The 55,288-nt window shown below is 68.9% G+C and carries 61 protein-coding genes, 1 pseudogene and 2 riboswitches (2 of these 64 cut by a window edge); of the genes and pseudogenes, 39 read left to right on the top strand and 23 right to left on the bottom strand.

Annotated features, from left to right (window positions below):
• On the top strand, positions 1-696 hold the 3' portion of the coding sequence (locus tag PGB26_RS13540; RefSeq protein WP_271638201.1) for a hypothetical protein. The gene continues 570 nt to the left of window position 1, outside the view; the window shows 696 of its 1,266 coding nt (coding positions 571-1,266); its start codon lies beyond the left edge, outside the window; its stop codon occupies positions 694-696.
• Positions 697-796: 100 nt separating this feature from the next.
• Here PGB26_RS13540 and fbaA read toward each other — a convergent pair whose 3' ends face one another.
• Entirely contained in the window at positions 797-1,825 is a 1,029-nt protein-coding gene (gene fbaA / locus PGB26_RS13535) for a class II fructose-bisphosphate aldolase (protein ID WP_271638199.1), read from the bottom strand.
• Positions 1,826-2,007: 182 nt separating this feature from the next.
• Here fbaA and glpX point away from each other — a divergent pair, with 182 nt between their 5' ends.
• Together glpX and PGB26_RS13525 are read left to right on the top strand one after the other, a co-directional pair.
• The gene (gene glpX, locus PGB26_RS13530) at positions 2,008-2,994 is read left to right on the top strand and encodes a class II fructose-bisphosphatase (protein WP_271638198.1); all 987 of its coding nucleotides are present in this window, start codon (positions 2,008-2,010) and stop codon (positions 2,992-2,994) included.
• A 106-nt stretch (positions 2,995-3,100) separates the two neighbouring features.
• Positions 3,101-3,379 (top strand): hypothetical protein, encoded by a 279-nt coding sequence (locus tag PGB26_RS13525; protein ID WP_271638196.1) that lies wholly within the window; start codon positions 3,101-3,103, stop codon positions 3,377-3,379.
• 25 nt (positions 3,380-3,404) lie between these two features.
• Here PGB26_RS13525 and PGB26_RS13520 read toward each other — a convergent pair whose 3' ends face one another.
• Together PGB26_RS13520 and PGB26_RS13515 are read right to left on the bottom strand one after the other, a co-directional pair.
• Positions 3,405-3,788 carry an ankyrin repeat domain-containing protein gene (locus PGB26_RS13520; protein WP_271638194.1) on the bottom strand — a complete coding sequence of 128 codons (384 nt, stop codon included), beginning with the start codon at positions 3,786-3,788 and terminating at the stop codon, positions 3,405-3,407.
• Positions 3,789-3,815: 27 nt separating this feature from the next.
• The gene (locus tag PGB26_RS13515) at positions 3,816-4,409 is read right to left on the bottom strand and encodes a 3'-5' exonuclease (RefSeq protein ID WP_271638192.1); all 594 of its coding nucleotides are present in this window, start codon (positions 4,407-4,409) and stop codon (positions 3,816-3,818) included.
• Positions 4,410-4,469: 60 nt separating this feature from the next.
• Here PGB26_RS13515 and PGB26_RS13510 point away from each other — a divergent pair, with 60 nt between their 5' ends.
• The 10 genes and pseudogenes from PGB26_RS13510 (at position 4,470) to PGB26_RS13470 (ending at position 12,914) form a co-directional block, all read left to right on the top strand.
• On the top strand, positions 4,470-5,210 hold the full coding sequence (locus PGB26_RS13510; RefSeq protein ID WP_271638191.1) for a class I SAM-dependent methyltransferase: 741 nt from the start codon (positions 4,470-4,472) through the stop codon (positions 5,208-5,210).
• A 46-nt stretch (positions 5,211-5,256) separates the two neighbouring features.
• A complete protein-coding gene (ychF, locus tag PGB26_RS13505) occupies positions 5,257-6,330 on the top strand; it encodes a redox-regulated ATPase YchF (RefSeq protein WP_191711923.1) in 1,074 nt (357 codons plus the stop codon).
• A gap of 772 nt (positions 6,331-7,102) precedes the next feature.
• Positions 7,103-7,963 (top strand): 3-hydroxyacyl-CoA dehydrogenase, encoded by an 861-nt coding sequence (locus tag PGB26_RS13500; protein ID WP_271638189.1) that lies wholly within the window; start codon positions 7,103-7,105, stop codon positions 7,961-7,963.
• Positions 7,964-8,155: 192 nt separating this feature from the next.
• Positions 8,156-8,506 (top strand): annotated as a pseudogene (locus PGB26_RS13915) (DUF2254 family protein); the annotation flags it as partial.
• A 193-nt stretch (positions 8,507-8,699) separates the two neighbouring features.
• Positions 8,700-9,401 carry a DUF2254 family protein gene (locus tag PGB26_RS13495; protein WP_271638188.1) on the top strand — a complete coding sequence of 234 codons (702 nt, stop codon included), beginning with the start codon at positions 8,700-8,702 and terminating at the stop codon, positions 9,399-9,401.
• The gene (locus PGB26_RS13490) at positions 9,284-9,982 is read left to right on the top strand and encodes a TetR/AcrR family transcriptional regulator (RefSeq protein ID WP_271639688.1); all 699 of its coding nucleotides are present in this window, start codon (positions 9,284-9,286) and stop codon (positions 9,980-9,982) included. Before PGB26_RS13495 ends, PGB26_RS13490 begins: the two co-directional genes overlap by 118 nt.
• Before the next feature lie 769 nt (positions 9,983-10,751).
• On the top strand, positions 10,752-11,231 hold the full coding sequence (locus tag PGB26_RS13485) for a DUF6301 family protein (RefSeq protein WP_271638187.1): 480 nt from the start codon (positions 10,752-10,754) through the stop codon (positions 11,229-11,231).
• On the top strand, positions 11,228-11,737 hold the full coding sequence (locus PGB26_RS13480) for a TY-Chap domain-containing protein (RefSeq protein WP_271638186.1): 510 nt from the start codon (positions 11,228-11,230) through the stop codon (positions 11,735-11,737). The genes PGB26_RS13485 and PGB26_RS13480 overlap by 4 nt, the downstream gene beginning before the upstream one ends.
• A gap of 53 nt (positions 11,738-11,790) precedes the next feature.
• Positions 11,791-12,483: a hypothetical protein gene (locus tag PGB26_RS13475; protein ID WP_271638185.1), complete on the top strand. Its 693-nt coding sequence runs from the start codon at positions 11,791-11,793 to the stop codon at positions 12,481-12,483.
• 47 nt (positions 12,484-12,530) lie between these two features.
• A complete protein-coding gene (locus PGB26_RS13470) occupies positions 12,531-12,914 on the top strand; it encodes a DUF6301 family protein (RefSeq protein ID WP_271638183.1) in 384 nt (127 codons plus the stop codon).
• Between the two features lie 186 nt (positions 12,915-13,100).
• Here the strand turns inward: PGB26_RS13470 and PGB26_RS13465 are convergent, their stop codons facing one another.
• On the bottom strand, positions 13,101-13,643 hold the full coding sequence (locus tag PGB26_RS13465; protein ID WP_271638182.1) for a hypothetical protein: 543 nt from the start codon (positions 13,641-13,643) through the stop codon (positions 13,101-13,103).
• Positions 13,644-13,726: 83 nt separating this feature from the next.
• On the opposite strand from PGB26_RS13465, the gene PGB26_RS13460 reads away from it, so the two are divergent.
• Complete coding sequence (locus tag PGB26_RS13460; RefSeq protein ID WP_271638181.1) at positions 13,727-14,296, top strand: AAA family ATPase; 570 nt, start codon at positions 13,727-13,729, stop codon at positions 14,294-14,296.
• Positions 14,297-14,382: 86 nt separating this feature from the next.
• Here the strand turns inward: PGB26_RS13460 and PGB26_RS13455 are convergent, their stop codons facing one another.
• A complete protein-coding gene (locus PGB26_RS13455; RefSeq protein ID WP_271638179.1) occupies positions 14,383-14,754 on the bottom strand; it encodes a hypothetical protein in 372 nt (123 codons plus the stop codon).
• Between the two features lie 87 nt (positions 14,755-14,841).
• Here PGB26_RS13455 and PGB26_RS13450 point away from each other — a divergent pair, with 87 nt between their 5' ends.
• The 4 genes from PGB26_RS13450 to PGB26_RS13435 all read left to right on the top strand — a co-directional run bounded on the left by PGB26_RS13450 (position 14,842) and on the right by PGB26_RS13435 (position 18,059).
• Complete coding sequence (locus PGB26_RS13450; RefSeq protein WP_271638178.1) at positions 14,842-15,543, top strand: hypothetical protein; 702 nt, start codon at positions 14,842-14,844, stop codon at positions 15,541-15,543.
• Positions 15,544-15,652: 109 nt separating this feature from the next.
• A complete protein-coding gene (locus tag PGB26_RS13445; RefSeq protein WP_271638176.1) occupies positions 15,653-16,240 on the top strand; it encodes a dihydrofolate reductase family protein in 588 nt (195 codons plus the stop codon).
• A 10-nt stretch (positions 16,241-16,250) separates the two neighbouring features.
• Positions 16,251-16,421: a hypothetical protein gene (locus PGB26_RS13440; RefSeq protein ID WP_271638175.1), complete on the top strand. Its 171-nt coding sequence runs from the start codon at positions 16,251-16,253 to the stop codon at positions 16,419-16,421.
• A gap of 33 nt (positions 16,422-16,454) precedes the next feature.
• Positions 16,455-18,059, top strand: coding sequence for a cryptochrome/photolyase family protein (locus tag PGB26_RS13435; protein ID WP_271638173.1), 1,605 nt, complete (start codon positions 16,455-16,457; stop codon positions 18,057-18,059).
• Here PGB26_RS13435 and PGB26_RS13430 read toward each other — a convergent pair.
• Both PGB26_RS13430 and pdxH read right to left on the bottom strand, forming a co-directional pair.
• Complete coding sequence (locus tag PGB26_RS13430; protein WP_333909427.1) at positions 18,045-18,740, bottom strand: mismatch-specific DNA-glycosylase; 696 nt, start codon at positions 18,738-18,740, stop codon at positions 18,045-18,047. The genes PGB26_RS13435 and PGB26_RS13430 overlap by 15 nt on opposite strands.
• The gene (gene pdxH, locus PGB26_RS13425) at positions 18,737-19,351 is read right to left on the bottom strand and encodes a pyridoxamine 5'-phosphate oxidase (RefSeq protein WP_271638172.1); all 615 of its coding nucleotides are present in this window, start codon (positions 19,349-19,351) and stop codon (positions 18,737-18,739) included. Before pdxH ends, PGB26_RS13430 begins: the two co-directional genes overlap by 4 nt.
• A 129-nt stretch (positions 19,352-19,480) precedes the next feature.
• On the opposite strand from pdxH, the gene PGB26_RS13420 reads away from it, so the two are divergent.
• Both PGB26_RS13420 and PGB26_RS13415 read left to right on the top strand, forming a co-directional pair.
• Positions 19,481-19,738, top strand: a complete 258-nt coding sequence (locus PGB26_RS13420) for a hypothetical protein (RefSeq protein ID WP_271638170.1) — start codon at positions 19,481-19,483, stop codon at positions 19,736-19,738.
• 80 nt (positions 19,739-19,818) lie between these two features.
• A complete protein-coding gene (locus PGB26_RS13415) occupies positions 19,819-20,388 on the top strand; it encodes an alpha/beta fold hydrolase (RefSeq protein WP_271638169.1) in 570 nt (189 codons plus the stop codon).
• A gap of 16 nt (positions 20,389-20,404) precedes the next feature.
• Here the strand turns inward: PGB26_RS13415 and PGB26_RS13410 are convergent, their stop codons facing one another.
• Together PGB26_RS13410 and PGB26_RS13405 are read right to left on the bottom strand one after the other, a co-directional pair.
• Entirely contained in the window at positions 20,405-20,875 is a 471-nt protein-coding gene (locus tag PGB26_RS13410) for a GNAT family N-acetyltransferase (protein WP_271638167.1), read from the bottom strand.
• Positions 20,876-20,882: 7 nt separating this feature from the next.
• Entirely contained in the window at positions 20,883-21,449 is a 567-nt protein-coding gene (locus PGB26_RS13405) for a 1-acyl-sn-glycerol-3-phosphate acyltransferase (RefSeq protein WP_271638165.1), read from the bottom strand.
• Positions 21,450-21,620: 171 nt separating this feature from the next.
• Between PGB26_RS13405 and PGB26_RS13400 the strand changes: the two genes are divergently transcribed.
• The gene (locus tag PGB26_RS13400; RefSeq protein WP_271638164.1) at positions 21,621-22,193 is read left to right on the top strand and encodes a Dps family protein; all 573 of its coding nucleotides are present in this window, start codon (positions 21,621-21,623) and stop codon (positions 22,191-22,193) included.
• A 60-nt stretch (positions 22,194-22,253) separates the two neighbouring features.
• Here the strand turns inward: PGB26_RS13400 and PGB26_RS13395 are convergent, their stop codons facing one another.
• Both PGB26_RS13395 and PGB26_RS13390 read right to left on the bottom strand, forming a co-directional pair.
• Positions 22,254-22,544 (bottom strand): Fe-S cluster assembly protein HesB, encoded by a 291-nt coding sequence (locus PGB26_RS13395; protein ID WP_204975995.1) that lies wholly within the window; start codon positions 22,542-22,544, stop codon positions 22,254-22,256.
• A gap of 144 nt (positions 22,545-22,688) precedes the next feature.
• Positions 22,689-23,174, bottom strand: coding sequence for a DUF6328 family protein (locus PGB26_RS13390; RefSeq protein WP_271638163.1), 486 nt, complete (start codon positions 23,172-23,174; stop codon positions 22,689-22,691).
• 102 nt (positions 23,175-23,276) lie between these two features.
• Here PGB26_RS13390 and PGB26_RS13385 point away from each other — a divergent pair, with 102 nt between their 5' ends.
• Entirely contained in the window at positions 23,277-23,489 is a 213-nt protein-coding gene (locus PGB26_RS13385) for a hypothetical protein (RefSeq protein WP_271638162.1), read from the top strand.
• 5 nt (positions 23,490-23,494) lie between these two features.
• On the opposite strand, the gene PGB26_RS13380 is transcribed toward PGB26_RS13385, so the two are convergent.
• Both PGB26_RS13380 and PGB26_RS13375 read right to left on the bottom strand, forming a co-directional pair.
• A complete protein-coding gene (locus tag PGB26_RS13380) occupies positions 23,495-24,079 on the bottom strand; it encodes a carboxymuconolactone decarboxylase family protein (RefSeq protein WP_271638160.1) in 585 nt (194 codons plus the stop codon).
• Between the two features lie 41 nt (positions 24,080-24,120).
• On the bottom strand, positions 24,121-25,596 hold the full coding sequence (locus PGB26_RS13375) for an MDR family MFS transporter (RefSeq protein ID WP_271638158.1): 1,476 nt from the start codon (positions 25,594-25,596) through the stop codon (positions 24,121-24,123).
• Between the two features lie 150 nt (positions 25,597-25,746).
• Here PGB26_RS13375 and PGB26_RS13370 point away from each other — a divergent pair, with 150 nt between their 5' ends.
• Positions 25,747-27,636, top strand: coding sequence for an ABC transporter ATP-binding protein (locus tag PGB26_RS13370; protein WP_271638156.1), 1,890 nt, complete (start codon positions 25,747-25,749; stop codon positions 27,634-27,636).
• Between the two features lie 19 nt (positions 27,637-27,655).
• On the opposite strand, the gene PGB26_RS13365 is transcribed toward PGB26_RS13370, so the two are convergent.
• The 7 genes from PGB26_RS13365 to PGB26_RS13335 form a co-directional block, all read right to left on the bottom strand.
• On the bottom strand, positions 27,656-28,426 hold the full coding sequence (locus PGB26_RS13365) for an SDR family NAD(P)-dependent oxidoreductase (RefSeq protein WP_271638154.1): 771 nt from the start codon (positions 28,424-28,426) through the stop codon (positions 27,656-27,658).
• Complete coding sequence (locus tag PGB26_RS13360; protein WP_271638153.1) at positions 28,420-29,358, bottom strand: glycosyltransferase family 2 protein; 939 nt, start codon at positions 29,356-29,358, stop codon at positions 28,420-28,422. The genes PGB26_RS13365 and PGB26_RS13360 overlap by 7 nt, the downstream gene beginning before the upstream one ends.
• A gap of 81 nt (positions 29,359-29,439) precedes the next feature.
• Positions 29,440-30,585, bottom strand: a complete 1,146-nt coding sequence (locus PGB26_RS13355) for a cysteine desulfurase family protein (RefSeq protein ID WP_271639686.1) — start codon at positions 30,583-30,585, stop codon at positions 29,440-29,442.
• Between the two features lies 1 nt (position 30,586).
• Complete coding sequence (nadC, locus tag PGB26_RS13350; RefSeq protein WP_271638151.1) at positions 30,587-31,438, bottom strand: carboxylating nicotinate-nucleotide diphosphorylase; 852 nt, start codon at positions 31,436-31,438, stop codon at positions 30,587-30,589.
• Positions 31,435-32,937, bottom strand: a complete 1,503-nt coding sequence (nadB, locus tag PGB26_RS13345) for an L-aspartate oxidase (RefSeq protein WP_271638149.1) — start codon at positions 32,935-32,937, stop codon at positions 31,435-31,437. Before nadB ends, nadC begins: the two co-directional genes overlap by 4 nt.
• Complete coding sequence (gene nadA / locus PGB26_RS13340; protein ID WP_271638147.1) at positions 32,934-34,232, bottom strand: quinolinate synthase NadA; 1,299 nt, start codon at positions 34,230-34,232, stop codon at positions 32,934-32,936. Before nadA ends, nadB begins: the two co-directional genes overlap by 4 nt.
• A 106-nt stretch (positions 34,233-34,338) precedes the next feature.
• Positions 34,339-34,962, bottom strand: a complete 624-nt coding sequence (locus PGB26_RS13335; protein WP_442923021.1) for an NUDIX hydrolase — start codon at positions 34,960-34,962, stop codon at positions 34,339-34,341.
• A 92-nt stretch (positions 34,963-35,054) separates the two neighbouring features.
• Positions 35,055-35,148, top strand: a riboswitch (glycine riboswitch).
• Position 35,149: 1 nt separating this feature from the next.
• Positions 35,150-35,259: riboswitch (glycine riboswitch) on the top strand.
• A 53-nt stretch (positions 35,260-35,312) separates the two neighbouring features.
• Between PGB26_RS13335 and PGB26_RS13330 the strand changes: the two genes are divergently transcribed.
• The 8 genes from PGB26_RS13330 to PGB26_RS13295 all read left to right on the top strand — a co-directional run bounded on the left by PGB26_RS13330 (position 35,313) and on the right by PGB26_RS13295 (position 45,722).
• Positions 35,313-36,485 (top strand): aminomethyltransferase family protein, encoded by a 1,173-nt coding sequence (locus PGB26_RS13330; protein ID WP_271638144.1) that lies wholly within the window; start codon positions 35,313-35,315, stop codon positions 36,483-36,485.
• Positions 36,482-36,859, top strand: a complete 378-nt coding sequence (gene gcvH, locus PGB26_RS13325) for a glycine cleavage system protein GcvH (RefSeq protein ID WP_271638142.1) — start codon at positions 36,482-36,484, stop codon at positions 36,857-36,859. Before PGB26_RS13330 ends, gcvH begins: the two co-directional genes overlap by 4 nt.
• Before the next feature lie 56 nt (positions 36,860-36,915).
• Positions 36,916-39,750 (top strand): aminomethyl-transferring glycine dehydrogenase, encoded by a 2,835-nt coding sequence (gene gcvP, locus PGB26_RS13320; RefSeq protein ID WP_271639684.1) that lies wholly within the window; start codon positions 36,916-36,918, stop codon positions 39,748-39,750.
• A 162-nt stretch (positions 39,751-39,912) separates the two neighbouring features.
• Positions 39,913-41,550, top strand: coding sequence for a peptide ABC transporter substrate-binding protein (locus PGB26_RS13315; protein WP_271638140.1), 1,638 nt, complete (start codon positions 39,913-39,915; stop codon positions 41,548-41,550).
• A 96-nt stretch (positions 41,551-41,646) separates the two neighbouring features.
• The gene (locus PGB26_RS13310) at positions 41,647-42,579 is read left to right on the top strand and encodes an ABC transporter permease (RefSeq protein WP_271638139.1); all 933 of its coding nucleotides are present in this window, start codon (positions 41,647-41,649) and stop codon (positions 42,577-42,579) included.
• Complete coding sequence (locus PGB26_RS13305; protein WP_271638138.1) at positions 42,566-43,507, top strand: ABC transporter permease; 942 nt, start codon at positions 42,566-42,568, stop codon at positions 43,505-43,507. The genes PGB26_RS13310 and PGB26_RS13305 overlap by 14 nt, the downstream gene beginning before the upstream one ends.
• A complete protein-coding gene (locus PGB26_RS13300; protein ID WP_271638137.1) occupies positions 43,504-45,153 on the top strand; it encodes a dipeptide ABC transporter ATP-binding protein in 1,650 nt (549 codons plus the stop codon). The genes PGB26_RS13305 and PGB26_RS13300 overlap by 4 nt, the downstream gene beginning before the upstream one ends.
• A 14-nt stretch (positions 45,154-45,167) precedes the next feature.
• Complete coding sequence (locus PGB26_RS13295) at positions 45,168-45,722, top strand: PH domain-containing protein (protein WP_271638136.1); 555 nt, start codon at positions 45,168-45,170, stop codon at positions 45,720-45,722.
• Between the two features lie 12 nt (positions 45,723-45,734).
• On the opposite strand, the gene PGB26_RS13290 is transcribed toward PGB26_RS13295, so the two are convergent.
• Positions 45,735-46,499: a CPBP family intramembrane glutamic endopeptidase gene (locus tag PGB26_RS13290; RefSeq protein WP_271638135.1), complete on the bottom strand. Its 765-nt coding sequence runs from the start codon at positions 46,497-46,499 to the stop codon at positions 45,735-45,737.
• A 188-nt stretch (positions 46,500-46,687) separates the two neighbouring features.
• Between PGB26_RS13290 and typA the strand changes: the two genes are divergently transcribed.
• Together typA and PGB26_RS13280 are read left to right on the top strand one after the other, a co-directional pair.
• Positions 46,688-48,598: a translational GTPase TypA gene (gene typA, locus PGB26_RS13285; protein WP_271638134.1), complete on the top strand. Its 1,911-nt coding sequence runs from the start codon at positions 46,688-46,690 to the stop codon at positions 48,596-48,598.
• A gap of 327 nt (positions 48,599-48,925) precedes the next feature.
• A complete protein-coding gene (locus PGB26_RS13280; RefSeq protein ID WP_271638133.1) occupies positions 48,926-49,807 on the top strand; it encodes a phospholipase in 882 nt (293 codons plus the stop codon).
• Positions 49,808-49,819: 12 nt separating this feature from the next.
• Here the strand turns inward: PGB26_RS13280 and PGB26_RS13275 are convergent, their stop codons facing one another.
• Positions 49,820-50,365 (bottom strand): helix-turn-helix domain-containing protein, encoded by a 546-nt coding sequence (locus PGB26_RS13275; protein ID WP_271638132.1) that lies wholly within the window; start codon positions 50,363-50,365, stop codon positions 49,820-49,822.
• A 65-nt stretch (positions 50,366-50,430) separates the two neighbouring features.
• Between PGB26_RS13275 and PGB26_RS13270 the strand changes: the two genes are divergently transcribed.
• The 6 genes from PGB26_RS13270 (at position 50,431) to PGB26_RS13245 (ending at position 54,822) form a co-directional block, all read left to right on the top strand.
• Entirely contained in the window at positions 50,431-51,159 is a 729-nt protein-coding gene (locus tag PGB26_RS13270; protein WP_271638131.1) for an AzlC family ABC transporter permease, read from the top strand.
• Complete coding sequence (locus PGB26_RS13265) at positions 51,156-51,470, top strand: AzlD domain-containing protein (protein WP_271638130.1); 315 nt, start codon at positions 51,156-51,158, stop codon at positions 51,468-51,470. Before PGB26_RS13270 ends, PGB26_RS13265 begins: the two co-directional genes overlap by 4 nt.
• 57 nt (positions 51,471-51,527) lie before the next feature.
• Positions 51,528-51,920, top strand: coding sequence for a histidinol dehydrogenase (locus PGB26_RS13260; protein WP_271639683.1), 393 nt, complete (start codon positions 51,528-51,530; stop codon positions 51,918-51,920).
• A gap of 19 nt (positions 51,921-51,939) precedes the next feature.
• Positions 51,940-52,260 carry a ferredoxin gene (gene fdxA / locus PGB26_RS13255; RefSeq protein WP_271638129.1) on the top strand — a complete coding sequence of 107 codons (321 nt, stop codon included), beginning with the start codon at positions 51,940-51,942 and terminating at the stop codon, positions 52,258-52,260.
• Complete coding sequence (dapC, locus tag PGB26_RS13250) at positions 52,261-53,373, top strand: succinyldiaminopimelate transaminase (protein ID WP_271638127.1); 1,113 nt, start codon at positions 52,261-52,263, stop codon at positions 53,371-53,373.
• A gap of 159 nt (positions 53,374-53,532) precedes the next feature.
• Positions 53,533-54,822 carry a citrate synthase gene (locus PGB26_RS13245; protein ID WP_271638125.1) on the top strand — a complete coding sequence of 430 codons (1,290 nt, stop codon included), beginning with the start codon at positions 53,533-53,535 and terminating at the stop codon, positions 54,820-54,822.
• Between the two features lie 219 nt (positions 54,823-55,041).
• On the opposite strand, the gene PGB26_RS13240 is transcribed toward PGB26_RS13245, so the two are convergent.
• Positions 55,042-55,288 carry the end of a DEAD/DEAH box helicase gene (locus PGB26_RS13240; protein WP_271638123.1) on the bottom strand. The gene runs 1,256 nt beyond the window's last position, so only the last 247 of its 1,503 coding nucleotides appear in the window; the start codon falls outside the window, past its right edge; the stop codon is at positions 55,042-55,044.

The following is a 55,288-nucleotide window of genomic DNA, read 5'->3' as shown; positions in this document are numbered from 1 at the left end:
GTCACGAGCGGCCGCGCCGACCATCCGATCATCGAGGTGAACCTCCCCGAGCATGGGGAGGCGTGGATCGAGGTCACCGCCGATGGAGGCACGGGGATGTTCTGGCCGAACATCGAGCGGTTCATGCAGCCGCTGCTCGATGTCGACACCATCGCGGTGCCGCAGAGCGCCGAGGTCTACCGCCGCATGCTTCTCGAGGCCGACGGCACCAGCGACGAGCTGCGCGGACTGCGCCTGGGCGTCGCGCTCGACATCAATGCGGCGGTGCGGGCATGCGCACCGGAGGCGCTCGGCGGGACGGTCGGCGAGCTCGAGCGCATCGAAGCCTTCGTCGCCGCGTTCGGCGTGCCGGCATCACTCGTCGCCGCCGGTATCGACGGGAACGGAGCCGGGCAGCGGTACGCGCCCCGTGGCTGGCCCCGAACGGTGATCGACCTCGCCGTCGGCGGCGTCGCCGAACTCACGGCACTGACCCGTCGTGAGCGTCCGCTCGCGCGGGCCGCACGATTCCTGCGGGAGAGGCCGGCGCTCGGCGTGGCGATCAGTGTCGCGGAGTTCACCGCCGGAGTCGCTGCCGCGCGGTCGCGTTCGGCGGCCACGCGGGGAATCGGCGTGCTGATGGTCTGCGACGCGATCATCGATCTGGCGATCTGGGTGCGTCGCAGCCGCAGTCGCAGCCGCACTCGCGGGCACTGAGCCGCGACCGCTGCGTCGACGACAAGAGGGATGCCCGGACCGCCAAGCGGTCAGGGCATCCCTCTTCCATGTCAGAGAGCGCTCAGCTCTCGGGCTGTGGTCAGCTCTTCGACTGACCGTACGAGCCGAGCTGGCGGGTCGACTCGACCACGCGAGCGGCCATCGCCGACTCGGCGATCTTGCCCCAGGCGCGTGGGTCGTACTGCTTCTTGTTGCCGACCTCGCCGTCTACCTTGAGCACGCCGTCGTAGTTCTTGAACATGTAGTCGGCGATCGCCCGCGTGTACGCGTACTGGGTGTCGGTGTCGATGTTCATCTTGATCACGCCGTTGGCGACCGCGAGGGCGATCTCCTCGTCGCTGGAGCCGGAGCCGCCGTGGAAGACGAGGTCGAGCGGCTTCGGACCGGTGTTGTACTTCGCGGCGACCTCGGCCTGGATCTCGCCCAGCAGCTCGGGGCGCAGCTTCACGCCACCCGGCTTGTAGACGCCGTGCACGTTGCCGAAGGTGAGGGCGGCGATGTAGCGGCCCTGCTCGCCGAGGCCGAGGGCCTGGATCGCCTGGTCGACGTCGGCGAAGGTGGTGTAGAGGGCGTCGTTCGAACCCTCGTGGGCGACACCGTCCTCTTCGCCGCCGACGACGCCGATCTCGACCTCGAGGATGGCGTTGATCGCCTTCATGCGGGGCAGAAGCTCCTTCGCGATCTCGATGTTCTCGTCGAGCGGCACAGCCGAGCCGTCCCACATGTGCGACTGGAAGATCGGGTTGCGGCCCGCCTTCACCTCTTCCTCGGATGCCGCGATCAGCGGCTCGACGAACCCGCCGAGCGCATCCTTCGGGCAGTGGTCGGTGTGCAGGGCGACGGTCACGGGGTAGTTCTTGGCGACCTCGGTCGCGTAGCGCGCGAAAGCGAGGGCGCCGGTGGCGCGAGCCTTCACGGTGTGGCCTGCGAAATAGTCGGCCCCGCCCGTGGTCACCTGGATGATGCCGTCGGAGCCTGCCTCGGTGAGACCCTGCAGAACGGAGTTGATCGTCTGCGAGCTCGAGACGTTGAAAGCGGGATACGCGAAGCCACCGGCCTTCGCGCGGTCGAGCATCTCTGCGTACTGTTCCGGAGTGGCGACGGGCATGAGTTCTCCTGCTTCTGTCGGTCGGGGTGCATGCTCACTTTAGCCCGCAGGGGTGCGGATATCCGCGTGGTTACGCCCGCCCGGGCGCGAATCTTTATCAGGTGGCAAGAAGTGCGTTTTCTTCGCCTTCATATCGTGAAAAGTCCCGATTTCCATCCTGCTTCGTCACTAGGCTGACCGGCATGGTGAGCCTCACAGCAGATCTCAGCCCCCTCCGTCCCGACCGCAACCTCGCGATGGAGCTCGTACGCGCCACCGAGGCGGCGGCCATCCGTGCCGTGCCGTTCATCGGCCGCGGCGCGAAGGAGGCTGCGGACGGCGCTGCCGTCGACGCGATGCGCGCCTTCCTCGGAACCGTCGACTTCCAGGGCCGGGTCGTCATCGGCGAGGGCGAGAAGGACAACGCTCCCATGCTGTTCAACGGCGAGGTGGTCGGCACCGGTCGAGGCCCCGAGTGCGACATCGCCGTCGATCCGATCGACGGCACGACGCTGACTGCGGAAGGACGCCAGAACGCTCTCTCCGTGCTGGCGGTCTCCGATCGCGGCTCGATGCTCGACGCGTCGAGCGTCTTCTACATGGACAAGCTCGTCACCGGGCCGGCCGGAGTCGGCGTGGTCGACATCCGCAAGCCCATCGGCGAGAACGTCCGTCGCCTCGCGAAGGCCCTCGGCAAGCCGGTCGACGAGCTCGTCGTCTCGGTGCTGAACCGCCCGCGTCACGAGAAGCTCATCGCCGAGATCCGCGAGGCCGGGGCCGGCACCCGCCTGATGAGCGACGGCGACGTCGCCGGCGGCATCAACGCCGCGCGCCACGACGCCCGCACCGACATGTGCGTCGGCATCGGCGGCAGCCCCGAGGGGATCGTCACCGCCTGCGCGATCAAGGCGCTCGGCGGTCACATCCAGGGCGTGCTCTGGCCGCGCGACGACGACGAGCGCCAGCGCGGGATCGACGCGGGGCTCGATTTCGACAAGGTGTACGAGGCCGACGACCTCGTGCAGGGGAACAACACGATCTTCGTCGCGACCGGCGTCACCGATGGACAGCTCGTGCGGGGCGTGCGGCGTGAGGGCAACTACCTCTACACCGAGAGCGTCGTGCTGCGTGGCGCGTCGGGCACACTGCGTCGCATCGTGTCGGATCACCTCGTCTCGAAGTGGCTCTGACCCTGGCATCCGACCTCGCATCCCGGCATTCCCAGCAGAGGCTGGCAGAATAGACGTGTACGGCGTGACCAGCGCGCCGCCATGGTCATGAAGAGGAGTGCTCGGGATGCCGTTGAACGAGACGTCTGCGAGTCCGAGCCGCGCCGCGCACATCACCACCCCGACCGGCCGCATCCTCCGTGTCACCGAGGAGCAGATCATGGCCGCTCAGCAGGCCAAGGCCGCCGTGCAGCCCGGATTCGATCCGGCACGCCGTGCGGACGTGCTCTTCCGGGTTCGGCGCGAAGAGGGACACGAGCTGAGCTCGTGGTGGTTCATCGGCGCGTTCCTCGCGACCTCCAGCGTCGTCATCGCGCTGCTGTCGTGGGTGCCGGGCGGCGCGTGAGTCGCCGAGCGCTCACTCGGGCCTCTCAGTAGGAGTCGAGGACGGCGCGCATGTCGCCGAGGCCGAACTGGTCGGCGATCTGCTTCGCGCTGTGCCCACCGGCATCCTGATCGGCACCGGCATCGAGCAGCAGCCGCAGCAGCGGCTCGTTGCGGCGGAACACGGCGCACGAGACCGCGGTCTGCCCGTTCGCGTTGACGGCATCCAGGTCGGCGCCCCGTGCGATCAGCTCACCGACCGTCTCGACGTGCTCGGCGTAGGCGGCGACGATGAGCAGGGTGTCCTGACGTGGATTGCGCACGTCGACGGGCACCCCGGCGTCGATCATCTCGCCCAGGGGTTCGGTGCGACCCTGACGGGCGAGGTCGAAAGTGCCCTCGATGACTTCGAGGCTCAGTCCGTTCGTCACCTGACCATTGTGTCGGATGTCGCCAGGTCAGGCCACAGCGGGCTCGAGCTCACAGACGAGCGGGGCCGAGAGAGCCACGCCCAGGGCGGCGCCGAGTGCCGCGACATCGCGCACCGCGGCACGACGGGCGGCGTCGATGACGATCTGCGCGCACGCACGGGCGTCGGCGAGAGCGTCGTGGTGCGCGAACTCCCCGAAACCGGCCGCAGCGGCCGCGAGCGGCAGTCGGTACGAGTCCAGCGTGTACGTCTTGCGGGCCACGGCGAGCGAGCACAGTGAGCGGTACGGCGGCGCGGCGAGGCCGGTGGCCTCGCAGGCGCGACGCAGCACGTTCAGGTCGAATCCGGCGTTGTGCGCGACGAGCACGTCGTCTCCCGCGAAATCGCAGAGGCGGTCGAGCTGCTCCGCCCACGTCGCGGCACCGATGACGTGGTGCGGATGGATGCCGTGGATCCGGACGTTCCACTCGTTGAAGTCGTCGTGACCCATCGGCGGACGGATAAGCCATCCGGTCTGCGCGACCACCGCGCCGTCGCGGACGCGGACGAGCCCGACGGAGCAGGCGGAGGCGGGACTGGAGTTCGCCGTCTCGAAATCGATCGCAGTGAAGTCCAGTGGCACGGATCCACCATCCCGCGGCATCCGGACGCCGCCCGGCAGACTCGCCGTAGGCTGACGAACATGGGCGATTCGCGAGCGACATCCTTCGGCGCCGAGGCCGACAGTTACGAGGCGGCACGACCCGACTATCCGTTCGAGGCGGTCGCGTGGATGCTCGAGTGCATGCCCGAGGGGTCGCGTCGTCTCGCGGATGTCGGCGCGGGAACCGGCAAACTCACCCGGGTGGTCGTCGAGGCGCGCGACGCCGAGGTCGTCGCCATCGATCCGGATGCCACTATGCTTGCGAAGCTGCGTGAGCAGGTGCCGGGCGTGCCGACGTTCCTCGGCACAGCGGAGGCGCTGCCGCTTCCGGATGCCAGTGTCGACGCGGTCGTGCTGGGGCAGGCGTGGCACTGGGTTGACCCCGTCACCGCGTCCGCGGAGATCGGGCGGGTGGTGCGCCCGGGTGGGACGCTGGGGCTGATCTGGAACGCACGCGACGGCCGCGTCGACTGGGTGCGCCGGCTCACGGCGATCATGCGCGCGAGCGCCGCGGAGGAGATGCTCGACGCCGGCGGTCCCACCGTCGCACCGCCGTTCGGCTCGCTGGAGGGCGAGCGGTGGGAGTGGCGGCGGCCGATGACGCGTGCCCAGCTGCACCGGATGGCTGCGTCGCGCAGCCACCTCATCACCGCATCGGAGAGTGAGCTGGCGAGCATCCGGCGGGGGATGGACGACCTGTTCGACGAACTGGGGCTGGATGAGGAGTCGAGCATCGACGTGCCGTACGTGACCTGGGCATTCCGGGCGCTGCGCGGCTGATCCCACCGACTCTGCGGCGGCGTCCCCGCCGGTAGACTCGTATCCCGTGGCTCTTACTATCGGAATCGTCGGCCTGCCCAACGTCGGCAAGTCCACCCTCTTCAACGCGCTGACCAAGAACGACGTGCTCGCGGCGAACTACCCGTTCGCGACGATCGAGCCGAACATCGGCGTGGTGAACCTGCCCGATCCGCGCCTGCAGGTGCTGGCCGGGATCTTCGGCAGCGAGCGCATCCTGCCCGCCACCGTGTCGTTCGTCGACATCGCCGGCATCGTGCGCGGCGCGAGCGAGGGGGAGGGGCTCGGCAACCAGTTCCTCGCCAACATCCGCGAGGCCGACGCGATCGCGCAGGTCGTGCGCGGCTTCGTCGACGATGACGTCGTGCATGTCGAGGGAACCGTCGACCCCAAGGGCGACATGGAGACCATCAACGCCGAGCTCATGCTCGCCGATCTGCAGACGATCGAGAAGGCGCTGCCGCGCTTCGAGAAGGAAGTGAAGCAGAAGAAGACCGACCCGTCGGTTCTGGATGCCGCGAACGCAGCGAAGGATGCCCTCGAGCGCGGTCAGCTGCTCTCGACGGCGGGCATCGACCTGTCGCCGATCAAGGAGCTCGGTCTGCTGACGGCGAAGCCGTACATCTACGTGTTCAACGTCGATGAATCGGTGCTCACCGACGAGGAGCGGAAGGCAGAGCTGCAGGCTCTTGTCGCGCCCGCGCAGGCCGTGTTCCTCGACGCGAAGATCGAGTCGGAGCTGATCGGGCTGGACCCGGAGGACGCGCAGGAGCTGCTGGAGGCCACCGGTCAGACCGAATCGGGTCTCGACCAGCTCGCCCGCATCGGCTTCGCGACGCTCGGTCTGCAGACCTATCTCACCGCCGGCCCCAAGGAGTCGCGCGCCTGGACCATCCCGCAGGGCGCGAAGGCGCCGCAGGCGGCAGGCGTGATCCACACCGACTTCGAGAAGGGCTTCATCAAGGCCGAGGTCATCTCGTTCGACGACCTCGTCGCGACCGGGTCGGTCGCCGAGGCCCGCGCGAAGGGCAAGGCGCGGCTCGAGGGCAAGGATTACGTCATGCAGGACGGCGACGTGGTGGAGTTCCGCTTCAACGTCTAGGGAGCCGGCCTGGCCAGGGGTTGTGTTGCTTGGGCCCTGCGGGCAAGGGGTCTGAGTGCTCCGATCCAACGTCTGGCGATAGGTCCATAGATGCCTTCTGCGGCCCGAACACGTCTCTCGTTGTCGGTGGCCATAGCTAAGGTTCCGATGGACCTGCTCCACTTCGAAGGGACCACGATGGGGCGGACATCGCGGTGGCCGCCGCGCGTGAGCTGTGGGACGCCGGCCTCACCACCCCCGGCGCACATGCGCGCCTCGACGCGTCGCCGCGCCGGCTACGGCCGCTACGACGAGAGCACTGCGACCCGCCTGGGCCGCATGCCAGAGCAGCTACTCGCGGACTACGGCGGTGACCTGCGCCGGCTGCGTGCAGCGGGGCACACGGAGCCCGCGGCCCTGAGCCGTCTGCTGCGCGCCTTTCCCGGCATCGGGCCCGCCGGGGCGCAGATCTTCCTGCGCGAGCTCCAGGGGATCTGGTCCCTCCCGCCGGTCTTCGATGCCAGGCGCTCGAGGGCACGCGCCGGGCGGGGCTGCCAGCCGAGCCCGAGGCGCTGGCCGCGCTGGTCGCCCCTGCCGACCGGGCGCGGTTCGTCGCCGCGCTCGTGCGCCGCGCGCCGCGCGCTGCGCGCTGCGCGTTGCGGAAGTAGCCCCGGACGCGAGGGGAGCGGGCGCCAGGCCGCGCCCTTGCCGTGCGCGGAAAAATGAGTAAGCTCAAAAATAGGCGCGCAGGTTGCGCGGCTGCCGCCCCGGCGGCCCATCGAGGAGGAACACCATGAGCGACATCGCCCGCGTCACCGTGCTGGGCGCCGGAGTGCTCGGCGCCCAGATCGCCTACCAGACCGCCTACTCCGGCTTCGACGTCACCGTCTACGACATCGGCGACGAGGCCCTGAGCGCCGGCCGCAAGCGCCTGGACGCGCTCGTCACCGCCTACCGGGCCGAGGTCGAGGGCGCCACCGAGGCCAGCACGCAGGCAGCGCTCGAGCGCCTGGCGATGACGACGGACCTCGCGCAGGCCGCGGGGAATGCCGATCTCATCATCGAGGCCGTCCCGGAGCGCCTCGACATAAAGCGCGAGACATACGAGAAGCTCGCGGCGCTCGCCCCCGAGCACACGATCTTCGCGACGAACTCCTCGACCCTGTTGCCCAGCGACATGAAGGACTTCACGGGGCGGCCCGACCGCTTCCTCGCCCTGCACTTCGCCAACCAGATCTGGAAGTTCAACACCGCCGAGGTCATGGGCACAGCGGAGACGAACCCCGCGGTTTTCGACACGGTCGTGGAGTTCGCCCGCGCCATCGGTATGGTGCCCATTCCCGTGCTCAAGGAGCGCCCCGGCTACGTGCTCAACTCGCTGCTCGTGCCTTTCCTCAATGCGGCCCTCGACCTGGCGGCGGGCGGCTACGCACAGCCAGAGGACGTCGACAACGTCTGGCGGATCGCCACGGGCGCGCCCATGGGACCGTTCCAGATCTACGACATCGTGGGCCTCGGCACCGCCTACAACATCCTGTCGAGCGGCGATGAGCACAGCCAGCGCCTCGCCGCCTGGCTCAAGGAGCACTACATCGACCGCGGCCGCATGGGCGCCGGCGCGGGCGGCGGCTTCTACGACGACCCGCAGGGCTGAGCCCCGCCCGCTCTGTGGTGGAGGTGGGCCGCGCTCGGTAGGCTCGACCTGCCGCGCCATGGGTGCGGCGGGCGCGCCGCCGGGCGGCCCGGTCGCTAGGAGTTCCGTGTCTGTGCAGCGCTGAGGGACGGCGATTCCGAGGCGGGCCCGGCCCGCCGGGAGACAGCCGCCGACCGCCGCGAATGGGCGGCCATGTGCGCCACGTCCGCGTGCCCACGATGCGGGGCATCCCCCTGCGTCTCTTCCTGCTCGCCCTCGCCCTCGGCGCCGTGCTGCCTGCCCTCGACCGCGCTCGCGCCGCCGCTGCATTACCCGCAGGTCGACGCGGGGTCGCTGCTGGGCATCATCTCCGGGGCCATGGTCACCTTGGCCGGCCTCGTCTTCAGCGCGCTGACAGCCGACATGAGCCTGCGCGTCACCGCCCTGTCCGTGCGCATCTCGCCGGTCTTCCAGGCCGATCGCGTCATCCAGTGGGGGCTGGGTTGCTTCGTGGGCACGTTCGCCTATGCGCTCCTCATCGCGCTCTCGATCGCGGTGGGCGGGGACGCCTACCGCCCCTGGGACTCGACCGTCATGGCGGTGGACATCACCGTGGGCTGCGGCGCCAAGTTCATCGCGGTCGCCGCGACTCCACCCGCTACGACCCGGCCCGCTTCCACACCCGCGTTGCGGAGCTCGCCACCGGCACCGTCGCCGGCGGCCGCTCGGTGCGCCGGCGCCGCCGCGCCCCGGGGGGGTGCTCGCCGTCAACATCCCGCGCCTGCTCGACTGCGAGGACCCGTGGGGCATGCGCATCGAGCTCGTGCCCAGCCTGGGCACTCCCGCGCCGAGCGGCGGGATCCTCTTGCGGACCTCGGCGCCGGTGGGCCGGGCCCAGTGCCGCGCGCTCGAATCGGCGCTGGCGTTCGGCGACGCGCTCTCGCCCGTCAGCGGGCACTTCGGCGCGATCCGCGCCATGGTCGACATCGCGCTCAAGGCGCTCTCGCCCGCGGTCAACGATCCCAGCCGCGCCGTCCAGGCGCTCGACGAGATCGAGGACCTCCTCGCCGAACTCGCCCCGGACATCGCGAAGCGCGAGGCGCTCCTGGCCGCCCACCCCGACGCGTCGGTGCTGCGCGACTGGACGCGCAGCTGGGCCGGCTACGTGGCCGCGGCCACCGACGAGATCCGCCAGTACGGGACCGGGAGCGTCCAGATCCAGCGGCGGCTGCGGGTGCTCTTCCCGTCGCGCGCCGGATGCCGATCACCCGGCGCGATATTGAGTGTACTCAGAATTGAGTCGACTACAATTGCCGCATGGAAACTCGGGATGACACGGAGCTGGCGCCCTCGGCGACGCTGGGCAGGCGCGAGCGGGCGAAGGCGGAGAAGAGCGCCCGCATCCTCGCCGCGGCGCGCGCGCTCTTCGAGGAGCGCGGTTTCGAGCGGACCTCGATGAGCGAGGTCGCGCGCGCGGCGGATGTGGCCGAGGGCACTGTCTTCCAGTACGCGGCGACGAAGGTCGAGCTGCTCATGATGGTCGTCGATGCGCTCTGGGGAGCCCACGAGCGCGGGACGACCACCCCTTCGCTCTCTGCGTTCGTCGCGCCCGGCGTCGCGACGGCGGGCGGGGAGACCGCGGACCGGATCGCGGAGCTGATCTCGCCGCTCGTCACCGCGATGCGGCGGTGGTCCGAGCTTGCGACGTGGGTCGCCCGCGAGATCCTCTTCGGTGCGGACATGCCGCATCGCCGGCGGGTCCTCGACCACGTCGATCGCCTAGAAGAGCAGATCGCCGCGCGCCTGCAGGACGGCCGGGCCGACGCTTCCGGTGCGATCGGAGCGGCGCGGGACGGTGTGACAGGCACTGCCGGCGAGGAGCCCGGTGCGGCTGCGACAACCGGCGCCCGGCTCATCGTCGCCGGGGTGCTGGCCGAGCTCAACCGCTCCCGGCAGGGGCGCATCGACGGCCAGGACGTCGATGTTGTGCTCCGCCGGCTCATCGACCTCGTGGTGGCGGGGGTGGGCGCCGCCCGGTGACCCGGAAGCCGTCCGGGCCGTTCTGGCCGCCGCTGGTAACGGCGGGCGCCGCCGCGATTGCCCACCGCGCGGCCGGCATGCGCGTGCCCGCCGCGGTCGTGTAGGGCCCCACGGACAGGTCCTCGCCCAGCAGGGCGGGGGCGATGGCGCCATCGGAGAACTCCACTGCCGGAGATGTCGTTGTCCTCGTAGACCCCTGCTGGAGTCCATCCTATAGCGCTTGATGAGCGCCTCGGCGTCCTACCCGTGGCGGTCCACACCCAGGCGACGGTTCTCGCGATCCTGAGAGATCCGCAGGTAGACGGCGGCCCGGCGAGGCTCAGCACTCATGGAGTCAATCTACGTCAAAGGTTATTCGGCTATCGAACGTGGTGGAGTTCCGCTTCAACGTCTAGTCGCGTTCCGCCTCAACGTCTGGTTCGAGTGCCTGCATTTCCCACAGGGAGCTCCGGGCGCCAGATTCATGTGCGACCCGCAGGCAATTCGCCGCGGCTGCGCGCTAGCGGAAGGTTCGGCTGACCGCGCTGCCGATCTGGAACAGGGTGATCCACACGAGGAACTTCTGGGTCGGACGCAGCGGCCATGCGACAAGTACTCGCCACGCCGGGCAAGGATGCCACGAGGGACCGAACGTTCGCTCGATCGTGACGTGTGATGATGAAGTGCGAGACGATGTCGTCCCGGCAAAACCGGACGGCTCCATCGGGGTCACCAAGCTCCGACTCGATCCGGACAGGTTGGACCTGCCGACTGCGACGGAAGGAAAATGATGAGCATCTGGCAGTCGATTCCGGTCGATGAAGCGCTAGACATGCTGCAGTTCTGGGTGGACGCGAACTGGCCGATGACCGAGCGGGAGGCCGCGGAGTTGTCCAGCGGGATCGCCTGGACCCAGGACCAGGACGGCTGGGTGTCCAACGATCGCTTTGGACTGAGCTTTCCCGACGTCGAGGGCATCGGACCGGCAGATGACCCCGTGAAGAGGATCATGCTGACCCTCACCGATCACGAGAAGCACATCACCGACGACTTTGCTCGATTCATCGCCGACCGCTTCGCCGAGTACGTCGACGGGGCCGAAAAGCGTTGGGGCAAAGGCGCATTGCGTCGCGGCGAGGTTGATCGCGCCTACTTCGATCTGGAGTCGCGGGGTGGTGTCATGATCGTCCGATCGAAAGTTGTGGAGGCGCTGTACCTCACTCAACCCGAGGTCGACCTGCGGAAGGCGAACAAGGAGTGGGCCGCGTGAGCGTGCAGCAGGTGGGACTGGGCTGGGAGGAGTTCACGACACAACTGGCGCGTGCCATTCGTGAACTTCCGGATCGAGGATTCCTCGTCGTCCAAGACGGAGCGACTCATGCCTATGTGCAGTTCGCTGCCGACGACGACGCAGTCGCAGCGGAGTGCACCAGTAACAGCAATCAACAACTCGCTCACCATGCCGACGACAACGGTGAGCAGCTGCTCGCAGAATCAGGTTGGACGCTTTGCTTCGATGCCCAGCCGAACTGGACGTTTCGCCTCGACCTTCCGGCGATCACAGCACGGTTCGACCAGCTCGCGCACAGCTGTGTCGTCGCGTTGCGCGATGTGTACGGAACCTCGGCCCCCGAGCAACTCAGCTACACCGCATGGTGTGAGCCGGAAGTGATGCACTCAGGCCGGACCTACACCGACGAGGAGATCTCTTCCCTCGATGCGGGGCAGAACCCCCTGCCGGTCGAGAGCCTCACCATCCCGATGACGCGTAGGTGACGAAGTCGTCCGAAGTCGGTGTCGTTCAACACTGAAGGTCTGAGCAGATGAACATGACCACCACCGCGCCGGTCGGAGAGGTCAGCGCCCGCGTCGTCTGGGCGCGGCCGCAGGAAACCCCCGAGGAGATCGCCCGCCAGGTCGATCTGTTCATGCACGGAATGCGAGAACGTACCGATATCTCGTTGTGGACCCTGGGGACCGAACGCGCGCCGTGGCCCAAGGACCAGGCGGAACAAGCGGAACTGGTCTCCCAGATGAAGTCGACCGAAGGGCTGGCGCGGCGGGGTGATTGGGACGGTTACGCGTTCTGGGTGCGAGGCTTCACCAGTGAGGCGATGGCAGTCGCGCACGTCAGCGCGGGTCAGGATCACACGGGGGGACGCATCCCGGCTCAACGCGCTGACATCGAGGTCACCGCGGTCGACGGTGAACATATCCCGCGGGCCTTCACCGATGCCGTCGTCAGTTCAGCGGTCGAGGGGTGGGATCCCCTGATGGTTCGGCTCGGAACGATTGAAATGCAGCGTCTGGCGCGCCGCGGAAACTGGAAGATCACTCCCGGGTATCGGCTCTGGCTCGCTGACGCCGTCGGCAGAATCGATCACGTCGCCGACGGGGTTCAGGCAGAGCGAGTAGAGACCGGCACCCTGCTGACCCTGCCCGACGACTGGTCCGCCCAACAGGTTGTCGATGCCACTCAGAAAACGCTTGAGCTGAACGGCCTCGACGAGCTACCTCATTGACTGTGCGGTCCATCTGGCAGTCGATTCCGGTCGATGAAGCGCTCGACATGCTGCAGTTCTGGGTGGACGCGAACTGGCCGATGACCGAGCGGGAGGCCGCGGAGTTGTCCAGCGGGATCGCCTGGACCCAGGACCAGGACGGCTGGGTGTCCAACGATCGCTTTGGACTGAGCTTTCCCGACGTCGAGGGCATCGGACCGGCAGATGACCCGGTGAAGAGGATCATGCTGACTCTCACCGATCACGAGAAGCACATCACCGACGACTTTGCTCGATTCATCGCCGACCGCTTCGCCGAGTACGTCGACGGGACCTCACTCAACCCGAGGTCGACCTGCGGAAGGCGAACAAGGAGTGGGCCGCGTGAGCGTGCAGCAGGCGGGACTGGGCTGGGAGGAGTTCACGACACAACTGCCGCGTGCCATTCGTGACCATCCGGGCGGGAAGGATAGTCACGCCCAGCGAAACCAGTTTGGCTGGCATCGTCATCAAGACACCCACGATCCTTCACGCGCGGTCAAGTCTGCACAAGACTGATGGTCTCAGACGTGCGTTCTGTCCAAGACGTGGTGGAGTCCCCCTTCAAAAGCTGAACGGCGCTTGGAAGTGGCCTGGGCTCAGGCCATCCGCGGGTAGTCGATAGTCAGCAGACTGTCGTCGCGGATGTCGCGGAGCACGTCCTCGGTGAGGTCTCCCACTCGGACACCTCGAGCGTGGGAGGGCACGACATCGTCGTCCTCAGGGCTCCACGCGCGGAGTACTGCGATGCGCGAGACGTTCGTGACGTGGTCCGGCATCTCGCGCAACCACCCGAGCCACGCGTCGGCGTCGATCTCCTCTTGCACCGGTGGGTCGTTGCGACGCCCGATGAGACTGTCGCAGTCGCACATCCGGCGGGTCAGTGTGAATACCGCCGACGAGCCCCGCACTCGACCAGAGGCTATGCGCATGGTGGTCCGCACGGGAGGCACGCCCAGCTTGTCCTCGGTGAATCGCTGGAATTCCGAAGTGAAGGCTGCGGCGTTGATCGCCCACAGATTGGTGGCGCACATGCTCTCCATCTTTCCGCGTTCGACCGCCACCGTGCACACCGCTGACGGTGACGTAACCCGGTGGAGTTCGGCTTCAACGTCTGAGCCAACCCGGTCGTCGAGCGACACTTCGTCTCGCTTCGCTCGCTCAGTGCGGGTCTCCGCGAGACGAAACGCATCACCGTAGGCTGGACTGCAGCCACGGCCCGGAGGTGAAGATTGCCGACGATCACAGACAATGCCGGATTGCGGATCGCGTGAGTGGTCATCTTGTCGTGATCTCTGGTCTTCCGGGGGTCGGGAAGACCAGTGTCGCTGAGATCGCTGCTGCACTCGGGGGCTCCATTCACCTGTCCATCGACGCGGTGGAGGAGTCGATGCTCTCTTGCGGACTGCCCGTGAGCTGGCAGGTCGGCGTAGCCGCGTACGAGGCGACTCGCGCGATGGCGGAATTGAATCTGCAACTCGGTCGCAGCGTCGTGGTCGATGCGGTGAACGATAGTGAAGAGGCTCGGCAGACCTGGCGGACTGCGGCATCGCGGACGGGCGCGCGGCTCGACTTCGTGCACCTCGTGATCACGGACGCAAGAACGCACGTGCAGCGGCTTCGCAACAGGGATCGTGGTCTCGCCCATGTCGGCGAGCCGACGTGGGCGGACGTTCAGCGGCGTCGTGCCGATTACGCGGTGTGGTCAGATGAGGTCTTGGAGTTAGATTCGACAGCACGAACGGCGGATGAGGTCGCACGCGCGATCGTGTCCCGCCTCAGCGCGAAGCAGTGAGCGGCACGAGTCAGCCGGTGAAATGCCTACCCCTAACGTGATGTGGTGAACTTCCGCTTGTACATCTGACAGCCGCTCCATTCCGCTCAGAACGTGATGTCGGTCGATGTCTCCGTCTTCGGGCGGCGACCGAACCGTGCCTCATATGCCAGGGTGAGGTCGTCTTCGGTGAGGTTCTCACCCGCGGCAAGTCGGGCCAGGTGCGGCACGAGCCATCGTGCCTCGCAGGCGTCGAATTCCTCGGCGAAGTTCTCGTTCAGCTCGCCGTCGTGGATCACGCGCGTGATCGGCACCTGTCCGCCGACATTCGCGATGTGCGGACCCATCGAGAAGTTGATCAGGGTCGTCTCGCCGCGAGGGTGCACGGTGATCGTCGCTGGATGCGGCCAACAGGTCGCACCATCGGGCGAGTGGCCGAGCATGAGGAAGTTCAGCCGCCTGCGTGTGTGCTCTGTCATGAAGCCATTGTCGCCGGGCTCGAGGCAGACGCTCGATCGCTGCGTGACCTGATGGAGGGCGCACCGACGTTCTGCGAACATGGCGTCATGATCACAGCCAGGCTCGCCGTCGCCGTCGCCGCACTCGGGCTGACCGTGACCGTGCTCGCCGCGTGCACCACCACCGCACCGACTCGAGCGGCAGAACCGTCTCCGACCCCGACAGCGGTTCCTAAGCCCGCCGCAGAACCGGCGCTGACGCCGACGCCGACGCCGAGCTCGACGGAATCGCCGGAGGCGGACTCCTGTTCCCGCCTCTCTGAGGTGATCAGCCACACCGACGGGCTATACCTGCAGCGTCAGGGGACTCTCCGCGATCGAGGTGCGCGAGAGTTCGCGCAGGGGGAGGTGGGCGTCGACGAGAACGGCACTCCCGTGACCTACACCGTCGCCCCCGGCGACGTCGAGGCCGTGGTCGCGGAACGGCTCTGTGCCTACCCGAACCTCGGCTCGATGAATCACAGGCGGGACATCCATCCGGGCCAGGTGCTCTGGCTCACACCGAACCCAGACACCCCCTGGGTGGACTACTACAGCCCGCACGACGCGCCCGCCGGATTCTTGCAGATTCCGTACCAGCAGGCGATCGAGGTGGCAGGCAGAGCAGCGGACGCCGGCGACCTCGGCACCGTGCGTCGCATCTGGAACGGCACGTTGAGACCCATGTACTCGAACCAGACGACCATCGACGCCGTGCAGAAGGTCGTCGACGCCGGAGACCTGGACGCGCTGCGTCAGCTCTTCTCGTGAGCCGGCTCTCGCGCGCGAGCAGTCGTGACCCGGTCGTGGGGCAGTGCAGAGCTTCGACGGATGCACCGACGGTGATTGCGTATCCGACCGCACGGCGCGAGCATGGGCTATGGGAACTCTGAGCTACACCGCGACCATCTCGATCGACGGGTACGCGGCCGGCCCCGACGGCGACTTCCAATTCGGTGCGCCGAGCGAACAGGTGTTCCGTTTCCACGTCGAGCGGATGGCCGCGATCTCCACCGAGATCCTCGGGCGGCGCACGTACGACCTGATGCACTACTGGGAGGCGGAGCCCGAGGAGGAGAACTGGGGCGACGACGAACGTGCGTTCGCGAGGCTGTGGCAGGGACTCGACGTCGTCGCGGCGTCATCGTCGCTGAACTCAGACGACATCACGCGCGAGAACCACAGGCTCGTCACGCAGCTCACGCTCGACGAGATCCGCCGTATCACGCAGCATGCGTTGGGGGAGGTGGAGATCTTCGGGCCGACGACGGCCGCGCCGGCCATCCGCGCGGGCCTCGTTCAGGACTTCCGCTTCTTCGTCGTCCCGGTGATTCTCGGTGGCGGACTGCGGGCGTTGCCCGAGGATGCGCGTCTGGATCTGCGTCTGATCGAGAGTCGCGTCTTCGAGAACGGTTTCACGATGCTGCACTACCGTGCCGCGCAGGCGCACCCCGCCGGTGCCGACTGAAGGAGAGACGATGTCCGAACCGATCTACGATTCTCCCCTCGGAGACGACCGACACGAGCCGACCGTTCCCGAGATCGAGGCCGATGAGAGCATCGCGCCGCGGCCGGAGGAGGAGATCGCCGACGCCCTGCGAGCCGAACCCGATGTCGCGGATCACTCCGCGCACCACTCCCGCGACTGACTGCGTCTACGCTGGCCGCATGATGAGCGGGCTGTGGGAGTGCGACGAGGCGTCGCTGTGACGGGCGCTGCGCTGCGGCTCGTCTTCCCGCACCAGCTCTTCACCGAGCATCTCGACGCCGGTGACAGCACCGTGATGGTGCTCATCGAGCACGACCTGCTGCTGCGCCAGTACGCCTTCCATTCCCACAAGCTCGTGCTGCATCGCGCGTCGATGGATGCCTTCGCACGGCGGCTGCGCGACAACGGCTTCGAAACCGAGGTGCTGCGCAGCTCAGCCGAGCAGAGCAGCCGGGCGCAGCTGGCCGCACTCGTCGCCCGGCGCGCCCCGTCGAGCGTGACCTGGTTCGATCCGGTCGATGAGTGGCTCGAGCGCGACATCCATTCGGCGCTCCGCGACGGCGGGTACGAGACCCACCAGGATGACGAGCTCGAGACGCCCAACTTCCTCACCACTCGTGCTGACATCGATGACTGGTTCGGTCGGCACGGCGCGCGCATGCAGGAGTTCTACATCTGGCAGCGGCGGCGACTCGGCATCCTCGTCGACGACGAGGGGCGACCCGCCGGGGGAGCGTGGTCGTACGACGCCGAGAACCGCAAGAAGCTGCCGCGCGGATACACACCGCCCATCCCCGGACGCTTCGGCGCCGTGACGGCTCTGCACGAAGGGGACGGGATGCTCGATCTCGACGAGCTCGGCGATGAGAGCCGCGACACCGACCGCGATCCGGACGTCGTCGCCGCGATCGCCTGGGTGCGTGCGGAGTTCCCGGATGCTCCCGGCGACCCCGAGCTGTTCACCTGGCCGACGACACCGGAGGAGGCGCGGGCGCACCTCGCCGAGTTCGTCGCCGACCGTCTGGCTGACTTCGGTCCGTACGAAGACGCCATCTCGGCCACTCACCCCTTCATCGACCACAGCCTGATCTCGGCCGCACTGAACATCGGGCTGCTCGATCCTCGCCAGGTGGTGCGGGCGGTGCTCGACGGAATGGGCTCGCACACGCCCCTCGCCTCGATCGAGGGTTTCGTGCGACAGGTGATCGGCTGGCGCGAGTACATGCGCGCCACGTATCGGGTTCGGGGCACCGAGCTGCGCACCTCGAACGTGCTCGCGCATTCGAATCGGCTCGGCGAAGGGTGGTGGGATGCCCGCACCGGCCTGGCTCCCGTCGATCTCGTCATCTCACGTGTGCTGCGCACGGGCTATGCGCACCACATCGAGCGATTGATGGTGCTGGGCAACGCGATGAGTCTGCTGCGTGTGCACCCCGACGACGTCTACCGCTGGTTCATGGAGATGTTCATCGACGCGTACGACTGGGTGATGGTGCCCAACGTCTACGCGATGAGTCAGTTCGCCGCCGGCGAGGCCATCACCACGAAGCCGTACGTGTCGGGCAGCAACTACCTGCGCAAGATGTCGGACCTGCCGCACGGCGAATGGGAGGGTGACTGGGATGACCTGTACTGGACCTTCGTCGACGATCACCGAGATGTCTTCGCGCAGAATCCCCGGTCGCGGATGATCGCCCGGCTGCTCGACCAGATGGATCCCGACAAGATCGCGTCGCATCGCGAACGGGCAGCCGCGGTGATGTCGCGCAGAGCGGCCGTCTCGCTACGGCGCGGATGACGGCCCGCCCGCCGCCCACACCCTCCGCCACCATTCCGCGAGGCTCTCGACCGTCTCGTGCGCGTTCAGCCCGCTCGGGTTGGGCACCACCCACAGCGGGATCTCCTCCGGCCATCCGCTGAGCGCATCCGACTCCTGCGCGCCCATGCGCGCTCGCGGCACCGCGAACGCGGTGCGGAACGCGGTGACGCCGACGACGGCGACCAGGCGAGGCCGCAGCAGGCGCACCCGCTCGAGCAGACGGCGGCCGCCGGCGCGCAGCTCGTGCGACGCGAGTTCGTCGGCGCGCGCCGTGGGGCGTGCGACGAGGTTCGTCATGCCGATGCCGCGCGCGGCCAGGATCCGCTCGTCTTCCGGCGACAGGCCGCGCGAGGCGTCGACCACCTCGTCGGTGAGGCCGGCCGTGGCCAGCGACGGCCAGAACCGATTCCCCGGACGCGCGAAGGGCGCGTTCACGGCGACCGTCCACGGACTGGGGTTGATGCCGACCATCAGCAGGCGCACGCGGCCCGCGGACTCCTCGTCGGTCGGGTAGGGCAGCACGTCGTCGCGGCCGAGACCAGCGGCCGACGCGCGCGCGAGATCGGCGGGGCCGGGACGTCTGCCGTCGAGTGGCGACGGCGCACGCCAGGGCGACCAGTCGGCCGGGAGCCCGACCGCGTCAGCTCGGGAAGCGCTCACGGGGCCAGCAGCTCCGTCGTCCAGCCGGACTCGCCGCGACGGTAGACGAGACGGTCGTGCAGGCGCGACCGTCGACCCTGCCAGAACTCGATCCGCTCGGGCGCTATCCGAAAGCCTCCCCAGTGCGGGGGCGCCGGCACCTCGGCATCCGCGAAGCGCGCTTCGGCCTGGGCGACCGCGGCCTCCAGTTCCGCTCGGTCGGCGATCGGCCTGCTCTGACGCGACGCCCACGCGCCCAGCTGCGACCCGCGCGGACGGGTGGCGTGATACGCCTCGACCTCGGAGCGGGTGACCGGGGCCGCCACCCCCTCGACCCGGATCTGCCGCTCGAGTTCGGGCCAGTGGAACACCAGCGATGCCTGGGGATGCGCGGCGAGCTCGCGACCCTTATCGGAGTCGATGTGGGTGAAGAACACGAAGCCCCGCTCGTCCCAGTCCTTCAGCAGCACGATGCGAGAACGCGGCCGCCAATGATCCCCGACCTTGGCGACGGTGGAGAGCGTCATCGCCGTGGCTGAGAACGGACGGTCGGATGCTTCGGCGCTGCGCGCCTCGGCGAACCACTCCTCAAAGAGCGGGAAGGGAGTCGCAGGCGGCGTGGCAAGGGGCATGCACCCATGGTGCCCGATGCCCGGCAGGCTTGGGCGCGCGATCGTGACGGTATGGTCTTCTGCGGAGACGACGTCGACGGATCGGGGGAGCGGATGCCGGAGCCGAGGTGGGCTACGCGGTTGCGAGACGTGCATGAAGCCATCAGGACGCTGCGGGCGGCGAGTCTCGCGGACGAGGATCCGCAGCGTTTCGACGTCGCGGACGTGATGGAGCGACGCTTCGCGAACATCGCCGATGCGCGGGCGCTGCGCCAGAACGCGCGAGAGGCGCTGATGCTGTGGTGGCGCGGCGGGATGGGCTCGTTCCAGGACACCGGCTCGGCGATCATGAGCCGTGCGGTGGACGGCCTGCGCGACGCGCTCAGAATGGCGAAGCGGCGCTGGTGACTGCTCGCCGGTGATCACCTCCCGGTACGCTGGGGGAGGCCAACGACGCGCCATCGACCGACCGGAAGCGAGCACACATCGTGACCCAGCCCAGCACCTTCGAGCCCGAAGGCCGCGCCGTCCCCTTCGTTGACGAGGGCGAAGGCCCTGTCACGCTCGTGCTGGTCACCGACCGCAGCCTCGAGGCTGACGGCCTCGGGGTCATCTCGCACTACCTCGCCGAAGAGGCCGGATTCCGTGTCGTCCGCATCGGCTCGCGCGCGACCGCCGAGGGCATCACCGCCGCCGACCGAGCGGCGGACGCGGCTGCCGTGATCGAAGACCTCGGCATCGAAGACACCTGGATCGGCGGTCACGGACGCGGCAGCACCATCGCGCGCACCTTCGCCGTCGAGCACCCCGAGCGGGTCAACGGTCTGCTGATGCTCGGCGTCGAAGACGAGCAGATCCCCCTCGCGCCCGGCATCCCGGTGCTCATCATCCAGGCCGAGAACGACGACGTCACCCCGCCCGCGAACGCCGAAGCGCTGCAGGCGACCGCACCTGAGCGCGCAACCATCACCCGCATCCCCGGGGCCGACCACTACTTCGTCGCGACGCACCCGATCGAGACCGCCGTCGTGATCGAGGAGTACCTCGACTGGGACTGATGCCGACCGACCGTGGTCAGCCGTGCAGATCCTTCCGCATGAAGATCTGCTCGGTGCCGTCATCCTGCGGCACCCGCTCGCTGATGCGGTAGCCGCAGGATTCGTAGAGGCGGATGTTCGCTTCGCTCAGGCTGCCGGTGAACAGCTCCGCCTGCGCGGCGCGACTCTCGCGCTCGGCCACATCCAGCAGCCCCCGGCCGATGCCCTCGCCCTGCATGTCGGGAGCGATGGCGATCCTGCCGATCAGCAGCAGGTCTCCGTCGATGCGTCCGCGCAGCGCGCCGACGAGCCTGCCGTCGACGCGAGCCGTCCAGCCGTAGCAATCGGCGAGCTCGGCCCTCACCGCGTCGAGAGTCTGCGTCAGAGGCGGCATGTCGGCGCTGCCGTAGATCTGGGCTTCCGACACGAATGCAGCCCGCTGCAGGGTCAGCACCTCTCCGGCGTCGTCGGTCGAGATGGGGGCGTACGTCACATCGAGATCGGCCATCCGTCCATCATCCCTCTTCGCGCAGGCGCGGCTCGACACGGTGCTCGGGGCGCAGCCCCGCCTTGTCTGCGTAGAACGCCCGGATGCGGTCCATATCCGCCGGGATGTCGCCGGTGAGATCCATGGTCGGTCCGAGGCCCGATGTCATGGTGGTGCGGTCGACGTACCCGAGGGTCACGGGCATCCCCGTCTCGCGGGCGATCCGGTAGAAGCCCGATTTCCAATGCGTGTGGCCACGGCGAGTGCCGTCGGGAGTGACGACGAGGCCGAACACCTCGCCACGTCGCGCCATCTCGACCACGTCGGCGACGACCCGTCCCGGATCGTCGCGATCGACCGGGATGCCGCCGAGCGCGCGCATGAGCGGACCGCGCCAGCCGCGGAAGAGACTCTTCTTGCCCAGCCAGCGCACATCGATCCCCAACCGCCAGGCGATCGCGAGCATGAGCACGAAATCCCAGTTTGAGGTGTGCGGAGCGCCGATCAGCACGGTCGGCGTGGCTGGCGCAGGGCTTGAGCGAAGAGTCCAGCGGCTGCAGAGCCAGAAGACCCGCGCGATCAGGCGTCGAAGCATCCGACCACGCTACGGCAGTCAGCATGCGGACGGAGGCATGACGACCGGGGGATGAGTCGCGCGACGAAATCAACCCCCTCAGCGCGTCCGACGTCGGGTGTTAGCGTCGGGCCGAACACACAACCGACCGCGCGACGCCCCGGCGCCGCGCAGAAGACAGAGGTGGTATTCATGGCAGCCAAGAGCACCGCGACCCAGAAGTCGAAGAACGCCGGCACCAAGACGAAGGACTCGGCGAAGACGAAGGATGCCGCCGAGACCACGCCGCTCGAGAACGCCGAGAAGGGGTTCCAGGCTTCACCCGAGCTGGTGCGCGATCTGCAGGCCGTGCTGGTCGACCTCATCGAGCTGTCCGTGCAGGGCAAGCAGGCGCACTGGAACGTGGTCGGCCGTAATTTCCGCGACACCCACCTGCAGCTCGACGAGATCATCGAGGCGGCCCGTGGGTTCGGCGACACGGTGGCCGAGCGGATGCGCGCGCTGCACGCCGCCCCGGACGGGCGCAGCGCGACCGTCGCCAAGGCGACCACTCTGCCGGAGTTCCCGATGGGAGAGGTGTCGACGACAGAGACGATCGACCTGATCACGGTTCGGCTCGAGGCGACGGTGGCAACCATGCGCCGCGTGCACGACCAGGTCGACGACGAGGACCCCACCTCGGCCGACATCCTGCACGCGATCATCGAGAAGCTCGAGCAGTTCGCGTGGATGGTCAGCGCGGAGAACCGCACTCCCGCGTCGTGACCCCGACACACAGCGAGGGCCGTCACCCGATCGGGTGACGGCCCTCGCTTGATGCGGCACTCAGGCCGGCTGCGGGAGCAGGCTGAACGACACCGCACCCTGCTCGTCGACCGAGGCGTCGAGCACCTTGTCGTCGAGGGCGTCGGCGGCGGCCTTCTCGAGGAACACACGGATGTCCTCGTCGCCGATGATCGAATCGCCCGGCTCGGGCGTGGGGGCGACCGTCACCGCGAAGCGCGGTTCGGTCTCGGTGCCCGACGAGTGGATGCGGAGTCCGGCATCCGGCGTCGTGCTCTGCTGGGCGACGATGGTCGCCGCGATCGTGTTTGCGTTCTCGGTCAGGGTGAGCATCGGCTCTCCTTCCGGTTGCGGACACCACACCGTGCGGCGCGATGTGCGTGCCACGATTCCGCAGCCGTGGCGGAGGTTCAAGCTCAGGCGACGACTCTGAGGGGTTTCACACGTAGGACTTGCGTGCCTCTCAGCGGCGGCAGGTCACCGCCTGCGATGCAGCACCAGGGGCAGGCCGATCCACAGGAGCACGATGACCACCACTCCGATCCCGCCGGCGATCAGCGCCAGCACATGATCGAAGGTGAAGTCGATGATCAGCACCGTCACGCCGACGGTCAGCGCGCCGCCGACGAACACGTTCGCTTTGACGATGCGATGCGCCATCCGTACAAGCTCGGGTTTGCGACCCTTCGCGAAGAGCACCCGGTGCATGCCCACGGGCGCGAGGGAGAGGAGGCTCGAGGCCGCGGCGAGCAGAACCAACACGATATAGAGCATCCGCTGCAGGTCGGTCAGATCTCGGAACAGTGGCTGGAACGCCACCGCCAGCAGGAAGCCGGTGAGGATCTGCGTGCCCGTCTGCATGACGCGCAGCTCCTGCATCAGCTCCTCCCAGTTTCGGTCGGCGCGCTCAGACGCTGTCTCGTCGCGCCCGTCGTGCTGGGCATCGGCCTGCGGGTCGTTCATGACATCGGACGCTACACGCCCGCTCCCTCCGCAGGCGAGAGGCTTGCGGGGTGCCGCCCGCTCGCTCGTGCCCGCCGCGCTGCGCGGGCGTACCATCGAGGGATGCCCGATAACCAGGCACCCCAGAACCAGGCACCCGAGATCCGGTCGCACACCCTCTCAGCACCTCCCGGACTGCGGCTGATCGCCCCCGATGCCGCCGCCGGCGTGTGCGCCGACGGGCACTGCGCGCTGCCCGCCACCGTGTCGCGGGGCGCCGACGAAGACGAGAGCCGCCGGGCGGGTGCCCGGGCAGAGGCGTCCGACGCCGACTGAACCGTCTACGCCGAGCGGCGCTCGGCCCGATCACGGAGTGCGGCGGCGAGCTCGGGCGCGATCAGCGGGTCGTCATCGAGTGGCACGGCGAGGGCCATCAGCGAACGGCTGAAGTGATTGCGAAGCCCGGCGGCGAGCGTGATGTCGACGATCTGCCTGTCGGTGAAGCCGTGCGCGCGCAGCGACTCGGCGTCGGCGTCCGTCATGTCCCGGGGTGACGTCGACAGACGCTCGGCGTACCGGATCACAGCCCGCTCAGCCTCGGTGAACGCCGAGTCGTCGTCGGCGGCGAAGGCGCGCAGGCCCGCCTCGTCGACGACGCCCGCCGTCATGCTCTTGCGTCCGTGCGCGATCAGGCAGTGCGCTGACCCGATCGCTCTGGCGGCGCCGAGCGTGGCGGCCTCGTAGATCCGCACGCCGATGGAGGGCACCACCGTGCGAACGAGCGCCACGAACGCATCGTGCGCCTCGGGGTTCACCGCCATCGCTGCGGTGTAGGAATGCACGAAGCCGTCGTCAGCGAGGTCGTCCTCGTACATCTGTGCGACGGCGTCGCTGGCGCTCTCCGGCGCCGGGGTGGTGATGACCATGGAGCGGACGGTACTCCGGTGCCGGCGTCGGCGGAAGAGCGTCAGTGAGCACTGTGCGCGGGCGCGCCCTCGCCGTCGTCTTCGGGCTTGCGGATCAGGAATGCGCCGATGATCGTGATGGTCGCGATGACGGCGCCGATCGTCACCGACATCCGGGTTCCCGCCGCCACGGCAGCCGGCACCTCGGTGCCGCCTCCGGTGTTCACGACGGCCGTGAAGACCGCCACCATCACGGCGATCCCGGCTGCGCCGGCGACCTGCTGCACGGTGCCGATCACGGCGCTGCCGTACGAGTAGAACGTCGGCTTGAGGGATGCGAGAGACGCCGTGAAGAGCGGGGTGAACGACAGCGCGAGGCCGACGGAGAGCAGCGTCTGAGCGACGAGGACCAGCCAGATCGAGCTGTCGACCGTCACCGTCGTGAACAGCCACAGCATCGAGGCCGCGAGGATCGACCCGGGGATGAGCAGGATGCGAGTGCCGTGGCTGTCGTAGATGCGCCCGATCACCGGCCCCAGCAGGCCCATGATGAGCGCGCCGGGCAGCACGACGAGCCCGGCCTCGAGTGCTGTGAGCTGCAGGGCATCCTGCAGGAACAGCGGGATGACGGTGATGCTGCCGAAGAAGGCGAGCGAGAGCAGGAACATCTGGATCATCGACAGCGAGAAGTCCCGCGAGGCGAACACGCGCAGGTCGAGCAGCGCGTCATCCTCTCGCTGCAGCAGCACCTGACGCCAGAGGAACAGCGCAAGCCCGAGCACGCCGACGGAGAGCGAGATCGCCATCGGCGCCCAGCTTGCACCGTTGCCGAGCCCGCCGATCTGGCTCAGCCCGAACACGAGCCCGCCGAAGCCGAACGCCGACAGCACGACCGAGAGCAGGTCGATCGGGGCGCGCATCGTCTCACCGACGTTCGTCAGCCAGCGCCACCCGATGAACATCGCGACCAGGGCGATCGGCAGCACGACCACGAAGATAGCCCGCCATCCGAAGTGGTCGAGCAGGAACCCCGACATCGTGGGTCCGATCGCCGGCGCGAGCGACATGACGATGCTCACCCGGCCCATCATCCGGCCGCGCGACGACGCGGGCACGAGGTTCATGATCGTCGTCATCAGCAGCGGCATCATCACGGCCGTACCGGATGCCTGCACGACGCGCGCGATCAGCAGCACCGCGAATCCGGGCGCCAGCGCGGCGATCAGGGTCCCTGTCGAGAACAGGGCGATCGCACCGAGGAACATCTGCCGCGTCGTGAAGCGACGCAGCAGGAAGCCGGTGATCGGGATCACGACAGCCATGGTCAGCATGAACGCGCTGGTGACCCATTGCGCCGCCAGGGGAGTGATGCCGAGATCGGCGATCAGATGGGGGATCGCGATGCCCATGGTCGTCTCGTTGAGGATGGCGACGAAGGCGGCAGCGAGCAGCACCCAGATCACCGCCATGTCCTTGGCGGGGATGAGGCCGGCGGATCGACGCGCGACGGGAGTCGACCCGGTGTGAACAGCAGACATCGGTCTCCTCGAGGGTGAGTGCGAACGGCGAAAAGCCCCACGAGGGGGCAGGACACGGCCGGCCGACGCCGGTCGAGAAGATCAGCCGTCCATCCTAACCCCTGCGCGCGCACAGGCATTCCCTCGTCTTCTGCGGACTAGCCTGAAGGGATGAGCATGGGTGTCGGGGGAGGACGCGGCGCCGTCTTCCGCGGGGTCGACGAGGCCGCGCAGCGGCGCATGAACGCCGCCGCCCCCACGGTGCCCGGTCTCGGTCGTCGGGTCGTCGCCCTCTTCACCCCCTACCGCGGGCGTCTCGCGGTCACCGCGCTGCTGGTGATCGTGGGGGCCGGGATCGCCGTGATCCCCCCGCTGCTGGTGCAGCGCATCTTCGATCACGCCCTGTTCCCCCTCGATGGCGGCGGCCCGCGCATCCCGCTGCTCACCATGCTGGTGAGCATCACGATCGGGCTGTTCCTGCTGTCGGCCGTGCTGGGGGTGACCCAGACCTGGCTCACCTCAACGGTCGGCAACGAGGTGACCGGCGACCTGCGCGTGCGGCTGTTCGAGCACCTGCAGGCCATGGAGCTCGGCTTCTTCACCCGCACCAAGACCGGAGTGATCCAGTCGCGGCTTCAGAACGACGTCGGCGGTGTGTCAGGCGTGCTCACCAACACCGTGACCAGCGTGCTCGGCAACACCGTGACGGTGATCGCCTCGCTGGTCGCGATGCTTCTCATCGACTGGCGCCTGACACTCATCGCCGTGGTCCTCATGCCGATCCTGGTGCTCGTGCAGCGGCGAGTGGGACAGGTGCGGGCGCGCATCGCGGGCGAGACGCAGGAATCGCTGTCGGAGCTGAGCAGCATCACGCAGGAGACGCTGAGCGTCTCGGGCATCCTGCTGTCGAAGTCGTTCAACCGCCAGCGCACCGAGTCGGTGCGCTACCAGGCCGAGAACCGCAACCAGGTGCGGCTGCAGGTGCGCCGCGCGATGAGCGGTCAGGGCTTCTTCGCCGTCGTGCAGGTCATCATGGCCAGCGTGCCGGCGATCGTGTACCTGGTTGCCGGGCTCTTCCTCACCGGCGGCGCGCCCGAGATCACCGCCGGCGCGATCGTCGCGTTCACGACGGTGCAGGCGCGGCTGCTCATGCCGCTGATGGGCCTGATGCGCGTGGCGCTGGATCTGCAGACCTCGGCCGCTCTGTTCGCGCGCATCTTCGAGTACCTCGACATGGTGCCGCAGATCCAGGACGCCCCCGACGCGATCGACGTCGCCGATGCTCCGGGGCCCCGCGGTCGCATCGAGTTCAGAGACGTCGTGTTCCGGTATCCGGATGCCCCGCCCGAGGCGCGCCCGACTCTCGACGGCGTCTCTTTCGTCGCCGAGCCCGGGACGCACGTCGCATTCGTCGGGCCGTCGGGAGCGGGCAAGACCACCATCCTCTACCTCGCGCCGCGCCTGTACGAGGCGTCCGGGGGCGCGGTCGAGTTCTCAGGCGCCGATGTGAAGTCGCTCACGCAGGAGTCGATCATCGACCGGATCGGCATCGTCTCGCAGGAGACCTATCTGTTCCACGCGACGATCCGCGAGAACCTGCGGTATGCGAAGCCGGATGCCACCGATGAAGAGCTCGAGCGCGCGTGCCGTGCCGCGAACATCCACCACGTCATCACATCGTTCGACCAGGGCTACGACACGGTCGTCGGCGAGCGCGGGTACCGGCTGTCAGGTGGCGAGAAGCAGCGCATCGCCATCGCGCGGGTGCTGCTGAAGGACCCGCCTGTGCTGCTGCTCGACGAGGCGACCTCGGCCCTCGACACCGTGTCGGAGCGGGTCGTGCAGGAAGCGCTGGACACCGCGGCGCGGGGCCGCACCACGCTGTCGATCGCGCACCGGCTCTCGACCGTCATCGACGCGGACATGATCCACGTGGTCGAGGCCGGTCGCATCGTCGAGTCGGGCACGCACGCCCAGCTGCTCGCAACGGGCGGGCTCTACTCCACTCTCGCGGCGCAGCAGATGGCATCGGCGCGGGCCGTCGAGGAACGGCAGCGCTGAGAGCCGTCGCTGATGCGGGTCAGTGCACCGAGAGGCCGCCGTCGACGAACAGCGACTGCCCGGTGATGTATCCCGACGAGCGTCCGGCGAGGAACACTGCGATGCCCGCGAAGTCGTCCGGCACACCGTTGCGGCCGACCATGGTGCGCGCGGCCAGCTGCTGCACCTTCTCCTGGTCTTCCTGCAAGCGTGCGTTCAGCGGAGTGAGCACGAAGCCGGGCACCAGGGTGTTCGCCGTGACCCCCTGAGACGACCACGCCTCGGCCTGAGACCGGGTGAGCGACTCGAGCCCGCCCTTCGAGACGCCATAGACCCCGCTGGTCACGAAGGCGCGGTGGGCCTGCTGGGAGCTGATGTGGATCAGCCGGCCGAAGCCGCGCTCGAGCATGCCCGGGGTGTAGCGACGACTCAGCAGGAAGGGCGCCTCGAGATTGACGGTCATCGTGGCATCCCAGACGTCCATCTCGATGTCGTTCATCGGGGCACGCAGGTTGATGCCCGCCGAGTTCACGAGGATGTCCGGCTCGCCGAAGGGCTCCGCGGCAGCATCCGCGGCGGCGAGGATGCCCTCACGGGTGCTGAGGTCGCCGACGACTCCGGCAGCGCGCCCTCCGGATTCGGATATCTCGCGCACGGCCGCATCGATGCGCTCGCCGCCTCGTGCCACGACCGCGACCGACGCGCCCGCGCCGGCGAGAGCCGTCGCGATCGCCCGGCCGATGCCGGACGATCCGCCGGTGACGACCGCGGTGAGGCCGTTCAGAGAGAAGAGGTCGTCGAGGTTCACCATGCCAGCGCCTCCATCATCGTCGGGTCGGGTATCGCGTCGCCGTACTCGGGCAGGGCTCGGAGCGTCGTCTCGAAGGCGTCGAGAGCGGCGGCATAGGCCGGGTCTGGATGCTCGGCGGCTATCGCGTGCAGCGAGGGGAGGTCCATTGCGCGGATGAGTGCGATGCGAGCGCGGACAGCGTCGGGCTGATGCGCCGCGACGAGCACGTCGATGCCGCCGAGAAGAGCCGCGAGGTAGTCGTGGAGCACGGGCAGCTGCGCCTTGCCCTGTGTGATCGAGGTGCCGTCGGCACGCACGCGCCAGAGCACGGCGACGTCGGGGATGACGTCGAAGGCGCGCGCCTCGGTGTACATGCGCTGCGCGATGACCTGATCCTCGTACGCGACGTTCTCGGGGAAGCGCAGTCGCTCCCAGAGGGAGGAGCGGCTGAGCTTCGACCACGCGACGATGTTGGCCGAGGCATCGGGGTGCTCGGCGAGCGTCACTCCCAGCCTTCGCGGGGCGGTGGCTGCCGCGACCCACGGCTGCACGCGGCCCGCGCGATAGGCGCCGTCGACGAGCCGGGAGCGCACGTAGGCGGCCGCCACGAAATCGCTGCCTGACTCGTCGAGCGTCGCCAGCCAGGTCGCGACTGCGTGCGGAGTCAGCTCATCGTCGGCGTCGAGGAAGCCGACGAAGGGCGTATCGACGCGATCGAGGCCGATGTTGCGCGCCGCCCCCAGACCACGCGCCTCGTCGTGGCGGAGCCCCTCGAAGCGCCGATCGCGAGCCGCCGCGTCGGCGAACACGGCCGGGGTGTCGTCGTGCGAGCCGTCGTCGATCAGCAGCGCGCGCCAGCGGCTCTCGGTCTGCCGCTGCAGAGACGCGATGGCGGCCGGGGCGAAGGTGGCGATATCGCGGCCGGGCACGATGATCGTCGCGAGCGGATTCACAGGCTGAGTCTACGGTTCGGCAGATGCCCCGATGACTGCCGGCTCGTTCGTCACCTGTCGTCCGCGGATTCGCCTAACTGATCAGGATGAGACCGCGGCGACAGCGGCGGCGACCAGCTGTGCGAGACGCCGGGCGGAACCTGCCGGCAGGGGCGCGCGGGGGAAGGTGAAGCGCACAGAGGTCTGGGCGACGGTCGCCGGGATGCCGATCGCCAGAAGAACGGGGGAGGGTTCGTCACTGCCTGCGGCGCAGGCCGACCCGCTGGATGAGACCACACCGCGACGCTCGAGCTCGAGAAGCACGGCTTCGCCGCTCGTGCCGGCGAACGTGAAGCTCGCGAGATTCGGCAGGCGGTGTCGTGCGCAGCCGGTCAGCGCGGCCTGCGGCACGGCAGAGCGAACCGCGGCGATGAACTCCGTGGTCTGCGCGGCCACGGCCGCGGTGCTGCGCGCCCGCTCGGCCTCGGCGAGGTCGAGGGCAACCGCCAGCGCGACCGCGCCGGCGACGTTCTCTGTTCCGCTGCGCCGCCCTCGCTCCTGACCTCCGCCGTGCAGCAGCGGCTCGAGGGGCACACGCGCGCGCACGGCGACGGCGCCGACGCCCTTCGGGGCGCCGAGCTTGTGGCCTGCGATCGAGATGCAGTCAGCGCCGAGGTCGCGCAGGTCCACCCACCCGGCTGTCTGCACCGCGTCGAGGTGCACGGGCACGTCGTGCTCGCCCGCTGCAGAGATCAGCGCGGCGGCGTCCTGCATGGTGCCGATCTCGTTGTTCGCATGGCCGACGCTCACCAGGGCTGTGTCGCCCCTGTCCAGCGCCGCCCGCAGATCGTCGACCGCCACGACTCCGTGCGCGTCGACGGGCAGCAGCGTCACCTCGACGTCGTGCAGCCGCCGCAGATACTCGGCCGACTGCAGGATCGACGCGTGCTCGATCGGGGTGGTGATCAGTCGTCGTCGCGCGGGCGGCTCGTGAGCCGAGCCGAGCACGACGCCTTTCACAGCGAGATTGTTCGCCTCGGTGCCTCCGGAGGTGAAGATGACCTCGCTCGCTCGTCTGCCCAGCGCCGCGGCGACCCGCCCGCGCGCCCACTCAAGCGCCCGCGCGGCCGCCTCACCCACCGAGTGGTGGCTCGACGGGTTGCCGTACGCGCCGGTGAGATAGGGCTGCATCGCCTCGAGCACCTCGGGTCGCACCGGGGATGTGGCGGCGTGGTCGAGGTAGAGCATGTCAGCCGACCCGCAGATCGAGCCCGAGATCCAGCGCCCGCGCGGAATGGGTGAGTGCACCGACCGAGATCACCTGCACGCCGGTCTCGGCGATGCGCCGCACGGTGTCGAGGTTCACACCGCCGGACGCCTCCGCTGTCGCCCGGCCGCCGATCAGGGCGACGGCCGCCCGAAGATCGGCGAGGCTGAAATTGTCGAGCAGCACGGTGTGCGCGCCGCCCTTGAGCACAGCCGGGATCTGATCGAGCCGGTCGACCTCCACCACGACGTGCGTGGTGTGCGGCAGGCGGCCGAGCGCCTCACGCAGCGCCGTGGCGAGATCCCGCCCGCTCTGACGCAGCACGGCGAGGTGGTTGTCCTTCGCCATCACGGCGTCCGACAGCGTGCGCCGGTGATTGCTGCCGCCGCCCGAGACGACCGCATGGCGTTCGAACTCGCGCAGCCCAGGCGTCGTCTTGCGGGTGTCGGCGATGCGCACACCTGTGCCGTCGACCGCGTCGACGTAGGCAGCCGTGAGCGTAGCGATGCCGCTCATCCGCTGCGTGAAGTTCAGCGCGACCCGCTCGGCCGTCAGCAGGGCGCGTGCGGCGCCGCTCACCGACGCGAGCACATCACCCGTCGCGAAGCGGTCGCCGTCGGCGACGTGGAGGTCGACCACCGCGTCGGCGTCGGTGAGCGTGAAGGCCGCCGTGAACACCTCGCCGCCGCTGAAGACGCCGGGCTCGCGGGCGACGAGATCCGCCGTCGCGCGGGCGGAGGCGGGCAGCAGCGCGGTGCTGGTGAGATCGCCCCACGGGGCATCCTCCTCCAGAGCCGCCGACACGGTACGACGCAGGGTTGCCGGGGTGATCATGCGGCTCCGATCAGGGCGGGGGAGACGATGAAGTGGGCGCCGAGCGAGCGGGTGCGGGCGAGAGCGGCGGATGCCACGGCTCGCGCCACGGTGAGCAGATCGGCGTCCTCCTGGGCCGTCGGCGACGTCGCCGATGGCGGCGACCACGCGTGCAGGCGGGCGACCGCATCGCGCAGGCCCTCCTCGGTGCGCATCAGTCCGACCTGCTCCCACATCAGCTGCTGCAGGGTCCTCCGCTCGACGATGTCCGCGTCCTGTCCGCCGCTGCCCACGACCACCCGCTGCTCCCGCCCGGATGAGTTCGCGTCGCCCTCGGGGGTCTCAGGTGGCACGAACTCATACCGGAGCGGATGGCGGGTCAGGGATTCGGCTGCGCGAGCGCCGAAGACGGCGCCCTCCAGGAGGGAGTTGGATGCCAGTCGGTTCGCGCCGTGCACGCCGGTGCATGCGGTCTCGCCGACAGCCCACAGGCCGGGCAGAGTCGTGCGGCCGTCGATGTCTGTGGCGACCCCGCCCATCAGGTAGTGCGCAGCGGGGGTCACCGGCACGGGTCGTCGCGACCAGTCGATCCCGCGACGTCGCAGTTCGGCGCCGATGGTGGGGAATCGCTCGGCCAGGGTCTCGGCGCCGAGCGCCGTGGCATCCAGCATCACCGGCCCCGCCTGTGCTGCGGCGCGACGGGCGACTGCCCGTGCCACGACGTCTCGTGGGGCGAGCTCCGCATCCGGGTGCTCGTCGAGCATGAAACGGTGCCCGCCGGCATCTCGTAGCACGGCGCCCGCCCCGCGGACCGCCTCGGAGATGAGGAACGGCGCGCCGCCGGCGAGAACGGTCGGATGGAACTGCACGAACTCGAGATCGGCGACCGCAGCGCCCGCTCGCAGCGCGAGGGCGATCCCGTCGCCCGTGACGCCGGGAGGGTTGGTGGTGTGCGCGTACAGCTGGCCGGCGCCGCCAGTCGCCAGGATCACGCCGTCGGCGTGCGTCTCGACGCCGTCGAGCGACCGGACGCCGCGCACCCGGCCTCTGACGATGAGCAGGTCTGCGACGAAGGCCCCCTCGCGCACCTCGACCGAGGACGCCCGCAGTCGGCGCACCAGGGCCGCCGAGATCGCAGCGCCCGTGGCGTCACCGCCGGCGTGCGCGATCCTCGGCCGGCTGTGCGCGGCTTCGAGGCCGCGCGCGAGCAGTCCGTCCGCGAAGCGGTCGAAGGCCACGCCGGCGGCGATCAGCTCGTCGATCGCGGCTGCGGCGCCGTCGACCAGCGCGGTGATCGCGAGGGCGTCGCCGTGGCCGTCGCCGGCCTGCAGCGTGTCCAGCGCGTGCAGCGCGGGGGAGTCGCCGGGTCCGTACGCCCCGGCGATCCCGCCCTGCGCTCGCGCGGTGCAGCCGTCACCGAGCGCGCCCTTGACCAGCAGGGTCACGCGGTGACCCAGCGCGTCGGCCCGCAGGGCGGCGGTGAGACCCGCGATGCCGCCGCCGATCACGATCACGTTCATCGCGGTCGCGCCGCCAGCATCCGCTCGAGCGCAACCCTGGCGGGCTCGGCGACGTCGTCGGCCACGCGGATGCGGTTCTGCACCCGTCCGGCCACGAGCTCCTCCAGCACCCAGGCGAGGTAGCCGGGGTGGATGCGGTACATCGTCGAGCAAGGGCAGACGACCGGGTCGAGACAGAAGATCTCGTGCTGCGGATGCTGGGCCGCAAGGCGCCGCACGAGGTTGATCTCGGTGCCGATCGCGAAGGTCGTCGGCTCGCTCGCACCGGCGATCGCCTTGCGGATGTAGTCGGTCGATCCCGCCTCATCTGCGGCGTCGACGACCTCGACCGGGCATTCCGGATGCACGATGACGCGAACGTCGGGATGCTCGGCGCGCGCCCGATCGATCTGGTCGACGGTGAACCGGCGGTGCACCGAGCAGAAGCCGTGCCAGAGCATGACTCGACCGTCGCGCAGCTCGTCGGCGCTGGATCCGCCCAGAGGCCGGCGGGGGTTCCACATCGGCATCCGCTCCAACGGCACCCCCATCGCCTTCGCGGTGTTGCGCCCGAGATGCTGATCGGGGAAGAAGAGCACGCGCCGCCCGCGGGCGAACGCCCACTCCAGCACCGTCGCGGCGTTCGACGAGGTGCACACGATGCCGCCGTGCCTGCCGACGAATCCCTTGATGGCAGCGGAGGAGTTCATGTACGTCACCGGGATCACGGGCAGCAGTCCCTCGGCATCCGGCTGATCGAGCGGGCCCAGCACGTCGGCGAGCTGCTCCCAGCAGTCCTCGACCTGATCGATGTCGGCCATGTCGGCCATCGAGCAGCCGGCTGCGAGATTGGGCAGGATCACCGCCTGGTCGGGGCCGGAGAGCAGGTCGGCGGTCTCGGCCATGAAGTGCACCCCGCAGAAGACGATCGCCTCGGCATCCGGATGCTCGAGCGCGGCGTTCGCGAGCTGGAACGAGTCGCCCACGTAGTCGGCGTGCCGCACGACCTCCTCGCGCTGGTAGAAGTGGCCGAGCACCACGACGCGATCGCCGAGGGCGTGCTTCGCCGCGCGGATGCGGCCGTCGAGCTCCTTTTCGCCGGCTTCGCGGTAGGCGGCTGGCAGCTCACCCTGACGCGGGGCTCCGACCGGGATGACGTCTCCCATCGACGAACCCGGACCGTACCCGGGGCGGGAGTCGAAGTCCCAGGGGCCGGCGGCGAGATCCGTGCTGCAGGTCGGATCGAGCGAGGCGCCTGAGACGATCGCCTGCAGTGCGTGGTCGACGGACGGGTCGAGCGCGGGGAGGGGGGACATGCGGGACCGCCTTCTGGTCGCTATGACATTTACTGTCTGCGAACAGATTAGGTCGATCTGACCACAAGTGCAATCAGATGACGACGCGTCGTCGACGAGGCCCTGCTCAGGCGTGCGCGACGTAGCGGTACAGGCGGGCGGGGCGGTGCTTGCCGGTGCGGAAGGATTCGGTCGGCACGAGCTCGTCCGACCCCTCGAGCAGACGGCGGAAGTTCGACGGGTCCAGGCGCTGTCCGAGCACGGCCTCGTAGACCTCGCGCAGCTCGGTGAGGGTGAACTCGTCGGGAAGCAGGCCCGCGGCGATGCGACTGTAGGCGACCTTGTTGCGCAGACGCCACAGCGCGTACTCCGCGATGCGGTTGTGGTCGAAGGCGAGCGCCGGCAGAGCGTCGACGTCGAACCACTCGACGTTCTCCGGCGCCCCCGCCCGGGCGCGCTGCGCGTCGACGAGGTCGGAGCGCAGCAGTGCCCAGTAGACGATCGAGATGGTGCGCGAGGGGGAGCGGCCGACGTCGCCGAACGTGTACAGCTGCTCGAGATAGCTCGGCTGCAGGGCGGTCGTCTCGGCGAGGGTGCGGGATGCCGCGGCATCCAGATCCTCCCTCGGATCCAGCCACCCGCCGGGCAGCGCCCACGACCCGAGATGCGGCTCGCGCGTGCGCCGCACGAGCGGCAGCATGAGCCGGTCGCCTTCGTCCCAGGTGCGCAGCGAGAAGATGACGGTCGACACGGCGACGCCGATCGCGTCTGTGTCGCCGGTCGTGCCACTCACATCGACGAGCCTAGACGGTATGCTGAGAGACCTAATCGAACACAGGCCGCATGACCCGTGCGGGAGAGCCCGGTGAACGCGATCGGGCACCGAAGGAGCAAGCCTCCCCGCCAATCTCTCAGGTACCCCTACCGCCCAGGTCCGGCCGCTCTGAAAAGAGATGCTCACGCATCCGCCGACGGTGAAAGCCCTCGTCCATCAGCTCTTCGAGCCGGTGGCGAAGGCGAAGCTCTCAGGCCCGATGACAGAGGGGGAGTTCCGAGGATGCCGACGACGTCGTCCTGCCCGATCCTGACCGGGAGAACTCCATGACCGAACCCCGCTATACCCCGCTGCGCGAACGCCATGAGGCGCTCGGCGCATCCTTCACAGACTTCGGCGGCTGGCAGATGCCCGTCCGCTACACCTCCGACCTCGCCGAGCATCGCGCGGTGCGCGAGGCCGTCGGCGTCTTCGACATCTCGCACATGGCCGAGTTCCTCGTCGACGGTCCCGCTGCCGCCGCCTACCTCGACTACTGCCTGGCCGGCCGCCTCTCGGCCATGGCCGTCGGCAAGGCGAAGTACTCGCTGCTGCTGGCGGAGGACGGCGGCATCATCGATGACGTCATCGTCTACCGGATGGGCGATCAGCGCTTCCTCATCATCTCGAACGCCGGCAACAGGGATGCCGTGCGCGAGGCGCTGGAGGCGCGGATCCGTCCCGCCGAATTCGCCGCGACCGCTGATGCCGTCGGCGAGGACGGCTCGTTCGCGTTCGTCGCCGGAGGGCACGCCGTCACGGTCGAGGACGTCTCCGACGAGTTCGCGCTGATCGCCGTGCAGGGGCCGGCGTCCGAGCGGATCCTCACCGAGGTCGCCGGCATCGACGAGCTCAGCGTCCCGTGGGCGGAGCAGAAGTACTACTCGTGGGCGAGCGCGACCTTCGCCGGCAAACCGCTTCTGCTGGCGCGCACCGGGTACACCGGGGAGGACGGCTTCGAGCTGCTCGTCTCGGCCGCAGACGCCGCAGAGCTCTGGGATGCCGTGCTCGCGGCGGGCGAATCGCACGGTCTCGTGCCCGCCGGTCTCGCCGCACGCGACACCCTGCGCCTGGAGGCGGGCATGCCGCTCTACGGCCACGAGCTCTCCCGCGAGATCAGACCCGCGCAGGCGGGCCTCGGACGCGTCGTCGTCGCCGACAAGGAGCGCTTCGTCGGCAAGGACGCGGTCGAGCCGCCCGCTGGTGCGCGCGTGCTCGTCGGCCTGACCGCCGAGGGGCGTCGTGCCGGGCGCGCGGGGTACCCCGTCGTGCTCGAAGACGGCACCGTCGTCGGCGAGGTCACCAGCGGCGCCCTCAGCCCCACGCTCGGCCACCCGATCGCGATGGCCTACATCGATCCCATCCACGCCGAAGACGCAGCCGACCTGTTCCTCGACGTCAGGGGGACGAAGATCCCCGCCACCCGCACCGCCCTGCCTTTCTACCGGAGGAAGAAATGACCGATCTCACCACCCTCAAGTACAGCGAAGAGCACGAGTGGGTCGCCCTCGACGGCGCCACGGCGACGATCGGGATCACCGATTTCGCCGCTGACGCGCTCGGCGACATCGTGTTCGTCGAGCTGCCCGAGGTCGGCGCTGAGCTGACCCGCGGCGATGCGTTCGGCGAGGCGGAGTCGACCAAGTCGGTCTCCGAGCTGTACGCGCCCGTCACCGGCACGGTCGTCGAGATCAACGACGCGGTCGTCGACGACCCCGCGCTGCTGAACTCGGCGCCCTTCGGCGACGCGTGGCTGATCAAGGTCGAGGTGGCCGACGGCGCGCTCGACGGACTGCTCGACCGCGACGCCTACGTGGCGCACACGGAGGCGTGAGAGTGGTCTCGTTCGCTGATCGCCACATCGGTGTGACCTCCGAGGCGAGCGCGCACATGCTCCGCGCCCTCGGCCTCCCGCAGGCGCCCGTACTCGACCCGACCGATGAGGAGCCGATCGAGGCCCTCATGCGCCAGGCGGTGCCGGCATCCATCTTCACCGGCCCTTCCGACGATTCGATCATCCCCGCCGCGGCCAGCGAGGCGGAGGCTCTCGCCGAGCTGCGCGCGCTCGCCGGCCGCAACACGGTGAACCGCCCGATGATCGGCCTGGGCTACTACGGCACGCTCACCCCGTCGGTGATCCAGCGCAACGTGCTCGAGAACCCGTCCTGGTACACGGCCTACACGCCCTACCAGCCGGAGATCTCGCAGGGGCGCCTCGAGGCGCTGATCAACTTCCAGACGATGGTCGCCGACCTCACCGGCCTGTCGACCGCGAACGCGTCGATGCTCGACGAGTCGACCGCCGTCGCCGAGGGCATGCTGCTGGCACGGCGGGCGTCCAAGTCGAAGTCGAACGTCTTCGTCGTCGACGCCGACGCGCTTCCGCAGACCAAGGCGCTGCTGCGCACGCGCGCGGATGCGGTGGGAATCGAGCTCGTCGAGCGCGATCTCGCCGGTGGCGAACAGCTTCCCGACGAGCTGTTCGGTGTGCTCGTGCAGTACCCCGGCGCCTCAGGACGCGTGTGGGATCCGAGCGCCGTGATCGACGCCGCGCACCTGGCGAACGGCATCGCGGTCGCCGCGGCCGACCTGCTCGCCCTCACGCTGCTGCGCTCGCCGGGCTCGCTCGGTGCCGACGTGGGCGTGGGCACGACCCAGCGCTTCGGCGTGCCGATGGGCTTCGGCGGCCCGCACGCAGGCTATATGGCCGTGCGCGCCGGTCTCGAGCGCCAGCTGCCCGGCCGCCTGGTCGGCGTCTCGGTCGACGCGGCCGGCTACCCGGCATACCGCCTCTCGCTGCAGACCCGCGAGCAGCACATCCGCCGCGAGAAGGCCACGTCCAACATCTGCACCGCGCAGGTCCTGCTGGCCGTGATGGCCTCGATGTACGCCGTCTACCACGGCCCCGACGGTCTGCGTGCGATCGCCGCCGAGGTCGCCGCCAAGGCGACAGTGCTGCGCGACTGGCTCGTCGAGGCCGGTGCCGAGGTCGTGCACGGTGCGTTCTTCGACACGATCACCGTGCGCGTCCCTGGCGCGGCGGAGGCCGTGGTCTCCAAGGCGCACGCCCAGGGCATCCTGCTCCGGCTGACGGATGCCGACACCGTCGGCATCTCGGTCGACGAGACCACCACGTTCACCGACCTGCACCGTGTGGCGGTGCTGTTCGGCGGCAAGCAGGAGCGGGTCTTCGGGTTCATGGTCGGCGACGACGCGCTGCCCGAGGCGCTGCGCCGTGACGACGAGTACCTGACTCACCCCGTCTTCCACGCGCACCGTTCCGAGACGGCGATGATGCGCTACCTCAAGCAGCTCGCCGACCGCGACTACGCGCTCGATCGCGGCATGATCCCGCTGGGCTCGTGCACGATGAAGCTCAACGCGGCCACCGAGATGGCCGCGATCACCTGGCCGGAGTTCGCTCAGCTGCACCCGTTCGCCCCGGCGGAGGATGTCGAGGGCTCTCTGGCGATGATCGACCAGCTCGAGGCGTGGCTCGCCGAGGTCACCGGATATGACGCCGTCTCGCTGCAGCCGAACGCCGGCTCGCAGGGCGAGCTGGCAGGGCTCCTGGCGATCCGCGGCTACCACCTCGCGAACGGAGACGCGCACCGCGACGTCTGCCTCATCCCGAGCTCGGCCCACGGCACGAACGCGGCGTCGGCGGTGCTCGCCGGCATGAAGGTCGTCGTCGTGGCCACCGACGAGCTCGGCAACGTCGACCTCGACGACCTGCGCGCGAAGATCGCTCAGCACGCCGAGGCGCTGTCGGCGCTGATGATCACCTATCCGTCGACGCACGGCGTGTACGAGCAGCAGGTGGTCGACATCACCTCCGCGGTGCACGAGGCGGGCGGCCAGGTGTACGTCGACGGAGCGAACCTCAACGCGCTGCTCGGCTACGCGCGCTTCGGCGACCTGGGCGGCGACGTGTCGCACCTCAACCTGCACAAGACCTTCGCCATCCCGCACGGCGGCGGCGGTCCTGGCATCGGCCCGGTGGCGGCCAAGGCCCACCTCGCGCCCTACCTGCCGGGCCACCCGCAGGCGCAGAAGAGCGAGCACGCCGGAGGCTTCGTGTTCGACGGCGGCCCTGTCTCGGGCGCTCCCTACGGGTCGGCCGGCGTGCTGCCGATCTCGTGGGCGTACGTGCGGATGATGGGCGCCGAGGGGCTGCGCAGCGCCACGGCGGCTGCCGTGCTCTCGGCCAACTACATCGCCCAGCGTCTGCGCGATCACTACCCGGTGCTGTACACGGGGAAGAACGACCGGGTCGCGCACGAGTGCATCCTCGACCTGCGCCCGCTGAAGGAGGCGACCGGCATCTCGGTCGACGACGTCGCGAAGCGCCTGATCGACTACGGCTTCCACGCGCCCACGATGTCGTTCCCCGTCGCAGGCACACTGATGGTGGAGCCGACCGAGTCCGAGGACCTCGCCGAGGTCGATCGCTTCATCGAGGCGATGATCCAGATCAAGGCGGAGGCGGATGCCGTGGCCGCCGGCACCTGGCCCGCCGACGACAACCCGCTGGTGAATGCGCCGCACACCGCGGCATCCCTCATCGCCGGGGAGTGGCAGCACGCCTACTCGCGCGAGGTGGCCGCGTACCCGGTGCGCGCCCTGGTCGCCGCGAAGTACTGGCCGCCGGTGCGGCGCATCGACCAGGCGTACGGCGACCGCAACCTCGTGTGCGCCTGCCCGCCCATCGAGGCGTTCGCCTGATAGCGGTGAATCACCCCCGTCGCAACCGCGGCGGGGGTGATTCGGTTAAGGGTGCATAACACTTCTGCGGGCGTGCTGGTGACATCCGCGTCGGGTCTTAGGATCGGATGTGAGCGCGTTCGACGTCGAGCGCGTGCATGTCCCGGTCCACAGGAGGACACTGTGAAGCACAACAAGATCACCCTCGCGGGCATTGCGCTGCTCGCGGCGAGTGCCCTGGCACTCTCCGGATGCGCAAGCAGCGGCGATTCGCCCGACGCAGACAAGGGCTCGTCGAACGCCGATGCGTCTGCGATCATCAAGGTCAACGGCTCTGAACCCCAGAACCCGCTGATCCCGACCAACACCAACGAGACCGGCGGCGGCAAGATCCTCGACGCCATCTTCGCCGGACTCATCGGCTACGAGGCCGACGGCGCCGTGTTCAACGAGGTCGCCGAGGACATCAGCGTCGACGACCCGCAGAACATCACGGTGAAGCTCCGCAAGGGCCTGAAGTTCACCGACGGTGAAGAGGTCACCGCCGATAACTTCATCAAGGCGTGGAACTACGGCGCGCTCGCATCGAACGAGCAGCTCTCCAGCTACTTCTTCGAGGACATCGAGGGCTTCAGCTACGACGAGGACTCCGAGCTGACCGGTCTGAAGCAGGTCGACGACCACACCTTCACGATCAAGCTCAACAAGCCCGCAGCCGACTTCGCGCAGCGTCTCGGCTACTCGGCCTACTATCCGCTCCCGGACGTCGCGTTCGAGGACATGGAGGCCTTCGGCGAGAACCCCATCGGCAACGGCTCCTACATGCTCGACGGTGAGGGCGCCTGGAAGCACGACGTGGGCATCAACCTCGTCGCCAATCCCGACTACGACGGCCCGAAGAAGGCTGCCAACGGCGGTCTCGAGATCGTCTTCTACGCCACGCAGGACGCCGCGTACAACGACCTGCTCGCCAACGAGCTCGACGTCCTCGACGCCATCCCGGACTCGGCCTTCGGCAACTACGAGTCCGACCTCGGCGACCGCGCGGTCAACCAGCCGGCGGCCATCTTCCAGTCCTTCACGATCCCCGAGCGCCTCGCGCACTTCGGCGGCGAAGAGGGCAAGCTGCGTCGTCAGGCGCTGTCGATGGCGATCAACCGCAAGGAGATCACCGACGTGATCTTCCAGGGCACCCGCACCCCCGCCAGCGACTTCACGTCGCCGGTCATCGACGGCTGGACCGACACGCTCAAGGGCGCCGAGGTGCTCGAGTTCAACGAGGAGAAGGCCAAGGAGCTGTGGGCCGAGGCCGACAAGATCAGCCCGTGGAGCGGCTCGTTCCAGATCGCGTACAACGCTGACGGCGGCCACCAGGCCTGGGTCGACGCGACCGTGAACTCCATCAAGAACACGCTCGGCATCGACGCCTCCGGCGCCCCGTACCCGACCTTCAAGGAGCTGCGCTCCAAGGTCACCGACCGCACGATCGAGACCGCGTTCCGCACCGGATGGCAGGCCGACTACCCGGGTCTGTACAACTTCCTCGGACCGCTGTACGCGACCAACGCCGGCTCCAACGACGGTGACTACTCGAACCCCGAGTTCGACAAGCTGCTGTCGGAGGGTGTCTCCGAGACCGACCCCGAGGCGGCGAACAAGCTGTACCAGCAGGCGCAGGAGATCCTCCTCGAGGATCTGCCCGCGATGCCCCTGTGGTACTCGAACGTCGTCGGCGGCTACGGCGAGAACGTCGACAACGTGAAGTTCGGCTGGAACTCCGTTCCGCTCTTCTCCGACATCGAGAAGAAGAAGGCGGAGTAACCCTTCGCAACGAGGCGGTGGTGCTCGCACCACCGCCTCGTTATCTTTGCCCTCGAGGCGCGCGATCCGCGCCCCGTACCCGAAGGGAGGTCGAGGGTGGCCTTTTACATCCTCAGACGAATCCTGCAGGCGATCCCCGTGTTCTTCGGTGCGACCCTGCTGATCTACTTCATGGTCTTCGCCATGCCCGGCGACCCCATTGCCGGACTGTTCGGCGACAAGCAGCCGAACCCCGCCGTGCTCGAGCGGCTCCGCGCCGAGTACCACCTGGACGAGCCGTTCCTCGTCCAGTACGGGTACTACATCGCCGGCATCTTCCGGCTCGACTTCGGCACGAGCTTCTCGGGCCAGGCCGTCTCCGACATCCTGGCGCGCACGTTCCCGGTCACCCTGCGCCTTGCGGTCCTGGCGGTCGCCATCGCGTTCGTGCTCGCGATCATCATCGGCCTGTTCTCCGCGCTCGACAAAGGCGGCCTGTTCGACAACTCCATGCTCGTGCTGGCGCTGATCTTCATCGCCGTGCCGATCTTCGTGCTGTCTTTCCTGGCGCAGTACTTCCTCGCGGTGCAGCTCGGCTGGTTCAGGCCCACGGTGGGTGCGCGCAACGACTGGGGTGATCTCTGGCTGCCGGCGATCGTGCTCGGCTTCAGCGTCTACGCCACCAGCATGCGGCTGACCCGCGCGTCGACCATCGAGACCCTCGGGCAGGACTGGGTGCGCACGGCGTACAGCAAGGGCCTCTCGCGCCGTCGGGTCATCCCCGTGCACGTGCTGCGCAACTCGCTCATCCCGATGGTCACCGACCTCGGCACCGTCTTCGGCATCCTCATGGTCGGCGCGACCGTGACCGAGGGCATCTTCAACGTGCCCGGCGTCGGCAACACCCTCTACCAGGCGATCATCCGCGGCGAGAATCCGACAGTCGTGTCGTTCGTGACGGTGTTCGTCGTCGTGTACGTGCTCATCAACCTCGTCGTGGATCTTCTCTACGGCCTGCTCGACCCGAGGATCCGCTATGTCACGACCTGACCTCGACCGCGGCCACTACGTCGCGCCCGCGGACACCACATCGGTGCCCGTCGACGTCGTGCGCATCGACGCCAAGCCCAGCAACCTGTGGCTGGACGCATGGCGCGACCTGCGCCGCCGCCCGCTGTTCTGGATCTCGGCCGCCTTCGTGCTGCTGGTGATCATCGTCGCGCTCGCGCCGAGCCTGTTCACCAACGTGCCTCCGGCCAACGGCTGCGTGCTGTCGAAGAGCAACGCCGGGCCCGAGTCAGGGCATCCGTTCGGATTCACCCGTCAGGGCTGCGACGTGTACTCGCGCGTGATCTGGGGGACCCGCACCTCGCTCATCGTGGGTGCTCTGGCCACGGTGATCAGTACCATCGTCGGAATCGTCATGGGGGCTCTTGCCGGCTTCTACGGCGGCTGGCTCGACTCGGTGCTCTCCCGGGTGGGCGACATCTTCTTCACGATCCCGTACATCATCGCGGCGATCGTCGTGATGTCGGTGCTGCCGCAGCGCAACGAGATCGTGCTCGCCTTCGCGATCGGCGGCTTCGCCTGGGCATCGACGGCGCGCATCATGCGCGCTGAAGTGCTCCGGGTCAAACAGGCCGACTTCGTCATGGGGGCCGAGTCCATCGGCATGTCGAAGTTCAAGACGCTTCTCGTGCACGTGCTGCCCAACGCGATGGCCCCGGTCATCGTGGTCGCCACGCTTGCACTGGCGGGTGCCATCGTCGCCGAGGCGACGCTGTCGTTCCTCGGCGTAGGCCTCAGCGGCACCATGTCGTGGGGCCTGGACATCAGCCAGGCTCAGACCACCATCCGCACCGCGCCGATGGCGCTGTTCTGGCCGTCGCTGGCCCTGACCATCACCGTGCTGGCGTTCGTCACGCTCGGTGAGCTGCTGCGCGACGCCGTCGACCCGAAGGCGAGGGCCCAGCGATGAGCGAACCTCTGCTCAGCGTGCGCGACCTGCGCGTCGCATTCCGCAGCGGCAAGAAGATCCGCGAAGTGCTGCATGGCGTGAGCTTCGACATGATGGCGGGCGAGACGCTGGCGATCGTGGGGGAGTCGGGCTCGGGCAAGTCCACCACCGCGGCCGCCATCATCGGGCTGCTTCCCGGCACCGGACACGTCACGGGCGGCAGCATCACGCTCGACGGACGCGAGCTCACGACCGCGAAGCGGGCCGAGCTCGAGAACATCCGCGGCCGCGAGATCGGCTACGTCCCTCAGGATCCGATGTCGAATCTCAACCCCGTGTGGTCGATCGGCTTCCAGGTGAAGGAGGCGGTGCGCGCGAACGGACTGGCCCAGGGCCGTCAGGAGGTGCATGACCGCGCCGTCGAGGTGCTGCAGCAGGCGGGTCTCGCCGACGCCGCCCGCCGCATGCACCAGTTCCCGCACCAGTTCTCGGGTGGCATGAGACAGCGTGCGCTGATCGGCATCGGCCTCGCCGCCGATCCCCAGCTGCTGATCGCCGACGAGCCGACCAGTGCACTGGATGTGACCGTGCAGCGGGTGATCCTCGATCACCTGGCGAGCCTGACCAGCGAACGCGGCACCTCGGTGCTGCTGATCACGCACGATCTGGGTCTCGCCGGTGACCGCGCCGACCGCATCATCGTGATGAACCAGGGCGAGATCGTCGAGGCCGGACCCAGTACCGAGATCCTCTCCCGACCGCAGCACCCGTACACCCAGCGCCTGGTGGCCGCCGCGCCCAGCCTCGCATCCAAGCGGATCGGCGCCGTGACCACCCGGGAGGCGGATGCGGTCGATGCCGCGCCTGCCGTGGTGGAGGTGCGCGACCTCGTCAAGGAGTACTCGATCCGCAGCGGTGGCCTGCGCAGCGAGAAGTTCCTGGCGGTCGACGGCGTGTCGTTCTCGATTCCTCGGGGCAAGACGCTCGCTCTGGTGGGCGAATCGGGGTCCGGGAAGTCGACGGTCGCGAAGATGCTGCTGCAGCTCGAGAAGCCGACCGACGGTGAGATCCTCATCGACGGCGAGGCGACGAGCGCCATGTCGCGTGCCGAGGTCTTCGCGCTGCGGCGGCGCATGCAGCCGGTCTTCCAGGACCCGTACGGTTCGCTCGACCCGCTGCGCAGCATCGGCAACCTCATCAGCGAGCCGTTGCAGGTGCACGGCATCGGCACGCGCGACGAGCAGCACAGGCGATCGCTCGAGCTGCTCGACCAGGTCTCGCTGCCGCGCGAGCTCGCCGAGCGGTATCCGAACGAGCTGTCCGGCGGTCAGCGTCAGCGCGTGGCCATCGCCAGGGCCCTCGCGCTCAAGCCGGACATCGTCGTGCTCGACGAGGCGGTGTCGGCGCTCGACGTGCTGGTGCAGGACCAGATCCTGCATCTGCTCTCCGACCTGCAGGACGAGCTCGGTCTGACGTACCTGTTCATCACGCACGACCTCGCCGTCGTGCGGGTGGCAGCAGACCTCGTGTGCGTGATGGAGAAGGGCAGGATCGTCGAGCAGGGCACGGTCGACTCGATCTTCTCCGACCCGCAGGAGGAGTACACCCGTCGCCTGCTCGACGCGATCCCGGGCGCATCCCTGCCGCTGGGCGGCGCCGGCCTGTGACAGCCGAGCCTCCCATGGCACCAGCCGGCGCCGCCTCGCTCCGCAGCCGGGGCGGGGTGGCGCTGCTGGTGATCTGCTCGATCGTCTCGGCGGTGCTGCTGATCGACGCCGCGGTGCGAGCGGATGCCGTCACGGCGGCGCTGCTGGCTCCGTGGCCGCTGCTCGTGCTGTGGGCGGTGTACGTTCTCGGCGTGGCGTCCCGGGTGCGTGCCACTCGGGATGGTGTTCTCGTGCAGAACCTGCTGCGCACCGTCTTCGTGCCCTGGGCGCGGGTGCAGCAGATCCGGATGCGCTGGCAGATCGAGATCACTCTCGACGACGGCTCGCTGGTGACCTGCTTCGGCGGTCCCGCCAGGCGCCGGCCGCAGCGTCTCGGCCCTGGACGCACCAAGGAAGACGCCAACGGACGCGCTGACGATGCCGTGGCGGCGCTGCGCAAGGCGAAGGCGAGCGCGGTGAACGTCACGCCGGTCCCGCCCGTGCGACGAGGGTGGGACTTCCCGGCGATCATCGCCCTGCTCGTCCTCATCGCCTGGGCCGTGACGGCCGTGCTGGTCACGCGCGCCTGAGGCGCGCGACCTTCAGCCGGAGAGACCGAACAGCGCCGGCCACGTATCGGCCGCCCACGGGTACCCGACGAAGACGGTCGCGTCGATCGCGAAGTGCGCCACGAGGAACGGCATCAGACGCCCGGTCCGAGCGAACAGCCAGCCGAACAGCAGCCCCATCGCGAGGTTGCCGACGAACGCACCGGGACCCTGGTAGAGGTGATAGGTGGCCCGCAGCGCACTGGTCGCGACGATGATCGGCCACATGCCCCAGCCGAGCTGCCTGAGTCTGGCGAACAGGTAGCCGAGCACGACGAACTCCTCTTGGATCGATGCCCGAGCCGCCGACAGCAGCAGGACCGGCACCGTCCACCAGTGGGCGTCGAGGCCTGCCGGGTCGACGGCCACGAACCAGCCGAGCGCGCGGCCGACGAAGTAGAGCGCCATCCCCGGGATGCCGATGACGGCCAGGAGCCCGAGGCCCCAGCAGATGTCGCGCGCGGGTCTCGTGCCGTCGAGTCCGAGCATCCCGAGATGCGGCCTGCGTGACCGCCAGAGCAGGAAGCAGACCAGCAGCACGGGCATGACGCCGAAGCCGATCGAGAGCAGCTGATAGATGAGGTCGAAGACCTCACGGTCGCTGCGCGAGGGGTTCAGCGTCGCGGTCTGATCGGCCAGGGGAGTGGAGTCGGTGAGCCGGTAGGCGAGCTGTACGACCGCGTACACCGCCGACTGGCCGAGCCCCAGAGCGAGGACGATGCCGATCTCCCACCACAGCCGCGTCCTGGTCGCCGTCACCCTCTTGATCGTAGATGCGACCGTTCGGATAGCTCAATCGGCCGCATCCACGCCCGATCGGCGCCGTTTCAGCGATTCGAACGCGTCAGGCACTGTTCAGAGAGCGTGCGCTATTCTGGAACGTCGCTCTCGTTCATCCGGCGCACGCGGCACCCCATCTCACACCAAATCCGCATTGGACTTCTTGAATGGCGCACGCCCTCCGCTCTGACCTCCGAAACGTCGCGATCGTCGCACACGTCGACCACGGCAAGACCACGCTCGTCGATGCCATGCTCCGTCAGACCGGCTCGTTCGGCGAGCACGCGCACGTCGAAGAGCGCGCGATGGACTCGAACGACCTCGAGCGTGAGAAGGGCATCACGATCCTCGCCAAGAACACGGCGATCACCTACAACGGCAAGCACAGCGAGGGGCCGGTGACGATCAACGTCGTCGACACCCCCGGTCACGCCGACTTCGGCGGCGAGGTCGAGCGCGCGCTGTCGATGGTCGACGGCGTCGTGCTGCTGGTCGACTCCTCCGAGGGTCCGCTGCCGCAGACTCGCTTCGTGCTGCGCAAGGCGCTCGAGGCCAAGCTGCCCGTCATCCTGCTGGTCAACAAGACCGACCGCGGCGACGCCCGCATCGCCGAGGTCGAGGAAGAGGCGCACGACCTGCTGCTGGGCCTGGCCAGCGACCTGCAGGACGACGTGCCCGACCTCGACGTCGACGCGCTGCTCGACGTTCCGGTCGTCTACGCCTCCGGTCGCGCGGGAGCCGCTTCCCGCAACCGTCCCGCGAACGGCGAACTGCCCGACAACGACGATCTCGAGCCGCTGTTCGAGGCGATCCTCGAGCACGTGCCGGCCCCGTCGTACGACGACGAGGCTCCGCTGCAAGCGTGGGTCACCAACCTCGACTCGTCGGCCTTCCTCGGCCGCCTGGCCCTGCTGCGCATCTTCAACGGCACCCTGAAGAAGGGTCAGACCGTCGCCTGGGTGCGTCAGGACGGCACCACTCAGAACGCGCGCATCACCGAGCTGCTCATGACCAAGGCGCTCGAGCGCTACCCGGCCGAGTCGGCCGGGCCCGGCGACATCGCCGTCATCGCGGGCTTCTCGGACATCATGATCGGCGAGACCATCGCCGACCCGGAGGACGTGCGCCCGCTGCCGCAGATCTCGGTCGACGAGCCGTCGATCTCGATGACGATCGGCACGAACACCTCGCCGCTGGTCGGCAAGGTCAAGGGTCACAAGCTGACGGCTCGCATGGTGAAGGACCGTCTCGACCGCGAGCTGATCGGAAACGTGTCGCTGCGCGTGAACGACATCGGGCGTCCGGATGCGTGGGAGGTGCAGGGCCGCGGTGAGCTGCAGCTCGCCATCCTCGTCGAGAACATGCGCCGCGAGGGCTTCGAGCTCACCGTCGGCAAGCCGCAGGTCGTCACCCGCAAGATCGACGGCAAGGTGCACGAGCCCTACGAGCACCTCACCATCGACGTGCCCGAGGAGCACCTCGGTGCGGTGACGCAGCTGATGGCGAACCGTCGCGGCCGCATGGACAACATGGTCAACCACGGCACCGGCTGGATCCGCATGGAGTTCATCGTGCCCTCCCGCGGTCTGATCGGATTCCGCACCGAGTTCCTCTCGATCACCCGCGGCACCGGCATCGCCAACGCGATCTCGCACGGCTACGACGAATGGGCGGGCTCGATCGTCGCGCGTCAGAACGGCTCGATCGTCGCCGACCGCTCCGGCGTCGTGACCCCGTTCGCGATGATCGCCCTGCAGGAGCGCATGTCGTTCTTCGTCAAGCCCACCGAAGAGGTCTACGAGGGCATGGTCATCGGCGAGAACTCGCGCGCCGACGACATGGACGTGAACATCACCAAGGAGAAGAAGCTCACCAACATGCGCTCCTCCACGGCCGACACGTTCGAGTCGATGACCCCGCCGCGCATCCTGTCGCTCGAGGAGTCGCTCGAGTTCGCCCGCGAAGACGAGTGCGTCGAGGTGACGCCGGATGCCGTGCGCATCCGCAAGGTGATCCTCGACCAGACCACCCGCGGTCGCGAGGCGTCGCGCCTGAAGCGTCAGGACGCCAACGCCTGACCCGCCTGCTGTTCGTCGAGGCCCCCTCGCAGCATCCGCGCCCCTCCGGGCGGCGTCGCTGCAAGGGGGCCTCAGCGTTGAAAGCGGGCGTCGACGCCGGGCATCGGGTCAGCCCGCGCGTATGGAAAGTAACGAACGCATAACATACTTCCCCGAGTGCTGTGGCGCGTCATTCTCGGGAAGCGCGCACGTTCTGTCCAGATGAGAGCAGGGTGGCGTCCAGGTGCAGGGGACAGGCTTGTCTCTCGTGCCCGGGATACGGCGCTCCCGATGAGCGCGCCCCGAGGGGTCCGGGCCGTCGACAACCCGAAGGTCGAACCTCACCCCATGATCGATATCCAGAACACCCGTGCGTCCGAGCGCGTCGCACACCTGGCATCCGCCCCCTCCCGCATGCGGCGTCCGTTCATCGCCGTCGCCATCGCCGCGGTGCTGACCGCCACGGCCGCGGCCGGCGCGGTCTTCGCCCCCGCCGCGATCGGCGCCACCCCCTCCGAGCACGCCCTCGAGCAGGCGGCCGACGCCGCGGACCACGGCAAGATCGCCCTGGTGAACGCCGCGTCGCTGAACAACGTGGTCGCCCAGGTCGAGTTCTCGCTGCCGACCGAGCAGACCGAGATCGACCTCAGCGAGCTGACGGCCGACGTGAAGAAGCTCGTGAAGACCGATCAGCTGTCGTCTGAAGAGGTCGCCGACCTCACGGCCGATGTGGTGCTGGGCACCACCATCGTCCAGTCGAAGACCTCCGACCTGCAGAACGCGCTGACCGCCGGGAAGGAAGCGGAGGCCGCACGCGTGGCTGCGGAGGCAGCGCGCGCGAAGGCGGAGGCCGAGCGCATCGCCGCCGAGGAAGCCGCACGACGAGCGGCTGAGGAGCAGGCTCGCCTGGCGGCGGCGAACACGCCCGAGGGCGCGAAGGCGACCGCGCGCGCCATGGCCGCTGAGCGCTACGGCTGGGGCGAGGGCGAGTTCTCGTGCCTGGCGAAGCTGTGGACCAAGGAGTCGGGCTGGAACTACCAGGCCTACAACCCCAACGGCGGGGCCACGGGCATCCCGCAGTCGCTCCCTGGGAGCAAGATGGCCAGCGCCGGCGCCGACTGGCGCACCAACGCCGCGACGCAGATCGCCTGGGGGCTGGGCTACATCGACCGCGCCTACGGCTCGCCGTGCGCGGCCTGGGGCCACTCGCAGGCGGTCAACTGGTACTGAGCCGCCGAGACGTCAGCGCAGCTCCGACACCAGCACCGCGCTGGTGCCGGGACTGCGCGCGTCGAAGATGTGCGGCGCGTCGCCGGCGTACGACAGGTAGTCGCCCGGCTGCAGCAGCTCGGGCGCCTCATCGGGTCCGACCAGCGCCTCGCCGCTGATCAGCACGATGTGCTCGGTCGTGCCCGCATGGTGCGGCAGCGAGCGCTTGGGTTCGCCCGGCTCGGCCTGGATGAGGTAGATGTCGCGGCGCGTGCCCGGTGCCGCCGCAGACAGCAGTGTGGCGAGATAGGGGGATGCCGCTGACGGCACCCCCGCATGATCTCCGAGACGGATCAGCCGCGCCGTCGGCGCACGGTCGTCGACCAGGGTCGCGAACGGCACGCCCAATGCCACACCGATGGCCCACAGCGTCTCGACGCTGGGGTTGCCGGATCCCCCTTCGAGCTGCGAGACGGTCGCCTTCGAGACTCCTGCTCGTCTGGCGAGCTCGGAGACCGATAAGCCGGCTCCCTCCCGCTCCCGGCGCAGGGCGAGGGCAAGACGTTCGCGCAGATCCATGTGTTCATTATGGCAAACGATCGTTCGATTTGACTGGACGTTTATAGCTGTTCACAATGATGTCCATGCGTTCATCCGAGCGAACAGGGCCGCCGGACCGCGCCAGCAGGGAGGTGTGGCGGGAGGGCCTCGCGGTCGCCATCGCCACCAGCGCGTACGGCATCTCGTTCGGCGCGCTATCAGTGGCATCCGGGCTCGATGTCTGGCAGACCTGCGTGTTGAGCCTGCTGATGTTCACCGGCGGCTCGCAGTTCGCCTTCATCGGCGTCTTCAGTGCCGGCGGCATCGCGGCTCTTCCCTCGGCGATCGCATCGGCCGCGCTGCTCGGCGTGCGCAACGTCGCCTACGGCATGCGCATGTCATCGATCATCGGCGGCGGCTTCTGGCGCCGGGCGGCGGCCGCCCACGTCACCATCGACGAGTCGACAGCCGTCGCCATCTCGCAGGAGACGCCGCACCTGCGTCGTCTCGGGTTCTGGCTCACCGGCCTCGGGGTGCTCGTCGGCTGGAACCTCACGACGCTCGCCGGCGCCCTGCTGGGAGACGTGCTCGGCGACCCGAAGACGTGGGGCCTCGACGCGGCGGCCGCCGCCGCGTTCCTCGCGCTGCTCTGGCCGCGGCTCCGGGAACGGCAGGCGATCGCCGTCGGTGTGGCCGCCGCGGTCGTAGCCGCCGGCCTCACGCCCTTTCTCCTGCCCGGTCTCCCGGTGCTCGTCGCCGCGCTCGTCGCGGTCGTCGTCGGCTGGTTCAACTGGCTGGGGCGCCCAGAGACGACGGCGGAGGCGACGTCATGACGGTGTGGAGCGCTGTGCTGCTCGCGGCCTGCATCTGCGTCGGGCTGAAAGCCGCCGGGTACCTCGTGCCGGCCGGCCTGCTGGAGGCGCCAAGGCCGGCACGGATCTCGGATCTGCTCACCGTCGCCTTGCTGGGCGCGCTCGTCGCGGTGCAGTCGCTGGGCGCCGGGCAGGCGGTGATGGTGGATGCCAGGGTGCCGGCCGTCCTCGTCGCCGCCGGTCTGCTGTGGATGCGCCAGTCCTTCCTCGTCGTCGTCTTCGCCGCTGCGGCTGTGGCGGCGCTGCTGCGTCTGGTCGGGCTCGCCGGGTGACACGGGCTGCGTCAGGTGACGGACAGTGGCGCGCAGTAGGCTGACTCCGTGCGCAGAATGCTCTCCCGAGGCCTCTCGTGGCTGGCCGCGGCCCTGGTCGGTGCCGTCTACGGCATCGCCGCCACCATCGCGCACAGCTTCACGATCGGGCCGATCCCCGTCGGCATGATCCTCGGCGGCGTCGCTTGCGCCGCGCTGCTGATCGCGCTGCGCGCGCTGACGGGAGATCGCTGGGCCGCGCTCGCCGCGGGACTGGGCATGATGGCGCTGCTGCTGGTGATCTCCCAGCGCGGACCGGGGGGATCGATCGTGGTGCCGAACACGGCCCTCGGCAATATCTGGATGTACGTCGCCGCAGGCATCGTCATGCTCATCGTGGCCTGGCCGGACACCCGTCGCCTGAGGGATCTGTCGGCGAGTGCGGCAGCACCGCGGGGCGAGGCGCGCTAAGGAGTCGTAGACTGAAGCCGTGACGTACGTGATCGCCCTTCCCTGCGTCGATGTCAAGGATCGCGCCTGCATCGACGAATGCCCCGTGGACTGCATCTACGAAGGCGAGCGGATGCTGTACATCCACCCCGACGAGTGCGTGGACTGCGGCGCCTGCGAACCGGTCTGCCCCGTCGAGGCGATCTACTACGAAGACGACCTGCCCGAGGAATGGGCCGACTACTACAAGGCCAACGTCGAGTTCTTCGACGAGATCGGCTCTCCGGGCGGCGCATCCAAGGTCGGCGTCTACGACTTCGACCACCCGGTGATCAGCGTCCTGCCACCGCAGGGGGACTGAGTGGGGGTCCGGGATCTCGCGGACTACCCCTGGGACGCCGTCGTCCCCTATCGCGAGCGGGCGGCTCAGCATCCCGACGGCCTCGTCGACCTGTCGATCGGCTCGCCGGTCGACCCCACGCCCGAGGTGATCCGCCGCGCGCTCGCCGAGGCCACCGACGCGCACGCGTACCCGCAGACCGTCGGCACGGTCGATGTTCGCCACGCGATCGTCGACTGGTATGCCCGCCGGCGCGGCGTGCCCGGGCTCACCGAGGCGAACGTCATGCCGACGATCGGCTCGAAGGAGCTCGTCGCGCTGCTGCCTCTCCTGCTCGGCCTCGGTGCGGGCGATGTCGTCGTTCATCCTCGCGTCGCGTACCCGACATACGCCGTCGGTGCGGCGGTCGTCGGGGCGACGACCGTCGCCGCCGATGACCCGGCTCAATGGCCCGAGGGTGCGAAGCTCATCTGGATCAACACCCCCGGCAACCCCGACGGGCGCACCTGGAACCTCGAGGCGCTGAGCGCCGCGGTGCGCCGCGCTCGCGAGCTCGGCGCCGTGCTGGCGAGCGACGAGTGCTACGCCGAGCTCGGCTGGGACGGCCCGTGGCGGAGCCAGGCCATCCCGTCGGTGCTCGACCCGCGTGTCACAGGCGACAGCCGTGCGAACCTGCTCAGCGTCTACTCGCTCAGCAAGCAGTCCAATCTCGCCGGATACCGCGCCGCGTTCATCGCCGGCTGCTCGACGCTGATCGGCGACATCCTCGCTGCGCGCAAGCACCTCGGCCTGATGCCGCCCGCGCCGGTGCAGCACGCGATGGCCGTGGCCCTGCGTGATGACGAGCACGTCGCCGCGCAGAAGCAGCTCTATCGTCAGCGCCGCGACGCGCTGCTGCCGGCGCTCGTCGACGCCGGGTTCCGCATCGACGGCTCCGAGGCGGGCCTGTACCTGTGGGCGACAGAGGGGCGTGATGCCTGGGAGTCGATGGACCGCCTGGCATCCCTCGGCATCCTCGCAGGGCCCGGCCACTTCTACGGCGAGCACTCCGCCCAGCACGTGCGCCTGTCGCTCACCGCGCCGCTCGAGCGCGTCGAGCAGGCCGCGGAGCGCCTGCGCGGGGCCGATCGCTGAGTTTTTTGTGTGTACCACGCCGTGATGACCCGCATCTCTTGGCGGATGTCACAGTAGGCCGAGGTCACGACTAGGCTGTAGGGGCGATGGGGTCTGCTGGACCGGCGCTGCGTGCGTCTTTCATCGCCCACGACGAGACGAACGCAGCAGGAGGTTGGCGTGAGCGCAGCTCAGCCCGAGAAGGCGACTCTTTCGATCGGCGACACCACGGCGGAGTTCCCCGTCGTCCGCGGAAGCAGCGGCACCGACAGCATCGACTTCTCGACGCTGACGCGTCAGACCGGCTACACCGGTCTCGACTACGGCTTCGTGAACACAGCATCCACCAAGTCGGCCGTCACCTTCATCGACGGCGATCAGGGCATCCTGCGCTACCGCGGATACCCGATCGAGCAGATCGCGAAGAACTGCAGCTACCTCGAGGTGGCCTGGCTGCTGATCTACGGCGAGCTGCCGACGGCGACCGAGCTCGCCGAGTTCGACGAGAAGATCCGCCGGCACACCCTGCTGCACGAGGATCTCAAGCATTTCTTCTCGGCTCTGCCGCACACCGCACACCCGATGTCGGTGCTCTCATCCGCGGTCGCGGCGCTGTCGACCTACTACGAGGGCCAGACCGACCCGCACAACCCCGAGCACGTCGAGCTGAACATGGTGCGCATGCTCGCCAAGCTGCCGGTCATCGCCGCGTACGCGCACAAGAAGAGCGTCGGACAGGCTTTCCTCTACCCCGACAACTCGCTGAGCTTCGTCGACAACTTCCTGAAGCTCAATTTCGGCGTGCACAGCGAGCCGTACGAGGTGAACCCGGTGATGTCGAAGGCGCTCGAGCTGCTGCTGATCCTGCACGAGGATCACGAGCAGAACGCCTCGACCTCTACCGTGCGTCTGGTCGGCTCGACGGGCGCGAACCAGTTCGCGTCGATCTCGGCCGGCATCCAGGCGCTCTCGGGCCCGCTGCACGGCGGGGCGAACGAGGCGGTGCTGACGATGCTCGGTCAGATCCGCGATTCCGGACAGAGCGTGCAGCGCTTCGTCGAGAGCGTGAAGAACAAGGAGGCCGGTGTGAAGCTGATGGGCTTCGGACACCGGGTCTACAAGAACTACGATCCGCGCGCGAAGCTCGTCAAGGAGGCCGCCGACGAGGTGCTCTCCGAGCTCGGCGTCACAGATCCGCTGCTCGACCTCGCCAAGGAGCTCGAGGAGATCGCGCTCGCCGACGACTACTTCAAGGAGCGCCGGCTCTACCCGAACGTCGACTTCTACACCGGCGTCATCTACAAGGCGATGGGCTTCCCGACGCGCATGTTCACGGTGCTGTTCGCGATCGGCCGCCTGCCGGGCTGGCTGGCGCAGTGGCGTGAGCTGAACCTCGACCCGCAGACCAAGATCGGCCGCCCGCAGCAGCTCTACGTCGGCTCGCCCGAGCGCTCGTTCCCGGCGCGCTGAGTCCAGGAGACTCGTTTCGCGCTGAGAGGTGCTGACGGTGGCAGCGCTGCGCCGCGAACGGCGGCAGCGCTGTGCCGAGGTGGTATCGGCGCCGTGCCTCGACGGTGGCGAGGCTGTGCCGGATGTCGGATGTCGGATGCCGGATGCCGGATGCCGGATGCCGGATGCGGAACGCCTCATGTGACGGCCGCTCTGAGTACGCAGTCGGGGATCTGTACGTCAGCGTCCCTGCGGCCGGCTGGCGCGGCGCGAGCCGGTGTGGGCGCGTCCCGCGCCGTGCTGCTGACCCGTCGAGGGGCGAGCGGCGCCGTGGTCGCCCTGGCGCTGCTGGCCCGCGGGTGATCCGGTCTGGGTGGAGTAGCGCGGCTGGCTGCTCTGGGCGTGCGAGCGTGCGCGCTCGCGGCCGACATCCGTGCGCTGGGCCGTGTCGCCGGCGCGACCGGAGCGACGACGGCCGGAGCCGGAG

This window comes from Microbacterium sp. nov. GSS16, assembly GCF_028198145.1.
Classification (GTDB): domain Bacteria; phylum Actinomycetota; class Actinomycetes; order Actinomycetales; family Microbacteriaceae; genus Microbacterium.
This window is presented reverse-complemented; position numbering and strand designations above follow the sequence as displayed.

Excerpts from the sequence above, each read along its gene's own strand:
- PGB26_RS13280 (WP_271638133.1), top strand. The coding sequence starts at position 48,926 with ATGATCGATATCCAGAACACCCGTGCGTCCGAGCGCGTCGCACACCTG.
- gcvH (WP_271638142.1), top strand. The coding sequence starts at position 36,482 with ATGACCGATCTCACCACCCTCAAGTACAGCGAAGAGCACGAGTGGGTC.
- PGB26_RS13475 (WP_271638185.1), top strand. The coding sequence starts at position 11,791 with ATGACCACCACCGCGCCGGTCGGAGAGGTCAGCGCCCGCGTCGTCTGG.
- gcvP (WP_271639684.1), top strand. The coding sequence starts at position 36,916 with ATGCTCCGCGCCCTCGGCCTCCCGCAGGCGCCCGTACTCGACCCGACC.
- PGB26_RS13355 (WP_271639686.1), bottom strand. The coding sequence starts at position 30,585 with ATGCTCTACCTCGACCACGCCGCCACATCCCCGGTGCGACCCGAGGTG.
- PGB26_RS13400 (WP_271638164.1), top strand. The coding sequence starts at position 21,621 with ATGGCAGCCAAGAGCACCGCGACCCAGAAGTCGAAGAACGCCGGCACC.
- PGB26_RS13305 (WP_271638138.1), top strand. The coding sequence starts at position 42,566 with ATGTCACGACCTGACCTCGACCGCGGCCACTACGTCGCGCCCGCGGAC.
- PGB26_RS13395 (WP_204975995.1), bottom strand. The coding sequence starts at position 22,544 with ATGCTCACCCTGACCGAGAACGCAAACACGATCGCGGCGACCATCGTC.
- PGB26_RS13330 (WP_271638144.1), top strand. The coding sequence starts at position 35,313 with ATGACCGAACCCCGCTATACCCCGCTGCGCGAACGCCATGAGGCGCTC.
- PGB26_RS13365 (WP_271638154.1), bottom strand. The coding sequence starts at position 28,426 with ATGGTGAACCTCGACGACCTCTTCTCTCTGAACGGCCTCACCGCGGTC.
- nadA (WP_271638147.1), bottom strand. The coding sequence starts at position 34,232 with ATGTCCCCCCTCCCCGCGCTCGACCCGTCCGTCGACCACGCACTGCAG.
- PGB26_RS13440 (WP_271638175.1), top strand. The coding sequence starts at position 16,251 with ATGTCCGAACCGATCTACGATTCTCCCCTCGGAGACGACCGACACGAG.
- glpX (WP_271638198.1), top strand. The coding sequence starts at position 2,008 with ATGGTGAGCCTCACAGCAGATCTCAGCCCCCTCCGTCCCGACCGCAAC.
- PGB26_RS13370 (WP_271638156.1), top strand. The coding sequence starts at position 25,747 with ATGAGCATGGGTGTCGGGGGAGGACGCGGCGCCGTCTTCCGCGGGGTC.
- PGB26_RS13380 (WP_271638160.1), bottom strand. The coding sequence starts at position 24,079 with ATGGTCATCACCACCCCGGCGCCGGAGAGCGCCAGCGACGCCGTCGCA.
- PGB26_RS13525 (WP_271638196.1), top strand. The coding sequence starts at position 3,101 with ATGCCGTTGAACGAGACGTCTGCGAGTCCGAGCCGCGCCGCGCACATC.
- PGB26_RS13405 (WP_271638165.1), bottom strand. The coding sequence starts at position 21,449 with ATGCTTCGACGCCTGATCGCGCGGGTCTTCTGGCTCTGCAGCCGCTGG.
- typA (WP_271638134.1), top strand. The coding sequence starts at position 46,688 with ATGGCGCACGCCCTCCGCTCTGACCTCCGAAACGTCGCGATCGTCGCA.
- PGB26_RS13500 (WP_271638189.1), top strand. The coding sequence starts at position 7,103 with ATGAGCGACATCGCCCGCGTCACCGTGCTGGGCGCCGGAGTGCTCGGC.
- nadC (WP_271638151.1), bottom strand. The coding sequence starts at position 31,438 with ATGATCACCCCGGCAACCCTGCGTCGTACCGTGTCGGCGGCTCTGGAG.
- PGB26_RS13445 (WP_271638176.1), top strand. The coding sequence starts at position 15,653 with ATGGGAACTCTGAGCTACACCGCGACCATCTCGATCGACGGGTACGCG.
- PGB26_RS13295 (WP_271638136.1), top strand. The coding sequence starts at position 45,168 with ATGGCACCAGCCGGCGCCGCCTCGCTCCGCAGCCGGGGCGGGGTGGCG.
- PGB26_RS13455 (WP_271638179.1), bottom strand. The coding sequence starts at position 14,754 with ATGACAGAGCACACACGCAGGCGGCTGAACTTCCTCATGCTCGGCCAC.
- nadB (WP_271638149.1), bottom strand. The coding sequence starts at position 32,937 with ATGAACGTGATCGTGATCGGCGGCGGCATCGCGGGTCTCACCGCCGCC.
- PGB26_RS13300 (WP_271638137.1), top strand. The coding sequence starts at position 43,504 with ATGAGCGAACCTCTGCTCAGCGTGCGCGACCTGCGCGTCGCATTCCGC.
- PGB26_RS13485 (WP_271638187.1), top strand. The coding sequence starts at position 10,752 with ATGAGCATCTGGCAGTCGATTCCGGTCGATGAAGCGCTAGACATGCTG.
- PGB26_RS13385 (WP_271638162.1), top strand. The coding sequence starts at position 23,277 with ATGCCCGATAACCAGGCACCCCAGAACCAGGCACCCGAGATCCGGTCG.
- PGB26_RS13410 (WP_271638167.1), bottom strand. The coding sequence starts at position 20,875 with ATGGCCGATCTCGATGTGACGTACGCCCCCATCTCGACCGACGACGCC.
- PGB26_RS13390 (WP_271638163.1), bottom strand. The coding sequence starts at position 23,174 with ATGAACGACCCGCAGGCCGATGCCCAGCACGACGGGCGCGACGAGACA.
- PGB26_RS13270 (WP_271638131.1), top strand. The coding sequence starts at position 50,431 with ATGCGTTCATCCGAGCGAACAGGGCCGCCGGACCGCGCCAGCAGGGAG.
- PGB26_RS13375 (WP_271638158.1), bottom strand. The coding sequence starts at position 25,596 with ATGTCTGCTGTTCACACCGGGTCGACTCCCGTCGCGCGTCGATCCGCC.
- PGB26_RS13470 (WP_271638183.1), top strand. The coding sequence starts at position 12,531 with ATGCTGCAGTTCTGGGTGGACGCGAACTGGCCGATGACCGAGCGGGAG.
- pdxH (WP_271638172.1), bottom strand. The coding sequence starts at position 19,351 with ATGCCCCTTGCCACGCCGCCTGCGACTCCCTTCCCGCTCTTTGAGGAG.
- PGB26_RS13260 (WP_271639683.1), top strand. The coding sequence starts at position 51,528 with ATGCTCTCCCGAGGCCTCTCGTGGCTGGCCGCGGCCCTGGTCGGTGCC.
- PGB26_RS13450 (WP_271638178.1), top strand. The coding sequence starts at position 14,842 with ATGATCACAGCCAGGCTCGCCGTCGCCGTCGCCGCACTCGGGCTGACC.
- PGB26_RS13275 (WP_271638132.1), bottom strand. The coding sequence starts at position 50,365 with ATGGATCTGCGCGAACGTCTTGCCCTCGCCCTGCGCCGGGAGCGGGAG.
- fbaA (WP_271638199.1), bottom strand. The coding sequence starts at position 1,825 with ATGCCCGTCGCCACTCCGGAACAGTACGCAGAGATGCTCGACCGCGCG.
- PGB26_RS13265 (WP_271638130.1), top strand. The coding sequence starts at position 51,156 with ATGACGGTGTGGAGCGCTGTGCTGCTCGCGGCCTGCATCTGCGTCGGG.
- PGB26_RS13510 (WP_271638191.1), top strand. The coding sequence starts at position 4,470 with ATGGGCGATTCGCGAGCGACATCCTTCGGCGCCGAGGCCGACAGTTAC.